This is a genomic window from Stenotrophomonas sp. AG209 (genome assembly GCF_003550055.1).
In the GTDB taxonomy this organism is placed as follows: Bacteria; Pseudomonadota; Gammaproteobacteria; order Xanthomonadales; family Xanthomonadaceae; genus Stenotrophomonas.
Genome location: NZ_QXDB01000001.1, coordinates 113,835 through 171,505, shown reverse-complemented (window position 1 = coordinate 171,505; position 57,671 = coordinate 113,835). Strand labels below are relative to the sequence as shown.

Genomic DNA, 57,671 nt, shown 5'->3' with positions numbered 1-57,671 from the left:
CCGCAGCGAGCACCCCGGCGGCCGCCGCAGCCAAGGTGGACGATACGCCGGAAGCCTGGCAGATCGGCTTCACCCCCGCGCCGTCACTGTTCATGAGCGGCAACGACCCGCTGCGCATCATCCGCGAACTTGAGCACCTGGGTTCGCTGCAGGTCGCCGCGCGCATGGACCGCCTGCCGGGCTTCGCCCAGCTCGATCCGCTCGAAGCTCACCTGGCGTGGGACCTTGGTCTGGTCGGCAAGGTGCCGCGCAGCAAGATCGAAGACACCTTCGCCTGGGTGCTGGACGACTGCGAACTGGACATCCGTCCGGCCGCGCCGCCGAGCCTGGCCACCCAGGCACCGGCCGCTCCCGCTCCGGCGGCAGCAGCGCCGTCGGCTCCCGCCGCGCCCGCCGCCAGCGGTGGTGCCAGCCAGGAAGCGGAAACCTCCATCCGCGTCAGCGTCGACAAGGTCGATGCGCTGATCAATCTGGTCGGCGAACTGGTCATCACCCAGGCCATGCTCAAGCAGGTCTCGCACGCGCTGGACCCGGTCCACGCCGAGAGCCTGTTCGCCGGCCTGGACCAGCTTGAACGCAACACCCGCGACCTGCAGGAAGCGGTGATCGGCGTGCGCATGCTGCCGGTCGATGCGGTGTTCCGCCGCTTCCCGCGCCTGGTCCGCGACCTGTCCAGCCGCCTCGGCAAGCAGGTGCGCCTGCGCACCGTCGGCGAAGGCACCGAACTGGACAAGGGCCTGATCGAGAAGATCGCCGATCCGCTGGTGCACCTGGTGCGCAACTCGATCGACCACGGCCTGGAAATGCCCGACGTGCGTCGCGGTGCAGGCAAGGACGAGACCGGCACGATCACGCTGGCGGCCTCGCATCAGGGCGGCCATATCGTCATCGAAGTCAGCGACGACGGTCGCGGCCTGGACCGTGCCAAGATCCTGGCCAAGGCCCACGAACGCGGCCTGGCGGTGCCGGACAACCCGACCGATTCGCAGGTCTGGGACCTGATTTTCCAGCCCGGCTTCTCCACCGCCGATGCAGTCACCGACCTGTCCGGGCGTGGCGTCGGCATGGACGTGGTCCGCCGCAACATCCAGGCGCTGGGGGGCGAGGTGCAGATCGAGAGCAGCCTCGGTGCTGGTACGCGCACGCTGATCCGCCTGCCGTTGACCTTGGCCATCCTCGATGGCATGACCGTGGCGGTGGCTGGTGAAACCCTGATCCTGCCGTTGGCCTATGTGCTTGAGGCGTTGCAGCCGCAGGCCGAGGACATCCGCAGCATGGCCGGCGAAGGCCGCGTACTGCGCGTGCGTGGCGAGTACCTGCCGATCCTGTCGCTGAGCGAGTACTACGGCTACGGCAACCGTGCGCCGGGCAGCGAATCGCTGGTGGTGGTGGTCGAAGGCGATGGCCAGAAGATCGCACTGGAAGTGGACGAACTGGTCGGCCAGCAGCAGGTGGTGGTGAAGAACATCGAGAACAACTACCGCCGCATCGGCGGGGTGTCCGGTGCCACCATCCTCGGCGACGGCCGCGTCGCGCTGATCGTCGACATCGGCGGACTGGTGCGTTCGCTGCGGATGCCGCAGGCCGCCTGATCCACGCTGCAGGCGTGCACTGGACCGCCGCCCTTCGGGGCGGCGGTTTTTGTTTGTGCGCGCTCTGCCAAGGGGGTCAGATCCCTTTCCTGCGGAAAGGGATCTGACCCCAATCCACAGCGCCCCACATTTTGTGAACTCCGTCATCGCGATGGTTTCGTGCGCAACCACGCCACGCAAGCGAAAGCCCCGCCACTGCAGCACTTTCGCGCCGTCATCCCTACGCAACCGAATGTGATCTGCGTCCATAAAGTCCGCCCGGAACGCGCCGTTATTCCGCAATGACGGCCGTCACCGAACCCCACCGGGCACCACCGTTCGCGATGCAACCACCCCAGCCGGCGCACCGCCGCCGACACTCTGCCCACCTGGAGCACCCCGCATGAAGTGGTTCCAAGATCTGCCCATCGCCCGCAAGCTGGCCGTGGGGTTCACACTTACCACGCTGATGACCCTGGTCCTCGGCGCCTTCGCCCTGCTGCGCCTGAGCGAAGCCAACAGCCAGCTCCGCGAAATGGCCGGCAACGATATTCCCTCGGTCCAGCATTTGGGCGAAGCGCGCTCGCAGCTGGGCGAGTTCCGTACCTACGAACTGGCCCTGCTGAGCATGCTCGACCAGCCGGAAAAGGTGGCCGACTACAACAAGCGCATGGACGACACCGCCAAGGCCGTGCACGACGAGCTGGCTGCGTACACGGCGCTGCCGGCGCTGGACAAGGAGCGTGAACTCTATCGCGCCGCGAACGTGCAGCTGGAACGCTACTTCGCCGCCAACAAGGCCATGCGCGAAGCCGTGGCCGCTGGTGATGGCACCCTGGCGCAGCAGATCTCCGACGAACAATCGCGCCCGGCGCGCCGGGATCTGTTCGCCGCGATGAAGACCCTCGGCACCCACATCGCCGGCCTGATGGACGGCAAGATCGCCGCCGCCAACGCCACCCACCGCACCAGCATGATCGCCATCATCGGCTGCATCGTGCTGCTGTCGCTGGTGGCCGCCGCGCTGGCCACGGTCATCTCACGCGCAGTGACGGGTCCGCTGGGCAAGGCCGTGCACGCCATCCAGGCGGTGGCCCGTGGCGACCTGAGCGTCAGCACCCAGGCCACCAGCAAGGACGAAGCCGGAAGGATGCTGGCCGCCACCGCCGAGATGACCGCGATGCTGCGCCGCTTCAGCGAGCAGACCCAGCTGATGGCACAGATGCACGCGGGCCCGGACATCAGCCATCGCATTCCGGAGGATTTCCCGGGTGTCTATGGCCAGCTGGCCGGCGGCATCAACACGGTGATCTTCGAGCACCTGGACGCCATCCGCGATGCCATCGACGTGCTCAACCAGTACGCCATCGGCAACCTCGCCCCGGACGCCCGCCGCCTGCCGGGCAGCCGCGCGATCCTGCACGAATCGATGGATGCAGCCAAGGCCAGCCTGCTGGCGATCAACTCGCAGATCCAGCAGCTGGCCGCAGCGGCCGCGGCCGGTGACTTCAGCCAGCGCGGCGACGCACAGCGTTTCCAGCACGACTTCAAGCTGATGATCGAGCACCTCAACACCATGATGCAGGTGGCCGACGGCAATCTCGGCCAGCTCTCGCAGCTGCTGCAGTCGATCGCCGCTGGCGACCTGACCGCGCGCATGGAAGGCCAGTTCAACGGCGTGTTCGCACGCATGCGTGACGACGCCAACACCACCGTCGCGCAGCTGACCCAGATCGTCGGCCAGATCCAGGCCAGCGCCTCCAGCATCACGCTGGCTGCCGGCGAGATCGCCTCCGGCAACAGCGACCTGTCGCGCCGTACCGAGCAGCAGGCTGCCAACCTGGAGGAAACCGCTGCCTCGATGGAGGAACTGACCTCCACCGTGCGCCAGAACGCCGAGCATGCCCGCCAGGCCAACCAGCTCGCCATCGGCGCGCATGGCGTCGCCTCGCAGGGCGGCGATGTGGTCGGCCAGGTGGTCACCACCATGTCGGCCATCGAAGCCTCGTCGAAGAAGATCGCCGAGATCATCAGCGTCATCGACGGCATTGCGTTCCAGACCAACATCCTGGCGCTGAATGCCGCCGTGGAAGCCGCCCGTGCCGGTGAACAGGGCCGTGGCTTCGCCGTGGTCGCCAGTGAAGTGCGTACCCTCGCCCAGCGTTCGGCCGCCGCCGCCAAGGAGATCAAGGGCCTGATCGACGACTCGGTCGGCAAGGTCGCCGAAGGCTCCAGCCTGGTCCACCAGGCCGGCAGCACCATGGGCGAGATCGTCGCCTCGGTGCAGCGCGTGACCGACATCATGGCCGAGATCTCCGCGGCCTCGCAGGAGCAGTCGGCGGGCATCGAGCAGGTCAACCAGACCGTGGTGCAGATGGACGAGACCACCCAGCAGAACGCCGCCCTGGTGGAAGAAGCCACGGCTGCGGCACGTGCGATGGAAGACCAGGCGGTACAGCTGGGTGAAGCCGTGGCCCGCTTCCGGCTCGCATCGCAGGGCACGACAGCCATTCCCGCACGCCCGCTGGCAGCACCGGTACCGCGCCAGGTCGCGGCCGCCGCACCTGCGGCAAAGCCGGCCCCCACGCGCCCGCTGCGCAGCTCGGCGGCGCAGCCGGCACTGGCCGCGGACGGCGACTGGCAGGAGTTCTGATGTAGCCGGGGTCGGCTCCCTCTTCTTCGGAAGAGGGATCCGACCCCACACGCATGGAAAGTGATGTAATTCTCACTTCATAATCCGGGGCAGAGGCCGATATCCCCATCGAGCCTCGCGCCAACGCGTGCTGGCGCCCGCCCCTGACCGTAGATTCCATGTCCGACGGCAACGACACTGCAGTGCATGATGTCCACGCGGCTGATGCCGCCGACGAACGATTCCTGGTCCGCAACCCGCGCCAGCTGCGCCAGCTGCTGCGCTCGCTGATCGACCAGCGTTCGCTGATCAACGCCCATATCGACGGCCGCGACCGCTCGTTCCCGACCGCCCTGCTCGACCTCGACGAAGACGAGGACTTCCTGCTGCTCGATGGCAGCCCGCAGGAGGCCTCCAACCGTGCCGCCGAACAGGCCGATCACCTGCTGTGCTTTGCCCAGCTCGAACGCGTGCTGGTGCGCTTCCGCCTGCACGAACTGCAGCGCGTGGACAACGACGGCCACGTCGCCTTCCGCGCCCCGCTGCCGGACGAACTGGTGCACCTGCAGCGCCGCGAGCTGTACCGGCTGGAAACCCCCGTCACCGACTCGCCGCAGCTGCTGCTGCCGCCCGGCGAAGCGCGGGCCGAAGCGCTGTCGATGCGGGTGGTGGACATCAGCGGCGGCGGCCTGGCCGTGGTGGTCCCAAGTGACTGTGCGGTGTTCGGCCTGCAGAAGCGCTATCCGGCGCAGCTGTCGCTGCCCGATGGCCCCGACCTGGATATCGAACTGGTGGTCTGCAACCTGCTGCCGCAGCGCCAGCCCAATGGCATCGAGGTCAAGCGCGTGGGCATGCGCTTTGAAAGCCTGCCGCGCGGCGCCGACAGCGCCATCCAGCGCTACATCTTCCGCATCGACCGCCAGCGCAAGGCCCGCCGCAACGGCGAGCTGTAAGGCCGTCCGACCGGCAGTGCCGGCCGCTGGCCGGCAACCCCGGAACGCATGCCGGGGTCAGATCCCTTTTCCCTGAAAAGGGATCTGACCCCATCCGCGCACCCTCCCTGGTAGATCCACACCAAGCGTGGATGCCTTCCCCCGGCACCTAAAGTCCCCTCCAACGGGGCCGATATCGAGCCTGACACCGGGACTTCCGGCAGAACCAGGACCCCTCGATGAACGACAAGACCAGCTCCGCCGCCAGCGCCGGTGGCGAATTCCTCAGCTTCACCCTTGGTGAAGAGCACTACGGCGTGGACATCCTCAAGGTGCAGGAAATCCGTGGCTACGACGCCGTCACCCGCGTACCGGATGCGCCGGACTACATCAAGGGCGTGATCAACCTGCGCGGCACCATCGTCCCGGTCATCGACCTGCGCCTGAAGCTGCGCCTGGACAACGCCCGCTACGACGCCTTCACCGTGATGATCGTGCTGAACGTGGAAGACCGCGTGGTCGGCATCGTCGTCGACAGCGTCTCCGACGTGATCCCGCTGTCGGCCGAGCAGATCCGCCCGACCCCGGAATTCGGTGCCGCCGTCGATACCCGCTTCATCTCCGGCATCGGTACCCACGACGATCGCATGCTGATCCTGCTGGACATCGAGACCCTGCTCGACAGCGCCGACATGGGCCAGGCCAGCCTCGCCGAAGACGTCGCCGCCTGAGCAAACGGAACTGCTTCACGTTCCAGTCACAAAACCCTTCAGTTCCCTCCGGCGATGCCGATAGGGGGACAGAAGCCGGTCGCGCAGGAGCGCGCAGGACCGGCCCGACCGTTACCATCCCCGGAGATACCCCTCGATGAAGTCCCTGCTTGCGTTCGTTTCGGCCGCTGTCCTGGCCACCACCGCCGCCTCCGCTTTTGCCCAGTCGGCCGACATGATCCCGCCGGAAATGGCACCGCGTTCGGTCGGCAAGGACGGCATGGTCTGTGGCAAGGTCGAAAAGGCCCGCTACGCAGAAGGTTCCGAAGGCCAGCCGACCTTCCTGTACATGGGCGGCGCCTTCCCGCGCCACACCTTCTCGGCCCGCATCGCCGGTGAGAACCGCGGCAAGTTCTCCTTCCCGCTGGAAACCCTGGAAGGCAAGACCGTCTGCGTGATCGGCAAGATCCAGCGCGACGCTTCGCGTGCGGAAATCGAAGTCAGCTCGCCGTCGGCACTGAAGCTGGCCAACATCAAGTAATCCGCTGTTCGTCGAGCCACGCCGGACCTGGTGCCGGCGTGGTTCCTGCTGCAACCGGGCCCGATGCCCGGGCGCGTCTGCCTTAGGAGCCTGCAACGCCCATGCCGTGGATCAACAACCTGAAACTGATGCCGAAGCTGATGCTGACCTTCGGCGTCATCCTGCTGGTGATGCTGCTGCAGGGCATCGTCGCCTATCGTGGCCTGCATTCGCTGAACAACGTCACCACCGAGCTGGCCGGTTCGCGCATGGAGAGCATCCGCATGGCCGGCGAGATGCGCGGCATGCTGGGCGAATACCGCAATGCCGCCTACCAGCAGTTGATCCGCGCCAGCGACGACGTCAAGTCCGATGCCCGCAAGCAGGCCGTCGAGCTGCGCGAGAGCATGGACAAGTCGATCAAGGGCTATCCGGCACTGGTCGACAACCCGCAGCAGAAGAAGCTGTTCGACACCTTCGCCAAGGAATGGAAGGACGCCCTGGCCTCCTATGACAGCGTCACCGAGATGCTGGAACTGGACCTGCCGGACGACGCCATCGATACCTTCGTCGGCGAAACCCGCACCAAGCACCGCAAGGCCGCCTCGGCGCTGGAAGCGCTGATCGCCGAAGACAACCGCCTCGCCCGCGCCTCGCGCGAAGAGGCCGAATCCACCTACTCCGCCTCGGCCGTGCTGACCGTGATCGCCCTGCTGGGCGGCGCCGCACTCGGCCTGGTGCTGGTCTGGCTGTTTGCCCGCGCCCTGGTCGGCAGCGTGCGCGGCGCCGTCTCGGTGGCCAACGAAGTGGCCGGCGGCAAGCTCGATGGCCACATCGACGTCAGCCGCCAGGACGAAGTGGGCGAACTGATGCAGGCGATGCAGCGCATGCAGCGCGACCTGCGCGAGCGCACCGAAACCGACCAGGCCATCGCCCGCGAGAACCTGCGCATCCGTACCGCACTGGATTACAGCTCGACCGGCGTGTACCTGACCGACACCAGCAACACCATCGTCTACAGCAACCGCGCCCTGCAGCAGACCCTGAGCCAGTACCAGGACGACGTGCGCCGCGACCTGCCGGACTTCGATGCGCAGGCGTCGCTGATCGGCAAGCCGGTCACCGTGCTTGAACACCGCGGCGAGATGGACCAGACCCTGCTGGGCAACCTGAAGGCACACGGCGTCGCCCGTCGCCCGATGCAGTACGGCGATGCGCAGTTCGCCCAGGTGGTCTCGACCATCCGCAATGAAGGCGGCGACACCGTCGGCTACGTGGTGGAGTGGCGTGACCGTACCCAGGAAGCGCAGGTCGAAGCCGAAGTGGCCCGCGTGATCGCCCAGGCTGCCGCCGGCGACCTGTCCGGCCGCATCGACGCCAGCGACAAGGAAGGCTTCTTCCTGCAGCTGGCCCAGCAGATCAACGGCCTGCTGGACGCCAACGCTGGCAGCATCGAACAGATCTCCGGCCTGCTCGCCGCGCTGTCGCAGGGTGACCTGACCGTGCGCATGCACGGCGACTACCAGGGCGTGTTCGCCCGCATGCGCGACGATGCCAACGCCACCGCCGCACAGCTGAGCGAGATCGTCACCCGCATCAAGCAGTCCAGCCGCGCGATCAGCTCGGCCGCCGGCGAGATCGCCTCCGGCAACAGCGACCTGTCGCGCCGCACCGAGCAGCAGGCTGCCAACCTCGAAGAAACCGCCGCCTCGATGGAGGAACTCACCTCCACCGTGCGCCAGAACGCCGAGCACGCCCGTCAGGCCAACCAGCTCGCCATCGGCGCGCATGGCGTCGCCTCGCAGGGCGGCGACGTCGTCGGCCAAGTGGTCACCACCATGTCGGCCATCGAAGCCTCGTCAAAGAAGATCGCCGAGATCATTTCGGTCATCGACGGCATCGCGTTCCAGACCAACATTCTGGCGCTGAACGCCGCGGTGGAAGCCGCGCGTGCCGGTGAACAGGGCCGCGGTTTCGCCGTGGTCGCCAGCGAGGTGCGTACTCTCGCCCAGCGCTCGGCCGCCGCCGCCAAGGAGATCAAGGGCCTGATCGACGACTCGGTCGGCAAGGTCAACGACGGCTCGGCGCTGGTGCACAAGGCCGGAGCCACCATGGGCGAGATCGTCGCCTCGGTGCAGCGCGTGACCGACATCATGGCCGAGATCTCCGCGGCCTCGCAGGAACAGTCGGCCGGCATCGAGCAGGTCAACCAGACCGTGGTGCAGATGGACGAAACCACCCAGCAGAACGCTGCGCTGGTGGAAGAAGCCACTGCCGCAGCACGTGCAATGGAAGAGCAGGCCGGTCACCTCAGCGAGGCCGTGTCGATCTTCGTAGTGGACGAAGCCGAGACCGTGGTTGCCCCGCGCATCGCCGCTGCCCCGGCCCCGCGTGCTGCTGCACCGGCCGCACCGGCCCCGGTCGCCCCGCCGGCCCGCCGCACCGCCGGTGGTCGTCCGATGGCCACCGAACTGGCCGACGGAGACTGGCAGGAGTTCTGATGCCTGCCTGACCTGACGTACGAGAACGCCCTGGCCCTGCGCCGGGGCGTTTTCGTTTACGGGGTATCTGGATATCCAGCCAACGGCGATGCCCCTCGGGGTGGTCGCGGAAGGCGGCGGATTTCCTTCGCTTGGGCCGGGAGGGTGGGTTGCGCAGGGGACGCTGCAAGTACGTCCATGTAAGCTCGGTCGCCGCATCCATGCGGCTCACGCCCCTGCGCAACCCACCCTCCCGGCCACGGACACTTTCCGTGCGCGTCCACCCCGGATCGAAGAAAGAAGAGCAAGAGCAACAGCAACAGCCGCACCGCGTCCGGGGTCAGATCCGTTTTCCGCAGGAAAACGGATCTGACCCCTCTTTCCACTTGGAAACCCAACGCTCTTGCCGTCCGCCGAAGTGAAGCCCTGGCGGGCCGGGTCGGGGTGGGCAGGCAGGACCGTTGGCGCCATGGATGGCGCCATCGAGCCCCCATGGGTGAGGGCGCTTTGCTTGCGAAGCACTGCTTCGCAAGCGCCCGAACGCACAGCCGCCAGCGGCTGGGCCGGACCCCGGAGGGGGGTTCACGGCGTGTCCTGCCTGCCCACCCCGATCCGGCCAACCCGTAGCAACCCATCGCCATGACCTGCCGTTGCCGTTGCCGTTGCCGTTGCCGTTGCCGTTGCTGTTGCTGTTGCTCCAAAAGCCTGCCGCAGGCAGCGCCGCAGCCGCCGCTGCAAGGAAACCTGAATACGTTCGGACACCGCACCTCAATCCCCCGCCCGCGCGGCCGATAACGGGGTTGTCACCGCTTGTCCCGCTGTGACCGGCACGGCGCCGCCCGCCCGCTTCGACCTGGTCCTGCTCGATGAATCTCCTGCATCGCTGGCAACACTACTTCAGCAATCTCTCCGTCCGGCGCAAGCTCAACCTGCTGACGCTGCTCATCGCGCTCGGCGTGATCGCGCTGTCGGTGATCGCCGCCCGCATGCAGTACCTGGACCTGACCGAGACCCGCAAGACCGCGCTGAAGACCCAGGTCGAACTGAGCTACGGCATCCTGCAGCACTACCACCGCCTGGCCGGTACCGGCGAGCTCAGCGAAGAGGCCGCCAAGAGCGCCGCGCTGCAGGCGCTGGAGGTCATGCGCGCCGAGAACGATACCTACTACTTCAACATCTACGACACCGGCTACCGCCTGCTGATGCACCCGTTCCGCAAGGACTTGGTCGGCAAGGACATGAAGGACTTCCGCACCGACGACGGCGTGCGGATCTACTACGACCAGGTCGAAGCGGCCCGCGCCGGCGGCGGCTTCGTCAACTACCGCTGGGCCAAGCCGGGCAGCAAGGGCGACGTCGAGAAGGTCGCCTATGCCGGCCTGTTCGCGCCCTGGAACTGGGTGGTCAGCAGCGGTGTCTACATGGACGACGTGCAGAAGCAGGCGCTGGTGTTCACCGCCATCATGGCGGTCTCCGGTGGCGTGCTGGTACTGATCGTGCTGGCCCTGAGCTGGGTCATCGGCAACCGCATCGCCGTACCGCTGAAGCAGGCCACCGCCGTGGCCGAAGGCATCGCCGGCGGCAAGCTGGACAGCCACATCGGCCCGCAGCCGCATGACGAGACCGGCCGCCTGCTGGAGGCCATGGCCGGCATGCAGCAGCAGCTGCATGCGGTCATCTCGGGCCAGCGCGAAATGGCGCGCCGCCACGACGGTGGCGAACTGAGCTATCGCATCGACGCCAGCGCCTTCCCCGGCGAGTACGGGCTGATGGTGCAGGAAACCAACGCCCTGGTCGGCGGCCACGTGCAGACCCTGCACGACGTGCTGGACGTGGTGCAGCAGTATGCTGTCGGCGATCTCAGCCGCGACATCGCGCGCTACCCGGGCGAGAAGGCCGCGATGACCACCACCGTCGACACGGTCAAGGCCAACCTCGGCCGCATCAACGCCGAGATCAAGCAGCTGGCCAGCGCCGCCGCTGCGGGTGACTTCAGCCGCCGTGGCGACGCCCAGCGTTTCGATCACGATTTCCGCCTGATGCTGGAAAACCTCAATGCGATGATGGCGGTCAGCGATGACAACCTCGGCAAGCTCTCGCAGCTGCTGTCGGCCATCGCCGAGGGTGACCTGACCGCGCGCATGCACGGCGACTACCAGGGCGTGTTCGCACGCATGCGTGACGACGCCAACACCACCGTCGCGCAGCTGACCCAGATCGTCGGCCAGATCCAGGCCAGCGCTTCCAGCATCACCCTGGCCGCCGGCGAGATCGCCTCCGGCAACAGCGACCTGTCGCGCCGCACCGAGCAGCAGGCTGCCAACCTGGAAGAAACCGCCGCCTCGATGGAGGAACTGACCTCCACCGTGCGCCAGAACGCCGAGCATGCCCGCCAGGCCAACCAGCTCGCCATCGGCGCGCATGGCGTCGCCTCGCAGGGCGGCGACGTCGTCGGCCAAGTGGTCACCACCATGTCGGCCATCGAAGCCTCGTCAAAGAAGATCGCCGAGATCATTTCGGTCATCGACGGCATCGCGTTCCAGACCAACATTCTGGCGCTGAACGCCGCGGTGGAAGCCGCGCGTGCCGGTGAACAGGGCCGCGGTTTCGCCGTGGTCGCCAGCGAGGTGCGTACTCTCGCCCAGCGCTCGGCCGCCGCCGCCAAGGAGATCAAGGGCCTGATCGACGACTCGGTCGGCAAGGTCGCCGAAGGTTCCAGCCTGGTCCACCAGGCCGGCAGCACCATGGGCGAGATCGTCGCCTCGGTGCAGCGCGTGACCGACATCATGGCCGAGATTTCCGCTGCCTCGCAGGAACAGTCGGCTGGCATCGAGCAGGTCAACCAGACCGTGGTGCAGATGGACGAAACCACCCAGCAGAATGCCGCGCTGGTGGAAGAAGCCACCGCCGCCGCACGCGCGATGGAAGACCAGGCCGGCCAGCTGGCCGACGCCGTGGCGATCTTCCGCCTCGACAACCAGGTCTCGGCCGCGATGCAGGCCGTGGCCGCGCATGTCGAGCCGGTGCGCGTCGCCGCCGTGGCACGCCCGCAGCCGAGCCGCACGCCCGCACCGGCACCGATACCGGCACGCCGTAGCAGCAACGCCAGCACCTTCGTCGCCAGCGACAGCGACTGGCAGGAATTCTGAGACCCACCCGCGGCGGCTGCGGCCGCCGCCTCTGCCGATGGACACGTCCCCCGTGCAAAGTCCTACTCCCATCGTTACCGGCCCGCGCGAATTCGAGTTCGCCGACCGTGATTTCCGCCGCGTCTGCGACCTGATCTACCAGCGCGTGGGCATCGCCCTCGCCCCGGCAAAGCGCGACATGGTCTATGGCCGCCTGTCGCGCCGCCTGCGCACGCTGGGCATGCGCAGCTTCCAGCAGTACCTGGACCATCTGGAGCAGGAAGACGGTGACGAGTGGCAGGCGTTCACCAACGCCCTGACCACCAACCTGACCTCGTTCTTCCGCGAACCGCACCACTTCGACAAGCTACGCGAGGAGCTGCAGCAGCGCTCCAGCCGCACGCCGTTGCTGCTGTGGTCGTGCGCGGCGTCCACCGGCGAAGAGCCCTACTCGATGGCGATCACCGCCTGCGAGGCCTTCGGCACGCTGAAGCCTCCGGTGCGCATCATCGCCACCGACGTCGATACCCAGGTGCTGGCCACCGCCGGCCGCGGTGTCTACAACATCGATCGCGTCACCAGCCTGGATCCGGACCTGCGCCGCCGCTACTTCCAGCGCGGCAGCGGCCCCAACGAGGGCCAGTGCCGCGTGTTGCCGGCGTTGCGCGAGTTGATCGAGTTCCGCCCGCTGAACCTGCTCGCCCCGCGCTACGACGTCGGCGGCCCGTTCGACGCGCTGTTCTGCCGCAACGTGATGATCTACTTCGACAAGCCGACCCAGCGCGCCATCCTCGGTCGCCTGGTGCAGCACCTGGCCGACGACGGCCTGCTCTACACCGGCCACTCGGAGAACTACCTGCACGCCGCCGACCTGATCCAGCCCTGCGGCCGCACCCTGTACCGCCGTGCGGCAAAGGCCGGCGCATGAATGCCTCGCTGCGTACCGACGATGTGATGCGCTACCAGGATGCGCGTTTCCAGACGATCGCCGCCAAGCTGCTGCCGACCCAGTACCTGGTGGTCGATGACACCACTGCGCTGACCACCACGCTGGGCTCCTGCGTGGCGGCCTGCCTGCGCGACCCGGTGCTGAAGATCGGCGGCATGAACCATTTCCTGCTGCCCGAGGGCAACGCCGGTGACGGCGCGCCTGCGCGCTATGGCAGCTATGCGATGGAACTGCTGATCAACGACATGCTCAAGCGCGGCGCACATCGCAAGCGCATCGAGGCCAAGGTGTTCGGTGGTGCCAACGTGCTGAAGGGCTTCACCAGCAATCCGGTCGGCACCCGCAACGCCGAATTCGTGCGCCAGTACCTGCAGGCCGAGCACATCCCGATCATTGCCGAGGACCTGTGCGGCATCCATCCGCGCAAGATCTGGTTCTTCGCCGATACCGGCCGCGTGGTGGTGCAGCGCCTGCCGCATGCCCATGAGGCCGAAGTGGCCGCGACCGAATCGGCGGTGCGTGCGCGCCTGTCCAAGGCCCCGGTCACCGGCGGCGTGGAGCTGTTCGAATGACCCTGACCGGCAACGCCCCCTGCCGGGTCCTGATCGTCGACGACTCCGCCGTCGTGCGCCAGATGCTCACCGAAATCCTGTCCAGCGATCCGTCCATCGACGTGGTCGGCACCGCCGCCGACCCGCTGCTGGCGCGCGAGAAGATCAAGCGTCTGGCCCCGGACGTGATCACCCTGGACGTGGAAATGCCGCGCATGGACGGGCTGGCGTTCCTGGAAAACCTGATGCGCCTGCACCCGCTGCCGGTGGTGATGATCTCCTCGCTGACCGAACGCGGCGCCGACACCACCCTGCAGGCGCTGGCGCTGGGCGCGGTGGACTTCGTGTCCAAGCCGAAGCTGGACGTGGCGCGCGGCCTGCAGGCCTACGCCGACGAGATCATCGCCAAGGTCAAGATGGCGGCGCGCTCGCGCGTCCGCCCGCTGGTGCGCGCCGCCGCACCGAAACTCCTGCTGGACGCCGCGCCTGCGATGCGCCCCGCTGCTCCGCAGTTCCGCACCACTGACCGCCTGATCGCGATCGGCTCGTCGGCCGGCGGCACCGAAGCGTTGCGCGTGGTGCTGGAAGGCATGCCGGCCGACGCGCCCGCCGTGGTGATGACCCAGCACCTGCCGGCCAGCTTCAGCAGTGCTTTCGCCGAGCGCCTGGACCGCCACTCGGCCATGGCCGTGCGCGAGGCCAGCGACGGCGAAGCTGTGCTGCCCGGCCACGCCTACCTGCCGCCAGGCGGCAAGCACCTGCGGATCATCCGCGACGGTGCGCGCTGGCGCTGCCGTGTCGATGATGGCCCGGCAGTGAACCGGCACAAGCCCGCGGTCGATGTGCTGTTCCGCTCGGTTGCGCAGAACGCCGGCGGTAATGCCATCGGCGCCATCCTCACCGGGATGGGCGATGACGGCGCACGCGGCCTGCTGGAAATGCGCCAGGCCGGCGCGCCGACACTGGTGCAGGACGAGGCCACCAGCGTGGTCTGGGGCATGCCGGGTGCAGCGTTCAAGCTCGGCGCCGCCGAAGAACAGGTGCCGCTGGAACGGATTGCCGAGCGGTTGCTGGCGCTGGCCCGCGCCTGATGGGGAGCTGTAGAGCCGAAGGCAACGGCAGGAGTCGTTGCCAACGTCGCTTGCGACGGCCCGAAGGGGGCCGGGCAAGGACGCCCGGCATAGCCCATGCTCGGCTCCGCATCGGCCAAACACACCGGCCAGACGTCGCATTCAGCTCGTTCGATCTGGCGGTACCGTCGGACACTGGCATTTCACTAGTGCTGCTTACGCACATGTGTGCCGCAATCACCTCGATTGCGCCGGCGGGCGGATCCTGGTCGATCCGCCACATTGGACGTGCTTTCCCTGCACCTGCAGCGTAAGGCTCCCTTCCACGGAGCCTCTCATTGCCTCTTCTCACCCATCACGATATCGGCACCGGCTTTCCCATCGTTCTTGGCGGCAGCTATCTCTGGGGCCGCGACATGTGGGCGCCACAGATCGAGGTGTTGTCGCGGCACTACCGCCTGATCCTTCCGGAGCTGCCCGGCCACGACAACGATCTGCCCCTGTCCGCCGCCTTCACCACACCGGCCTGCCTCGCACGCGAAGTCGGCCGTTTGCTGGATGCGCTGGACATCCGCCAGTACGCGGTGGCTGGCTTGTCGGTCGGCGGCATGTGGGCAGCGGAACTGGCGCTGCAGCGCCCCGAGCAGGTCCGCTCGCTGATCCTGATGGACACCTACCTCGGTGCGGAACCGGAGGCCTCACGGCAGCGCTACTTCGGCATGCTCGACAGGATCGAACAGCTGAGCTGCATCCCCGAAGCCATGGCCGAACAGATCGTGCCGCTGTTCTTCCGCCCAGGCATCGCCATCGACGATCCGATCCGGTTGCTGTTCCGGCAACGGCTGCTGTCCTGGCCTCGCGAGCGCCTGCTGAACGCGGTAGTTCCGCTGGGTCGCCTGATCTTCGGTCGCCCGGACCGGCTGGGCACCTTGATGGATCTGAACCGGGAAACAACGCTGATCCTGAGCGGCGAACAGGACCTGCCACGCCCCCTGAGCGAAGCGGAGCAGATGGCCAGGGTGATCGGTTGCCGCCTGCAATCGATACCCGGCGCGGGGCATATCTCGACCCTGGAGAATCCCACCTTCACCAGCGTGCAGCTGGATGCATGGTTGCGGCAGTCGCTGCACGTCGCCTGCTAGCAAGCGGCTGAACGCCGGGCGGCGTCCCACCGGACGCCACCGGCGCTGAACCTCGGCCTTGGAGCACAGCTGCACCGGGTCGTATAGTCAGACGTCGCAGAGCAATGGAACGCCGATGAACGATACGCCGCAACGCCCCGAGGCACCGGCATACAAGGATGAAGTGCCGGCGTGCCCCCAGCATGAAATGCGCAATCCGTCGCATTTGCCCCGAGGTGCCCTTCATGGTGTCGCCGCACCCCGCAAAACCTTGATCAGCGACGTGGACCGCTCATGCTGAAATCCGTCTCCTGCCTTGCTCATGTTGCGTTGATCGCATTGATCACACTGGCCATTCCAGGCTGCAACAAGGAACGCTCATATCCGGTCTACCGCGAGAATCCTGCGCCCAAGGATGCGCTGCCGATTGTGATTCGGGTCCACGATGCACCCGTGGATGTCCCCGTTCCTTCGGTCTTCGTCACGTATGAGATAGACCCACTCTGTCTCCCTCCGGTCAACAATTGGGAAGGGGTGCAGTACGAGCCGAATCAGCACAAGGTTGAGCTTCAGGCACAGCGCCTCAGTGCTACTGAATTCAGCAGTGTTGTATTCAACGACGGCATGGAAGTTGCCGACTATTACGGTCGGGGTCCGTGCACTTGGACACCTGCCCTCGTAGAAGCTTCGTTTTCCTTCATCACTGATGATCGCCCAATCCGCGCGTCCGTCGCAGCACTATTCACCGAGATTGAGGGCGGGAGAACCTTCACTGCCTACATAAAGCGGGCATTGCCGCCCTTGACCACAGGACAATCGCCGGAGCGGACTCCAACGGAGCCTTCAAGTTGGTACGAGAAGATGCCGCCAGAAAAGCGCAAGGAATACTTTCCAATCGAAGTCTCCACACGGATTGAAGGAGCATCGCAATGAATCCTAGAGAAAGCGCGACGCTCTCGGACAGTGTCTATAATGACCCGCTTCCGCCCGCCAATTCCGACATCACCATCGGCGGAACAAAGTACGAGGTCCTAGCCTGTCGTGACTCCGGGAGCGGATATCAGGGCATTGCCTACCTCAACATCAATACAAAGGAAGTCATCGTCGCCCACCGCGGCACCGAATTTGATCGTCAGCCCATGCTTGATGGCGGCATCGACGCCGCAATGGTCACCGCCAGAGTCAACGCGCAACTCGGCGACGCCCTCTCGCTCACAAAGCAAGCCATCAAATTAGCTGATGAAAGGGGATCCGGGTCTGTATATGTCACCGGCCACTCCCTCGGCGGCGCGCTCGCGCAGATCACCGCCCATCACTACAACCTCCCCGGCGACGCCTTCAATCCTTACGGTGCCGCGGGGCTGGCGTATCGCCTCCCTGAAGGCCAGCCGGCCAATGCGGCGCCCTTCACCAACCATGTGATGGCAGGCGACCTGGTCAGTGCGGGCGGCCCTCATTACGGCAAGGTCGAGATGTATGCGCTGCCCAGGGAACTGGAGGTTCTGCGCAACGCCGAGCAGGGCCAGCGCATCGCCTCGCTCGGAACGCTCGGGATGAAAAGCGGCCATGTCATGTCCGCCGCCGTCGCGGTCCAGTTGGGTGACTCTCATCGATTGGTTCATTTCCTTGATCGCATGACCGACAAGGGTCCCGTGCAGTCTGTACTGGACAATCCCCAGGCCCGGATCACGGATCCTGAAGACCTGCGCCGGATTGCCGATTACCGCAGTGATGTTCATCAGCTGCGCGCCGGAGCGACCGTGCTGGTCGGCGGCGGACCTGGCCTGCTGCGCGACGGGGTCAATTACCTGCGTGGTATTGAGGAGGCCGGTGCGTACGCCCGCCACGAAGCAGAAGCGGAGCAGCGGGCCCGCACTGCGCTCAAGCCTGGGAAGCACCTGATCCAGGATGCAACCGACCAGGGCTCGCCCTCTCTCGGCAATCCCGGCTTCTCTCCCAGGAACCCAGTGCAGGAGAGCATCGAATCCACCCTGGACAAGGCAGGCCTGGATCCCAGGAAGGAAGGCCACCCAGATCAACCTCTCTACCGGCAGATTCGCGACGGTGTATCCGCTGTGGATGCCAGGCACGGGCGCAGTTTCGATGAAACCAGCGAGCGGATGACGGCCAGCCTGCTTGCCGCGGCCAAGAGCAGCGGCCTGGAACGCGTCGATCATGTGGTCCTGGGCAACCCACCCAGCGATGGCACCGGCCCTCGCATGTTCGTTGTGCAGGGAGCGCTCGACAATCCGGCACACCTGCGGTCGTCGGTCGCGATCAGCGACGCCGTCAATACGCCCGTGGAGCAGTCGCTCGCGAAGGTTGAACAGATGTCGCAGGTACAGCAGGTTGCCCAGCAAGACCACGCCGTGGAGCAGACCCAGGAGCAGACCCGGACGGCGATGCGCATGGGCTAGGCCACCTGGCCCGGCGCACACAAAAAACCCCCGGCTTTCACCGGGGGTTCTTCGTTTCAACGGGCTACCGACCAGTGGCCGGCGTTACCGCATCAGGCAGCAACCGTCTTGGCCACGTCCTGGTATTCCTCGATCTGGTCGAAGTTCATGTAGCGGTAGATCTCCGCACCATTGGCGTTGATCACGCCGATGTCCGCCATGTACTCCTCCTTGGTCGGGATGCGGCCCAGGCGCGAGCAGATCGCGGCCAGTTCGGCCGAACCCAGGTACACGTTGGTGTTGCGGCCCAGGCGGTTCGGGAAGTTGCGGGTCGAGGTCGACATCGCGGTGGAGCCTTCGCGGATCTGCGCCTGGTTGCCCATGCACAGCGAGCAGCCCGGCATTTCCATGCGGGCGCCGGTGGCGCCGAAGGTGCCGTACACGCCTTCCTTGGTCAGCTCCGAGGCGTCCATCTTGGTCGGCGGGGCCACCCACAGACGGGTCGGCAGGTCACGCTTGCCTTCCAGCAGCTTGGCAGCCGCACGGAAGTGACCGATGTTGGTCATGCACGAACCGATGAACACTTCGTCGATCTTGGCGCCGGCGACTTCGGACAGGGTCTTCACGTCGTCCGGGTCGTTCGGGCAGGCCACGATCGGTTCGTGGATATCGGCCAGGTCGATCTCGATGACAGCCGCGTACTCGGCGTCGGCATCCGGCTCCAGCAGCTCCGGGTTGGCCAGCCACGCTTCCATCTTCTCGATACGGCGCTGCAGCGAGCGCGGATCCTGGTAACCCTCGGCAATCATCCACTTCAGCAGAGTGATGTTGCTGTTGAGGTACTCGATGATCGGCTCCTTGTTCAGGCGCACCGAGCAGCCGGCCGCCGAACGCTCGGCCGAGGCGTCGGACAGTTCGAACGCCTGTTCGACCTTCAGTTCCGGCAGGCCTTCGATTTCCAGGATGCGACCGGAGAAGATGTTCTTCTTGCCAGCCTTGGCCACGGTCAGCAGGCCCGACTTGATCGCGTACAGCGGGATCGCGTTGACCAGGTCACGCAGGGTCACGCCCGGCTGCATCTTGCCCTTGAAGCGCACCAGCACCGACTCAGGCATGTCCAGCGGCATGACGCCGGTGGCAGCAGCGAAGGCGACCAGGCCCGAACCGGCCGGGAACGAAATGCCCACCGGGAAACGGGTGTGCGAGTCACCACCGGTACCGACGGTGTCTGGCAGCAGCATGCGGTTGAGCCAGCTGTGGATCACGCCGTCGCCCGGGCGCAGCGAGACGCCGCCACGGGTGGAGATGAACTCCGGCAGGGTGTGGTGGGTCTTCACGTCCACCGGCTTCGGGTAGGCGGCGGTGTGGCAGAACGACTGCATCACCAGGTCGGCCGAGAAGCCCAGGCAGGCCAGGTCCTTCAGCTCGTCACGGGTCATCGGGCCGGTGGTGTCCTGCGAGCCGACCGAGGTCATCTTCGGTTCGCAGTAGGTGCCCGGGCGCATGCCCTGGCCTTCCGGCAGGCCACAGGCGCGGCCAACCATCTTCTGCGCCAGCGAGAAGCCCTTGCCGGTATCGACCGGCTGCACCGGCAGGCGGAACAGATCGGTCGGAGCCAGGCCCAGCGCTTCGCGCGCCTTGCCGGTCAGGCCACGGCCGATGATCAGCGGAATGCGGCCACCGGCGCGCACTTCGTCGAACAGCACTTCGGACTTGACCTGGAACTCGGCGATCACTTCACCGTTCTTCAGCGCCTTGCCTTCGTACGGACGCAGCTCGACCACATCGCCGTGCTCCATCTTCGACACGTCCAGCTCGATCGGCAGTGCGCCGGCATCTTCCATGGTGTTGTAGAAGATCGGGGCGATCTTCGAACCCAGGCAGACGCCACCGGCGCGCTTGTTCGGGATGAACGGAATGTCATCGCCGGTCCACCACAGCACGCTGTTGGTGGCCGACTTGCGCGAGGAACCGGTGCCGACCACATCGCCGACGTAGGCCACCAGGTGACCCTTGTCCTTCAGCGAGAGGATCTGCTGGATCGGGCCGCGCTTGCCGTCTTCTTCCGGGGTGAACGGCGCGTCGTCGCGCTTGTTCTTCAGCATCGCCAGGGCGTGCATCGGGATGTCCGGGCGGGTGGTCGCGTCCGGTGCCGGCGACAGGTCGTCGGTGTTGGTCTCGCCCGGCACCTTGAACACGGTGACGGTCAGGCTCTGCGGCACTTCCGGGTTGCTGGTGAACCACTCGGCGTCGGCCCAGCTCTGCAGCACGGCCTGGGCGTTGGCGTTGCCCGCCTTGGCCTTTTCCTGCACGTCATGGAACGCATCGAACACCAGCAGGGTCTTCTTCAGACCGTTGGCGGCGATGGTGCCGACGCTGGCGTCGTCCAGCAGCTGCACCAGCGGAGCGACGTTGTAGCCGCCGAGCATGGTGCCCAGCAGTTCGGTGGCGCGCTCACGGCTGATCAGCGGGTTCTGCTCGCTGCCCAGGGCGATCGCCGCCAGGTACGAGGCCTTGACCTTGGCTGCGTCATCGACGCCGGCCGGCACGCGGTGGGTCAGCAGGTCGAGCAGGAACTCGGCCTCGCCCTGCGGCGGGTTCTTCAGCAGCTCGATGACATCGGCCGTCTGCTGCGCGCTCAGCGGCAGCGGCGGGATGCCAAGCGCAGCGCGCTCGGCGACGTGGTGGCGGTAGGCTTCCAACATGACAACTCCCGGGTAATGCGTAGGTTGAAAAAAAGTGGGCTCAGGCTTGCGGCACGATCAGCTTCAGGCCCTTGAAGTAGTCGCGGTAAAACGTGTCGTTCCAGGTGATCAGGCCGTCGCACTGCAACAGTGCGTGGGCGCCGACCATGAATTCGTCCAGGCTGCGGCGACTGCCGCTGCGCTGGCGGTGGCGGCGGTGCATCTCGCCGGCGCGCAGCGCCGACTTGGCTTCCATCGGGTTGAAGTGCACGCCCATTTCTTCCAGCGCTTCGAGCACCTCGGCGCCGCCGCGCAGCGATGCGCAGACCTCGGCCAGGGTCGCGCCGCAGACCACTACGCGGCCACCGACCAGGCTCTGCCGGAGGATGGCTTCCACGGCATCGGCCTGCGGACCATTGCTGAGCAGCTCGACCAGCACCGGTGAATCGACGGCGATCATCACGGCTTATTCCTCGTCACGCACCGCGCGTACGGCCGCGTCGGACGATTCGAAGCCGTCCAGCGCGAACTTGCCGCGCGCCCGTGAAATGGCATCGTCAACACTCTTGCGCAGGATGATGCGGCTGCCGTCCAGCTCGACCTTCAGCAGCGTGCCCTTGGTCAGGCCGAGGGCATCACGCACCGCTTTGGGCAGGGTGATCTGTCCGCGTTCTGCAACAGTGGCTTCCATCAGTAGGCCCTCCAGAGTATGCACAAATTATACATACTTTCCCGGGCATACTTCCACCCTGAACAGGACCGGCAACCCGCCAGCCCTTGCCTCGCAAAGGATCGGCCACAAACGTGACATACGCCATACACCTTCCCCTGTAGTCTGGAACCGATGCCGCAGGCCGGAACCCGGCCCGGATGAATCCATTCAGTCTGGGGTTCATACTGGGACCACCGGGGCCGCCAGGCCCGCGGCGACCGCAAGCAGGCCCGCCCATGCGCGAGCCACTGCAAGCCATCCGCAAGAAGGAGTTACCCCGCATGAGCGATTCGTTCTCCACCCGCAGCCAGCTGAACGTCGGCGGCAAGACCTACGACTACTTCAGCCTGCCCACGCTGGGCCAGCGCTTCGATATCTCCCACCTGCCCTACTCGATGAAGATCCTGCTGGAGAACCTGCTCCGGCACGAGGATGGCGGCGTCACCGTCGGCAAGGACCACATCGAAGCCGTGGCCCGCTGGAACCCGGCGGCCGAGCCGGACACCGAGATCGCCTTCATGCCGGCGCGCGTGGTCCTGCAGGACTTCACCGGCGTGCCCTGCGTGGTCGACCTGGCCGCGATGCGCGACGCCGTGGTCAAGCTCGGCGGTTCGCCGGAGCAGATCAATCCGCAGATTCCCTCCGAACTGGTCATCGACCACTCGGTGCAGGTCGATGTGTTCGGCAAGCCGGACGCGCTGGACCTCAACGGCAAGATCGAATTCCAGCGCAACCAGGAACGCTACGGCTTCCTGCGCTGGGGCCAGAAGGCCTTCGACAACTTCAAGGTGGTGCCGCCGAACACCGGCATCGTCCACCAGGTGAACCTGGAGAACCTGGCCCGCGTGGTGATGACCGCGGACAAGGACGGCAAGGCCGTTGCTTACCCCGATACCGTGTTCGGTACCGACAGCCACACCACCATGATCAACGGCATCGGCGTGCTCGGCTGGGGCGTGGGTGGCATCGAAGCGGAGGCGGCCATGCTCGGCCAGCCGTCCTCGATGCTGATCCCGCAGGTGGTGGGCTTCAAGCTGACCGGCAAGCTGCCCGAGGGTGCCACCGCCACCGACCTGGTGCTGACCGTCACCCAGATGCTGCGCAAGCTGGGCGTGGTCGGCAAGTTCGTCGAGTTCTACGGTGACGGCCTGCAGCACCTGCCGCTGGCCGACCGTGCCACCATCGGCAACATGGCCCCGGAATACGGCGCCACCTGCGGCATCTTCCCGATCGACGCCGAGTCGCTGAACTACCTGCGCCTGTCCGGCCGCAGCGAAGAGCAGATCGACCTGGTCGAAGCCTATGCCAAGGCACAGGGCCTGTGGCACGAACCGGGCAGCCCGCATGCCCAGTACAGCACCACGCTGGAACTGGACATGGGCACAGTGAAGCCCTCGCTGGCCGGCCCGAAGCGCCCGCAGGACCGCGTGCTGCTGGAAGACGTGCAGAAGAACTACCGCGAAGCGCTGGTCGGCATGACCGCCAACCGTGACAAGCGCAGCGAGGATGTGTCCTCGTTCGTCAATGAAGGCGGTGGCGCCGCAGTCGGCAACGAGCAGCTGGCCAAGGGCTTCGCCGACATCGAGATCGAGAATCGCAAGGTGCGGCTGAAGGATGGCGCGGTGGTCATCGCCGCCATCACCTCGTGCACCAACACCTCCAACCCGGCGGTGATGATCGGCGCCGGCCTGCTGGCCCGCAACGCGGCCGCCAAGGGCCTGAACCGCCAGCCGTGGGTGAAGACCTCGCTCGGGCCGGGCTCGCGCGTGGTCACCGACTACCTGGAAAAGGCCGGCGTGCTGAAGGAGCTGGAGAAGATCGGCTTCTACGTGGTCGGCTACGGCTGCACCACCTGCATCGGCAACTCCGGCCCGCTGCCGACCGAAGTCAGTGCCGGCATCGCCACCGGCGACCTGGTGGTCACCTCGGTGCTGTCGGGCAACCGCAACTTCGAGGGCCGCGTGCACCCCGAAGTGAAGATGAACTACCTGGCCAGCCCGCCGCTGGTGGTGGCCTATGCCATCGCCGGCACCACCGACATCGACCTGACCACCCAGCCGCTGGGCACCGGCAGCGATGGCCAGCCGGTGTTCCTGCGCGACATCTGGCCGAGCAACAAGGAAATCGGCGATGTCATCGCCGCCACCATCGGCCCGGAGATGTTCAAGCAGAACTACGCCGACGTGTTCAAGGGTGACACCCGCTGGAACACCATCGCCTCGCCGGACGGCAACCTGTACGAATGGAGCGATGCCTCCACGTACATCAAGAACCCGCCGTACTTCGATGGCATGACCATGCAGACCGGCAGCATCGACGACGTGCACGGCGCGCGCGTGATGGGCCTGTTCGGCGATTCGATCACCACCGACCACATCTCCCCGGCCGGCAACATCAAGAAGGACTCGCCGGCAGGCCGCTTCCTGCAGGAACGCGGCGTGCAGCCGGCCGACTTCAACAGCTACGGCAGCCGCCGCGGCAACGATGACGTGATGGTCCGCGGCACCTTCGCCAACATCCGCATCAAGAACCTGATGTTCGGTGGCGAGGAAGGCGGCAACACCCTGTACTACCCCGCCGGTGGTGGCCAGCCGGAGAAACTGGCGATCTACGATGCGGCCATGAAGTACAAGGCCGACAAGGTGCCGCTGGTGGTGCTGGCCGGCAAGGAATACGGCACTGGCTCGTCGCGTGACTGGGCGGCCAAGGGCACCCTGCTGCTGGGGGTGAAGGCCGTCATCGCCGAAAGCTTCGAGCGCATCCACCGCTCCAACCTGGTTGGCATGGGCGTGCTGCCGCTGCAGTTCCGCAACGGCGAGAACGCGCAGAGCCTGGGCCTGGACGGCTCGGAAACGATCGACATCACCGGCCTGCAGGACGGTGCCAGCAAGCGTGCCACGGTCACCGCGACCAAGGCCGATGGCACGAAGAAGACCTTCGAGGTGTCGGTGATGCTGCTGACCCCGAAGGAAGTCGAGTACTTCCGCCACGGCGGCCTGCTGCAGTACGTGCTGCGCCAGCTGGCCAGCAAGTAACGCCGCACTCTCGGTAGAGTCGACTGCGGGTCGACTACCTAACAAAAGGGGCCGGATCCTCGCGGATCCGGCCCTTTTCGTCTGCACACTGTCCCGCTCGCATCAGGTCACACGTCGACCCTCCCGATCATGGCCGCACGCCAAACAGATGCCGCGACGTTTTCACTGCGGGGCCACTGGTATCCAACGACCATAGGCCTTCCTCCCACTCAAGATGCCCATCCGGCGCATCCTCGTTGAACACTGTCACCGACATCTCGCCGGCCGGATGCGGCGTGTCCTCGATGCGATAGCACACCGCACCGGCGTTTCCCTGGTAGACGTTTGAGAGGAAGCCCGGCGGGCAGCGCACATCCAGCACCCGGTAGCCGCTGCTCTCCTCGCTGGCATAGACGTTGGTGTGAATTGAATAGGTCACCAGCCCACCAGGATGCGGTGCCAGCTGCAGATTCAGTTCTGCAGTTTCACCCAGCGCGATCACTGGAAAGTTCGATTGCACCATCGCGTTCGGCACCGCATGGGCACTCATCGAAAGCGAGACCATCAACGCACAGCTCAGGATTCGGACCATGGCTCAACTCCGCAAAAGGAACGTTGAACGATGATTGCCGCGAACGACCCTGCATGTCTTTCAGAGCGCTACGAAATTGAGTAGGGCCGGATCCCTCGCGGATCCGGCCCTTTCGGTTTCTTCGCAGCCAGGCATGGCCTGGCTCTACTGCATCTCCGGCGACATCGGGATAATAGATGCCGGGTGCCCGATCACCGCCGCGGTGCGTCCGGGTCGGTGCGCAGCGCCTTCAGCAGGCCCCACATGTAGAACGCCAGGGTGAACGAGAACGGCAGGCCGCACAGCACCACCGCCGTCTGCATCGCACTGAAGTTGCCGGCCAGCAGCAGGCCGACGCTGGCCACGGTGATGCCAGCTGCCCAGAACACGCGCAGCCAGATCGGCGCGTCATGGCCGTCCTCCACGCCATCATCAACGCGACGGGTGCACAGGTTGGCGATCATCAGCGTGCCCGAGTCGACCGGGGTCAGGAACAGCACGAAGCCGATCACCACTGCAGCGCCGGCCACGTACGGCGCGGCGGGCAGGTACTCCAGCAGCTTGAACAGCGTCATCGCCGCATCGTGCTGGGCCACGTCACCCAGGATCGCCTGGCCGTGATTGAGCACCAGGTCGATGGCGGTGTTGCCGAAGATCGACAGCCACGCCAGGGTGAAGCCGAGCGGGATCAGCAGCACGCCCATGATCACTTCGCGGATGGTGCGGCCACGCGAGATGCGCGCCACGAAAAGACCGACGAACGGCGCCCAGGCGATCCACCAGGCCCAGTAGAACAGCGTCCACGAGCCCATCCATTCACGGCCCTTCGGGTCGTTGAGGTACATGTCGAAGCTCTTGCGCACGAACGCGCCGAGGTAATCGCCGGTGTTCTGGATCAGGCCGTCGAACAGGTGCAGCGTCGGGCCGGTGATCAGCACGAACAGCAGCAGGCCACACAGCAGACGCACATTGAGGTTGGACAGCCAGGCAATACCCTTTTCCACACCGGCGACCACGCCGATGGTGGCCACCACCATCATCACCAGCACGATCGCCACCAGCACCTGCGGCGTATCCGGGATGTGGAACAGGTAGACCAGGCCGGACTGCACCACCAGCGCACCGATGCCGAGGTTGGTCACCATCGAGATCAGCGTGGCCAGGATGCCGAAGCCATCCACCATGTCGCCGATGCGGCCGTGGATGCGCTCACCGAAGATCGGGTACAGCGCCGAGCGCAGCGCCAGCGGCAGGTCGCGGCGGTAGGCGAAATAGCCCAGTGCCACGCCGACCAGCGCATACAGCGCCCAGCCGTGCAGGCCCCAGTGCAGGAAGGTCAGCACCATGGCTTCGCGGCCGGCGGCCACGGTCCCGCCGGGTTGCCCGGGCGGATGCAGGAAGTGGTCCAGCGGCTCGTAGGCGCCGTAGTACAGCAGCGCGATGCCGATGCCGGCCGAGAACAGCATCGAGACCCAGGCGACGTAGCCGAAGGCCGGTGATTCCTCATTGTGGCCCAGGCGGATGCGGCCATAGGGCGAGAACGCCAGCCACAGCACGAAGCCCAGGCACAGCACGATCAGCAGCATGTACCACCAGCCGAACGCAGCCGACACCTCGGCCTGCGCCCATTGCAGCCAGTGCTCGCTGCCTTCGGGATAGAGAACGGTGAGCAGCCCGAGGATGCCGATCGACACCGAGGAGCTGAAGAAGACAAAACGGTTCAAGCGCAGGGGCGAACGCTTGGGATGAGCCAGGGAAGACATGGGGTCGTCTCATCAAGTCCGAGGGAGCACATGGGCGGGGCCGGACCGGTAAACCGGGCCCATGGCGTGGGGCGCGAGCGCATCCTAGGGTTTATTGATTGAACGTTCAATCAATAAAAAGCATAATGGCGGGCAGCCCGATCCTTCGGGTCGCAATCCGTGGAGAGACAATGCCGAAGAAAGGCGTGGAACCGGTACGGCGCGAACAGCTGATCCGGGCCACTTTCCAGACCATCGACGAGATCGGCATGGCCGATGCGACCGTCGCCACCATCGCGAAGAAGGCAGGGCTGTCCAGCGGGATCGTCGCCCACTACTTCGGCGACAAGGACGGCCTGCTCAATGCTGCAATGCGGCAGATCCTGCGCGAGTTGAAGGACGCCGTCGCCCGCTACCGCGCCGAGGTCGGCGACGACCCGCGCGACCAATTGCGCGCCATCGTCGATGGCAACTTCGACGACAGCCAGATCAACGGCACCGCGATGCGCGTCTGGCTCACCTTCTGGGCCGCGAGCATGCACCAGCCGGAACTGGCCCGCCTGCAGCGTGCCAACGACCAGCGCCTGTTCTCCAACCTGTGCCACCAGTTCAACCGCCTGCTGCCCCACCCGCAGGCCCGCCTGGCCGCCCGTGGCCTGGCCGCGATGATCGACGGCCTATGGCTGCGCGGCAGCCTGGTCGGCGGCCAGTTCAACGCCGAGAAGTCCCGGCGCATCGCTTACGGCTACATCGACTTCCAGTTGCAGGCTGTCGCGCTATAAGCGCTTCAGCACCCGCCCCCTTCCAAGGAGTACGCCCCATGACCACCCTGCCCGTCCAACAGCTCTACATCCACGGCCAGCGGGTCGATGCCACCAGCGGCAAGACCTTCAAATCCGTCAACCCGGCCACCGGTGAAGTGATCGCTGAAGTGCAGGTCGCCAGCCAGGCGGACGTCGAACGCGCCGTGCAGAGCGCGGCCGAAGGCCAGAAGGTGTGGGCGGCGATGACCGCCATGGAACGTTCGCGCATCCTGCGCCGCGCCGTCGAGATCCTGCGCGAGCGCAACGACGAACTGGCGCACCTGGAAACCCTGGACACCGGCAAGGCGCTGGCCGAAACCACCACCGTGGACATCGTCACCGGTGCCGACGTGGTCGAGTACTACGCCGGCCTGGCCACCGCCATCGAAGGCATCCAGCTGCCGCTGCGCGAATCGAGCTTCTTCTACACCCGCCGCGAGCCGCTGGGCGTGGTCGCCGGCATCGGCGCCTGGAACTACCCGATCCAGATCGCCATGTGGAAGTCGGCCCCGGCCCTGGCCGCCGGCAACGCGATGGTGTTCAAGCCGTCCGAAGTGACCCCGCTGACCGCGATCCGGCTGGCCGAGATCTACACCGAAGCCGGTGTGCCGGCCGGCGTGTTCAACGTCGTGCAGGGCCCGGGCCGCGAGATCGGCCAGTGGCTGACCGAGCACCCGGTGATCGAGAAGATCTCCTTCACCGGCGGCGTCGCCACCGGCAAGAAGGTGATGGCCAGCGCCGCGTCCTCGTCGCTGAAGGAAGTGACCATGGAGCTGGGCGGCAAGTCGCCGCTGGTGATCTGTGATGACGCCGACCTCGACCGCGCCGCCGACATCGCGGTGATGGCCAACTTCTTCAGCTCCGGCCAGGTCTGCACCAACGGCACCCGCGTGTTCGTGCCGCGCAGCATGCTGGCCGCGTTCGAAGCCGCCGTTGTCGAGCGCGTCAAGCGCATCCGCATCGGCGACCCGATGGCCGCCGAGACCAACTTCGGCCCGCTGACCAGCTTCCCGCACATGGAAAACGTGCTGCGCTACATCGAAAGCGGCAAGGCCGAAGGCGCCCGCCTGCTGACCGGCGGCGGCCGTGCCACCGAAGGCGCGATGGCCAACGGCGCCTACGTGCTGCCGACCGTGTTCTCCGACTGCCGCGATGACATGACCATCGTCAAGGAAGAGATCTTCGGGCCGGTGATGAGCATCCTCGCCTACGACGACGAAGACGAAGTGGTGCGTCGTGCCAACGACACCACCTTCGGCCTCGCCGCCGGTGTGGTCAGCAAGGACGTCAGCCGCGCCCACCGCATCATCCACCGCCTGGAAGCCGGCATCTGCTGGATCAACACCTGGGGCGAATCACCGGCCGAAATGCCGGTCGGCGGCTACAAGGAATCCGGCGTCGGCCGCGAGAACGGCATCTCCACCCTCGGCCACTACACCCGCATCAAGTCGGTGCAGGTCGAGCTGGGCGACTACGCCAGCGTGTTCTGACCGGCGCGCCGCGAGCACGCCCCATCGTCCGGCCACCGCGCCGATCCGACATCCCGCCGGGACGCCTGCATGCAGCGCGCCCCGGCCTGCAGGAGACACCCATGAGCACCCATAACGAGTACGACTACATCATCATCGGCGCCGGTTCGGCCGGCAACGTGCTGGCCACCCGCCTCACCGAAGATGCCGATGTCAGCGTGCTGCTGCTGGAAGCCGGTGGCCCGGACTACCGGCTCGACTTCCGTACCCAGATGCCGGCGGCACTGGCCTTCCCGCTGCAGGGCAAGCGCTACAACTGGGCGTACAAGACCGATCCCGAGCCCTTCATGAACAACCGCCGCATGGACTGCGGCCGCGGCAAGGGCCTGGGCGGCTCGTCGCTGATCAACGGCATGTGCTACATCCGCGGCAACGCGATGGACTATGACAACTGGGCCAGCATGCCGGGCCTGGAAGACTGGACCTACCTGGATTGCCTGCCGTACTTCCGTAAGGCCGAAACCCGCGACATCGGCCCCAATGACTACCACGGTGGCGACGGCCCGCTGCGCGTGACCACGCCGAAGGCCGGCAACAACGAGCTGTTCGCTGCAATGGTCGAAGCCGGCGTGCAGGCCGGCTACCCGCGCACCGACGACCTCAACGGCTACCAGCAGGAAGGTTTCGGCCCGATGGACCGCACGGTGACCCCGAAGGGCCGTCGTTCCAGCACCGCTCGCGGCTACCTGGACCTGGCCAAGCCGCGCCCGAACCTGACCATCGTCACCCACGCGCTGACCGACCGCATCCTGTTCTCGGGCAAGCGCGCGGTGGGCGTGCAATGGCTGCACAACGACCAGCCGCAGCGCGCCACCGCCCGCCGCGAAGTGCTGCTGTGCGGCGGCGCCATCGCCTCGCCGCAGATCCTGCAGCGCTCGGGCGTGGGCCCGGCCGACCTGCTGCGCAGCCTGGACATCGACCTGGTGCACCATCTGCCGGGCGTCGGCGCCAACCTGCAGGATCACCTCGAAATGTACCTGCAGTACGAGTGCAAGAAGCCGGTGTCGCTGGCGCCGGCACTGAAGCTGTACAACCAGCCGGCGATCGGTGCCGAGTGGCTGTTCCTGGGCACCGGCATCGGCGCCAGCAACCAGTTCGAGGCCGGTGGCTTCATCCGCAGCGACGCCGAGTTCGACTGGCCGAACCTGCAGTACCACTTCCTGCCGGTAGCGATCAATTACAACGGCTCCAACCCGATCAAGGCGCACAGCTTCCAGATGCACGTCGGTTCGATGCGCTCGCCCAGCCGCGGCCGCATCCATGTGCGTTCGAAGGACCCGCGCGAACATCCGAGCATCCTGTTCAACTACATGTCGCACGACCAGGACTGGCGCGAGTTCCGTGCGGCGATCCGCATCACCCGCGAGATCTTCGCGCAGCCGGCACTGGCCCCGTACAGCGGCCGCGAGATCTCGCCGGGCAGCGCGCTGCAGACCGATGCGCAGATCGATGCGTTCGTCCGTGAGCACGCTGAGACCGCCTACCACCCGTCGTGCTCGAACAAGATGGGCCACGCCGATGACCCGATGGCCGTGGTCGACGGCCAGGGCCGCGTGCACGGGCTGGAAGGCCTGCGCATCGTCGATGCCTCGATCATGCCGCAGGTGGTGACCGGCAACCTCAACGCGCCGACCATCATGATGGCCGAGAAGCTGGCCGACGTGATCCGCGGTCGCACCCCGCTGGCCCGCAGCACCGCGGCGTACTACAAGGCCAACGGCGCACCGGTGCGCAAGCAGGGCTGACGCAGGCGGCCTGCTTGGCGCCACGGTAGTGCCGGCCGCTGGCCGGCATCGCCCGACATCGCGGTTGCTGCAGATGCCGGCCAGCGGCCGGCACTACCAGGCAAAGAGGCCCTTCGGGGCCTCTTCGCGTTTTCCCTACGGCGGGGTATGCTGCAATGACCGGCCATTGTCGATACGCTCAGGGCCGGAACCTAATACATCACGATTCCTGGAGGGGGAATATGAGTCTGGATCGTCCCTGGCTGCAGAGCTATCCGAAAGGCGTTCCCGCCGAGATCGACGTCAACGAGTTCCATTCGGTAGCTTCGGTCTTCGACGCTTCCGTCGCGAAATTCCGCGACCGTCCCGCCTACTCCAGCTTCGGCAAGGTGCTCACCTATGGCGAGACCGACGCGCTGGTCGAACAGTTCGCGGCCTACCTGCTCGGTGAGCTCAAGCTCAAGAAGGGTGACCGCGTCGCCCTGATGATGCCCAACTGCCTGCAGTACCCGGTGGCCACCTTCGGCGTGCTGCGCGCCGGCCTGACCGTGGTCAACGTCAACCCGCTGTACACCGCCCGCGAGCTCAAGCACCAGCTGGTCGATGCCGGCGTGACCGCGCTGGTGGTGGTCGACAACTTCGGCGACACCGTCGAACAGGTCATCGCCGATACGCCGGTCAAGCATGTGATCACCACCGGCCTGGGCGACCTGCTCGGCGCCAAGGGCGTGATCGTCAACTTCGTGCTGAAGTACATCAAGAAGATGGTGCCCAACTACCATCTCAAGGGCGCGGTGCGCTTCCGCCAGGCGCTCAAGCTCGGCAGCCGCCACAGCCTGCCCAAGGTCGAGATCGACCACGACGACATTGCGTTCCTGCAGTACACCGGCGGCACCACCGGCGTGGCCAAGGGCGCGATGCTGACCAACCGCAACCTGATCGCCAACATGCAGCAGGCCTCGGCCTGGATCAGTGCGTCGGGCATCGAGATGGGCAAGGAGTGGATCATCACCGCCCTGCCGCTGTACCACATCTTCGCGCTGACGGCGAACGGGCTGGTCTTCATGAAGTTCGGTGGCTGCAACCACCTGATCACCAACCCGCGCGACATGAAGGGCTTCGTCAAGGAGCTCAAGTCGGTGCGCTTCACCGCCATCACCGGCGTCAACACGCTGTTCAACGGCCTGCTCAACACCCCCGGTTTCGACACGGTCGACTTCTCGTCGCTGAAGGTCACCCTGGGCGGCGGCATGGCCGTGCAGCGCGCCGTGGCCGAGCGCTGGAAGAAGGTCACCGGCGTGACCCTGGTCGAGGCCTACGGCCTGACCGAAACCTCGCCGGCAGCCTGCATCAACCCGCTCACCCTGACCGAGTACAACGGCTCGATCGGACTGCCGATCCCCTCCACCGATGCCTGCATCAAGGACGACAACAGCGCCATCCTGCCGCTGGGCGAGGTCGGCGAACTCTGCATCAAGGGCCCGCAGGTGATGAAGGGCTATTGGCAGCGCCCGGAGGAAACCGCCAAGACCATCGACACCGACGGCTGGCTGCACACCGGCGACATGGCGAAGATGGACGAACAGGGCTTCTTCTACATCGTCGACCGCAAGAAGGACATGATCCTGGTGTCCGGCTTCAACGTGTACCCGAATGAAGTCGAGGACGTGATCGCGATGATGCCGGGCGTGCTGGAAGTGGCCGCGGTCGGCGTGCCGGACGAGAAGTCCGGTGAGGTGGTCAAGGTGGTCATCGTGAAGAAGGACCCGAACCTGACCGCCGAAATGGTCAAGGAGCACGCCCGGGCCAACCTGACCGGCTACAAGCACCCCAAAATCGTTGAATTCCGAAAGGAACTGCCGAAGACCAATGTCGGCAAGATCCTCCGTCGCGAACTCCGCGATACGCCCGCCCAGTAAGGGTTTTCGGCAATCTGGACAGTGCAGGGCCCGGGGCGGAAACGTCCCGGGCCCTTTCGCATGCGACGCCCCTGAGGCGGTGTAGCATCGCCGCGTGTGTGGACCGTTCGGCCCGCCGGCCACCCACCTGACACTGCGGGCCGCATGCCGAGGACCCTTCCATGAGTACCATCGAAAAGCTGCCCTCAAGCGGCTCGCCTTTTGCCACCATCCGTACCGAAGACAGTGCCGACGGCGCTGCCCACTGGCTGTTCATGCATGCCGATGCCGCCACCGGCATCCGTCCCTGCTGCCGCAAGGACATGCTCGACGAGATGTGGAGCTACATGGCCGCCATCACCCGCAGCCCTGCCGAGCGCCACAGCGGCACCCTGCGGCATTTCGTGCTGGCCTCGGACGCCGTCGCCTACAACCTGGGCGGTGACCTGGACCTGTTCACCCGCCTGATCCGCGAGGGCAACCGCGACCTCCTGCTGAACTACGCCCAGCGCTGCGTGGAGGGCGTGCACCACCTGCATACCGGGTTCGGCGGCGATGTCCGTTCGATCGCCCTGATCCAGGGCGACGCCCTCGGCGGCGGCCTGGAAATGGCGCTGGCCTGCCACACCATCGTCGCCGAAGAAGGCAGCGGCCTCGGCCTACCGGAGGTGCTGTTTGGCCTGTTCCCGGGCATGGGCGCCTATTCCTTCCTGTGCCGCCGGGTATCGCCGCACCTGGCCGAGAAGATCATCCTCGATGGCCGGGTCTACAGCGCCGAGGAAATGCATGCGATGGGCGTGGTCGACGTGCTGGTGAAGAAGGGCGAAGGTCGGGCGGCGGTCGAGGAACTGATCCGCCAGCAGCAGCGCACCCCACAGTCCTACCTGGCAATGAACGCCGCACGCAGCATTGCCCAGCCTGTCAGCTATGACGAACTGCTGGAGATCACCAAGGTATGGGTCGATTCCGCCCTGGCCCTCGGCGACCGCTCGCTGCGAACCATGGATCGCCTGATCAAGGCCCAGACCCGTCGCGCCAGCCTCGACGCGGCCTGATTCATCCCTCCCCCAGGATGGGTTCAAGCCCGGTTGGCCACCGGGCTTTTTTTAGGGGTGCAACACCTTCAGCTGGACCGGCCGGCAGTAGAACGAACCTCGGACCTATCCAGCACCCAAGATGAACACCGATAATCCCGCTGATGGCAATGGAGCCGTCGAGGCTGCAAGAAGGGATCAATGTTCAGTTGCTTGTTCGGTTCTGGAATCCAGTGGATTCATCTCAGAAGTGATGCCCCTCGCCTCTTCGGCTTCCCGGAGTTTCTCTCTGGATTGGCGTTGCTCCTTCTGGTCTGGACCATATTCGACGTGAGGTATCGATTCCGCGTCGCAACCGCGAGAATTCACGTCGAGAAGTTCGCGATGATTGCGATGATCTCGGTGGGCTGCCTTACGCTCCTCACCGACTGGTGGCGCGCCACGTCCCGACCGGTCATCGCCGGATCATTGCTCACTCCGGAGACCTGGCAGGCCGCTCTTGCCGCCGTGTTCTTCGCCACATTGATCGCCTGGACAATCGCGGCGTTCTCATCATCGAATCGATTCAGTGCCGCCAACGCAAACCGCTTTTCTGAGGCCGCCCAGAAGATCATCGATCGCGGAAGGCCAGATGACATTTCAGTACTGGTCGAGGAACTAGGTCGCTCCATGGGAGAGATCGCTCGCCACCTGCATGCACCGGAAACAGCGCCCAGCAACGAACGATCCGCGCACGCATGCGCAGAGCGAATCACCAATCGATTCAAGGATCGGAACGTCTGTCGCACCATCGTAGTTGAGTGCCCAACCGCCATTCCCGCATTCTTCAGGGAAATCCCATCCACTTATCGGCCACATCCCGCCGCTATCCGTTTTGCAGAGAATCTGGTTGCTGAAGCAATCAGACTCGATGGGTCGTTCCTCTACAACGAGGACTACTTCCCCGCAGATGACATCGCTGATGAGGCGCTCCCTCACCCGGCAACTGCCGCACTCGTCTGCAACCGCGCGCTACTCGACAACTCCTTATATCTGCTGGCCCCACGCGAGGGATCTGCAGTCAGACTGAGCCTCCCCCAGTGGCACGCCTATCTCGGCCTGGTATCCCTGGCGCACGCAGCATGGATGGAAAATCCGTCGCCGGAACCTCCCGACGCACTGCATTGGGCACGCTTCTTCATTGAACGCCAGACTTCCGACCTTGCACAGATCAGGGAGCCCGTAACGTTCCGGAGCGAGTCCTACAAAAGTGTCGAAAAGGAACTGCAGTTCATTGGCAGATTGATCGCCCAGCTTCCGGAGACGCCGCCTCCATCGACAGGACGATGGGAGCCGGCAATCGGCTATATCGAAGCCATGGCGTTCTCACTGATCGAGTCAGCCGCAGAGATGAAGGCCCCGCAGGCTTCGACCACAAAAATTCAGTTCTCGCTCATCTGGGAACACCTGTTCTCGCACTCCATTCGTGCGTCGGCAGCAGGAAGGCAGTTCCAGGAGCGCATCGCCGCACGCATGCTCGCAAAGATCCGCGAATGCCCGAGCCTGGATGCTGTCCACCTGCTCAGCTTCTGCATCAACGCTCTGGGCCTTTCGGCAACCACCGCCGAATCACGCTATGGAGAGCCCTGGCGCGCCTTCCACATGGATCTCCTGGCGTGGATGAAGACCCACCTCGGGCCCTTGCTGGAACGCTATCCACGCATGTCCGAGGACTTCGTTGAAGGCATCGAGTACGACGCCCCAAACCACACCTTGATCCGCTGGTACGTAAAGAGGGGCCAGCGCCAGCCGCACCCGCAAACCCTCCTGCTGACGCACCGGGAATCGATACGTCAGCCGTCCGACTCCGATCAGAAGCCAAGGGGCGCATCAAACTCCCTCGCCTGGATACTGCGCGCAGCGGAATCAGCGGCACAGCGGATTCTCGAACTCGCGCGACGAACCAACAATCCCTAACGCGCCTCACCATCATCAGCAGCACCGCGCAGGCGGCGTTCGGCCCGTGCCTCCAGCGCACGCCGGCCTTCCTTGATCGCGTCCTGCAGGATGTCCAGGCGCGGACGCCATTCGGTCTTGAGCTGCCAGTCGGCCATCCGCATCAGCTCGCCGGCGCGGTTGGACGCGCGCATCAGGCCAAGGTTGCTGGCCACGCCCTTGATCGCGTGGGACTGTTCGCGGAACACATCCCACTGCGTGGCCTCGCCGGCCTGCTCGGCCTTGCCCATGCAGCTCGCCACATCCTCCAGGCACTGGCGGATGAACTCACGTTCGAAGCCCTCGCCCATCCCCAACGAAGCCAGCTCGTCCAGCACGCTGCTGTCGAGCACCCCATCCTGCAGCGCCATCGGTCGAACCACCGGCGCGGCCATGGTCTTCAACTGGGCGTTGTTGGCGATCTCGGCCAGGGTATCGAGCAGGCGTACCGCCACCACGGGCTTGGCCAGGAAGGCATGCGCACCGGCCTGGGTACAGCGCTGGATCGCCTCGGGCGTGACATCGGCGCTGAGCACCAGCACCGGTGTGCGCGGACCGCCACCGGCCTGCATGACCCGCAGCTCCTTGAGCATGTCCAGCCCGCTCATGCCTGGCATGTGCAGATCAACGATGACCGCGTCGAACTCGCTGTCGGCCAGCGCATCCAGCACCGCCTCACCGCCGTCCACGCACAGCACGCGGTGCCCGGCCTTCTGCAGCAGGCGCTGCAGGACCATGCGGTTGGCCTCATGGTCGTCGGCCACCAGGATCTGCATGCTGCGCACGCGGGCGCGATGGCGCAGGAACGGATCGGCAAAGGCGATCACGTTGCCGCCCGGCCCGACGTCTTCGTCGCCGGTCAAGCTCGGCACCGCACCCGGCACCAGCGGCTGCGGCGGCGCGAACGGCAGCTCGACCCAGAAGTGGCTGCCGCGCGGCGGGTTTTCCAGATAGCCGATGTCACCGTCCATGGCTTCGACCAGGCCCTTGGCGATGGTCGTGCCCAGGCCGGTGCCCTCGTGGCGGCGCGCCATGCTGACGTCAGCCTGCTCGAAGGCATCGAACAGCCGCGCGCGCATGGCCGGCGCCACGCCGATGCCGGTATCGAGGATGTCGAAGCGCAACCGCACCGCGCCATTGGTATCCGCCTGGACGACGCCGACACGGATCTCGACCCGGCCGTGGTCGGTGAATTTGACTGCATTGCCGGCCAGATTCAACAGGATCTGCCGCAGATGCCCGACATCGCCGCGCACCCGTGGCGGCACACCGTCGGCGACCTTCACCCGGTAGTCCAGTCGCTTGGCCTTGGCCTGCGGCAGCAGGATCAGCCCGATCGCCTGGATCACATCGGTCACGGCGAAGTCTTCGGCCACCACGCGCAGCTTGCCGGCTTCGATGGCCGAGATGTCCAGCACTTCCTCCACCAGCGCCAGCAGGCTGCGCGATGATGCCTGGATGGTGTTGAGGCACTCGCGCTGCTCGTCGTCCAGGCGCGTGGTCGCCAGCACTTCGGTCATGCCGTTGAGACCGTTCAACGGGGTGCGGAACTCATGGCTCATGTTGGCCAGGAAACGACTCTTGGCCTCGCTGGCGCGGCGCGCCTCGGCCATCGCCTCGGTCAACTGCCGCAGCAGCGTCGAGAAGTACAGCGGCACCGCGGCCAGGCCGAGCCATAGGCCGATGGCCAGGCGGAAATTCTGCTGCCAGTACGGAGTCAGCAGCACGGTGCAACCGAAGCTCACCATCGCCATGGCCACCGCCACGTACAGATAGTGGTTGCCAAAGCGCATGCCGTTGCCGACCGTCACCCACATCACCACGATGTAGACCCAAGACAGCGGCTCGCCCATCTGCACCATGCCGGCAGCGATCAGGCCGTAGTCGGCCAGCATGCCCAGCACGCGGCGTGGATCGGAACGCGCGGGCCGCCACAGCAGCCAACCGAACAGCAGCAGCGACAGGCTCAGGCCGGTCAGCACGATCGCCAGCACGCCCACGTACTGCGTGTGCGGCAGATCGTGGCGTGGCGCAGGCAACAGCACGTAGGCCAGGATCAGGCTGATCAGGACAATGCGGACGATCTGCTGGCCGTGCTCACTGTCCTGGCGCTGGGACAGGCGCAGCCGCAGCTGCGACAACAGCCGTTTCACGCGCCCAGCCCCGGGCGCGCGGACGCCATCGAATGCTCGGCGCAGATCTGGTCCAGCTGCTCGCGGCCGCGCAGCAGCGCGTCCACGCATCGGGGGTCGAACAGGCGGCCACGCTGGGCGTAGAGATAAGCCAGGGTGGCTTCCATGGTCCATGCTTCCTTGTACGGACGGGGTGATATCAAGGCGTCGAAGACATCGGCGACGGCCACGATGCGCGCTTCCAGCGGAATCGCGTCGCCGACCAGCCCATCGGGATAGCCACTGCCGTCGTAGCGCTCATGATGACGCAGTGCGATCAACGCGCCAACCTGGATGAAGCGATTCTGGCTACCACTCAGCAGTTCATGGCCAATGCGCGGGTGCCGGCGCATGATCGCCAGCTCCTCCTCGTTGAGCTTGCCCTGCTTGAGCAGCACCGCATCGGGGATGGCGATCTTGCCCATGTCGTGCAGCGGCGCGGCCATCTCAATCAGCCGCACTTCCTCTTCGGGCAGCCCGAGCTGGTCGGCGATCAGGCCGGCCACGCGTGCCATGCGTTCCAGGTAGGCGCTGGTACCGGCATCACGGAACTCGATCGCACGCGCCAGCCGCGACAGCGTCTCGCGCTCCCGCTCCTCGACTTCGTGCATGCTGGCCAGCAGGCGCTGTTCCAGCGACAACGCCCGCTGCTTCACGTTCTCGGTCTGCTGGCGCAACTGCAACAGGTTGTAGCAGCGCGCACGCAGTTCGCGCGGGCGGATAGGCTTGACCAGGAAGTCGATGACACCCGCTTCCAGCGCGGCCTGCCGGATCGGCTCGTCGCCGACCACGGTGATCAGGATCACCGGAATGTCGCGGTGCTTCGGCAGGCGACGGAAACGACGGGCGAATTCCAGCCCGTCCATCTCCGGCATGCGGTAATCGAGCAGCAGCAGGTCGACCGGATGCGCCTCGCACCACGCCAATGCGGTCAGCGGATCGCCGAAGTCATACACGCTCAGTTCCGGCGCGATGTCCTCGATGACGTGACGCAGCATCGTCCGGGCGGAAGTCTGGTCGTCAACAATGACGATGTTCAACGCGTACTCTGCCTGGTTTTTCGACCATGCTGGATCATCAGCAGGCGAGGATACTCTGCCGCTGCGAACGCTCGCACCCTGCATCGGCCTGACTCCCGTGTCATGCGTCCCGGTTCATGATCGTCATCACATTGTGAAGCGGGCTCTCCACACTGTGCACTCCCCTTGCCGCCGATCAAGCCACAACAGGCGTCAAGGTAGTGCAATAACGATACGCCGAGTGCGGGAGGCGTCAATCGCGCCGTCCCGTTTCGGGACGGCGCGCACAATCAGGAGTCAAAAAGACGACTTACTGCTCCGGACGCATGTACGGGAACAGCAGCACGTCGCGGATCGAACTGCTGCCGGTCAGCAGCATCACCAGGCGATCGACGCCGATGCCAAGGCCGCCGGTCGGGGCCATGCCGTACTCCAGCGCACGGATGTAGTCGGCGTCGTAGTGCATGGCCTCGTCGTCGCCACCCTCCTTCGCGGCCACCTGCGCCTGGAAGCGCTGGGCCTGGTCTTCCGGGTCATTCAGCTCGGAGAAGCCATTGGCCAGCTCCTTGCCGTTGACGAACAGCTCGAAGCGGTCGGTGTAGCCCGGATCGTTGTCGTTGGCACGGGCCAGCGGCGAGACCTCCACCGGGTGATCGGTGATGAAGGTCGGCTGGATCAGGGTGTGCTCGACGGTGGCCTCGAAGATCTCCAGCAGCAGCTTGCCCCAGCCGTAAGACGGCTTGACGCGGATCTTCAAGCGCTCGCAATGGCGCAGCAGCGCGTCACGGTCGGTGCAGTCGGCGGCGGAGATTTCCGGGTTGTGGTGGCGGACCGCCTCGTCCATGCGCCAGCGGCGGAACGCCGGGCCCAGGTCGATCTTCGCGCCATCCCACTCCACCTCGGTGCCACCGTTGACCGTCGTGGCCACGTCACGGATCACGCCTTCGGTCAGGTCCATGATCTCGTTGTACGTGGCATAGGCCTCGTACAGTTCCATCATGGTGAATTCCGGGTTGTGGCGGGTGCTGACGCCTTCATTGCGGAAGTTGCGGTTGATCTCGTACACGCGCTCCAGGCCACCCACGGTCAGGCGCTTGAGGTACAGCTCCGGCGCCACGCGCAGGTACAGGTCCAGGTCCAGCGCATTGTGGTGGGTGGTGAACGGCTTGGCCGCCGCGCCGCCGGGGATGTAATGCATCATCGGCGTCTCGACTTCCAGGAAGTCGCGGTTGTCCAGCCACGCGCGCATGGCGCGGATGATCTTCGAGCGCTTGATGAACACCGCGCGCGACTCCGGGGTCACGATCAGGTCGACGTAACGCTGGCGGTAACGCTGCTCGACGTCGGCCAGGCCGTGCCACTTGTCCGGCAGCGGGCGCAGCGACTTGGTCAGCAGGCGGATCGATTCGGCCTTGACCGACAGCTCGCCGGTCTTGGTACGGGTCAGGCCGCCTTCGACGGCGATGATGTCGCCCACGTCCCAGCCCTTGAAGGCGGTGTAGGCATCGCCCAGCACCGCGCCCTGCAGGAACAGCTGGATGCGGCCGGACTCGTCCTGGATCTGCGCGAAGCTGGCCTTGCCCATGATGCGCTTGGCCATCAGGCGGCCCGCCATCTTCACCTGGCGGCCGTTGCCTTCCAGAGCCTCGGCGGTCCACTGTCCGGCATCGGCGAATTCTTCCTGCAGGCGGCCGGCGAAGTCCTCGCGACGGAAGTCGTTCGGGTACGCGATGCCCTGCCCACGCAGCGCTTTGAGTTTCTCACGGCGCTCGGCGATCAACTTGTTTTCGTCGACGGGGGGGGTATCGGTAGCTTCGCTCATGGATCTGCGGGAATCGTGTAGTGAGGGGGGATGCTGCGCCCGGCACAGCCGGTTGCCCAGCATACCAAAACCGCCCTGCCCCGGCCCCGGCCCGCCGCCCGGTAGCCGCCAACCCTGGTTGGCGCTCTGCGTGTCGACCAAGGTCGACACCTACCGGGCGGATCGGCCGGCCCTGCTCCGGCCTTACCTGTTTCCTGGGAACGCCTGGCGCAACTCGTCCACCAGCACCCGCTGGTTCTCCGAGTAGTCGATCGGCACCGACACCAGATGCACCCCGCCCTCGTTGAAGGCCGCTTCCAGGGTCGGGATGAACTGCTCGATGGCCGTCACCTCGTGGCCCTTGCAGCCATAGGCCTCGGCATACTTCACGAAATCGGGGTTGCTGAAGGTCATGCCGTAGTCGGTGAATCCATCCACCGCCTGCTTCCAGCGGATCATGCCGTAGGCACCGTCGTTGAGGATCAGCACCACCAGGTTCAGGCCCAGCCGGCGCGCCGTCTCCAGCTCCTGGCTGTTCATCATGAAACCGCCGTCGCCACACACCGCAAGCACCCGCCGCTGCGGATACAGGATCGAGGCCATGATCGCCGACGGCAGCCCCGCGCCCATCGTCGCCAGCGCATTGTCCAGCAGCAGCGTATTGGCCACCTGGGTGCGGTAGTTGCGCGCGAACCAGATCTTGTACATGCCGTTGTCCAGCGCCACGATGCCATCCGGCGGCATCACCTGGCGCACGTCGTGCACCAGCCGCTGCGGGGTGAAGCCGGCCTCCTCGGCACGATCGGCCAGATGCTCCAGGATGGTCGGGCGCAGCGGCAGCAGCGCATCGGCGTTCGGCACCGCACCCTCGATGCGGTCGGCCAGCTGGGTCAACGAACGGCCGATATCGCCGATCACCTCCACCTGCGGGAAGTACACCTGCTCCACCGCCGCCTGCGAGTAGCCAATGTGGATCACGGTCGGCCCACCCGGGCGCATCACGAACGGCGGCTTCTCGGTGACCTCGTGGCCGATGGTCACGATCACGTCGGCCTGGTCGATCGCCATGTGCACGTAGTCGCGCTCGGTCAGCGCCGCGGTGCCCATGTACAGGCCCGAACCGCCGGCCACCGCGCCCTTGCCCATCTGCGTGGTGAAGAACGGGATGCCGGCGCGCAGCACAAAGGCCGACAGCGCTTCGCTGGACTGCGGTCGCGACGCCGCTGAAGCGATCATCAGCAACGGCCGCTTGGCATTGCGGATGATCTCCGCCGCCCGGTCCAGCGCCTCCGGGCTGGCAATGGGACGGTCCACCGCGTGCGGCGGAATCAGCGCCACGCCCTCGACCTCATCGGCCGCGATGTCTTCGGGCAGCTCCAGCAACACCGGGCCCGGGCGCTCTTCCTGGGCGACACGGAACGCCTCGCGGACGATGGTCGGGATGGTGCGCGCCGAGACGATCTGCCGCGCCTGCTTGGTCAGCGGCTTCATCGTGCCGACGATGTCGACAATCTGGAAGCGCGCCTGCTTGCTGGCGACGATGCCCTTCTGGCCGGTGATCATGATCACCGGCCACGCACCCAGCAGCGCGTAAGCAGCGCCGGTGGTGAAGTTGAGCGCACCCGGGCCGAGCGTGGCCAGGCACACGCCGGGCTTGCCGGTCAGGCGCCCATAGGTGGCCGCCATGAACACCGCTGCCTGCTCGTGGCGGGTGATGACCAGCTCGATGCTGGAATGGCGCAGTGACTCGACCACGTCGAGGTTTTCTTCGCCGGGAATACCGAAAATGCGCTCAACGCCTTCGTTCTCAAGCGCGGCGACAAGCAGATCTGAACCCTTGGACATTGGAATGCCGTCCTTTTCGCTGGACTGATGGTGGATCGTTGCAGGAAGGATGAGAGCCGCGCGTCAACGCTTGTCGAACCATACCGTCTGCGCGTTGACGAACTCGCGGATGCCGAAGTGCGAGAGCTCGCGGCCGAAGCCGCTCTTCTTCACGCCGCCGATCGGCACGCGTGGGTCCGAGGCGGAGAAGCCGTTGACGAACACGCCGCCGGTCTGCAACCGGCGCGCCAGCTGCATGGCCCGCGCGCGGTCGCCGGTCCACAGGTTGCCGCTGAGGCCGAATTCACTCTGGTTTGCCAGCTCCACCGCATGGTCGGCGTCGCGGGCCCGGCTGATCGAGGCCACCGGCCCGAAGGTCTCGGTATCGAAGGCCTGCATGCCCGGCTCCACGCCGGCCAGCACGGTGGGCGCATAGAACGCGCCCGGGCGATCCAGCTGGTGGCCACCGACCAGCAGCTGCGCGCCGGCCTCCACCGAAGCGCGTACCTGCGCGTCGAGCTGTTCCAGCAGGTCCTGGCGCGCCATCGGGCCGATGCGGTTGCCCGCTTCACGACCATCGCCGATGGTCAGCGCCTGCACCTTCTGGCAGAACTGCGCCACGAAGCGGTCGTACACCGCGTCTTCAACGATGATGCGCTTGCCGGCGATGCAGACCTGCCCGGTGTTCTGGAAGCGCGAGGCCACCGCCGCATCGACGGCCGCATCGAGGTCGGCGTCGGCCAGCACGATGAACGGATCCGAGCCGCCCAGTTCCAGCACCACCTTTTTCAGCGCCTGGCCGGCCTGGGCGGCAATGCTGCGGCCGGCGGCCACGCTGCCGGTCAGGGTGACGGCGGCGATGCGGTCATCGGCGATCGCACGGCTGGTGCCCTCGCGGCTGATGTTGGCGGCGATGAAAGTGCCATCCGGCAGTCCGGCATCACGCCAGGCGGCATCAAGCAGCTGCGCGGTACCGACGATGTTCTCGGCCGGCTTCAGCAGGAAGCCGTTGCCGCCCATCAGGATCGGCACCGCCGCGCGCATCACCTGCCAGTACGGGAAATTCCACGGCATGATGCCCAGCACGACGCCGAGCGGCAGGTAGGACACGTAAGCCTTGTCATCAGGCACCTGGGTCGGTTCGTCGCGCAGGAACTGCGCGCCGTGGTCGGCGTACCAGTCGCACAGCACGGCACACTTCTCGATCTCGGCCAGCGATTCGGCCTGCACCTTGCCCATCTCGGCGGTGGCCAGCGCAGCCAGCTTGTCGCGGTCACGGCGCAGTACGCCCGCCATCGCGCGCAACACCTGCGCTCGCTGTTCGAGGCTGCTGGCGCTCCAGGCAGCGAAGCCGGCCTGGCCGCGATCGAGGATCGCATCCAGTTCGGCATCGGTGGCGAAGGGATGGCTGGCGATCTGCAGGCCGGTGGCCGGATCGCGGGAAATGGCGGTGGTGGGGGCAGCGGACATGCAGGTCTCCTGGTGTCTCGACAACGGGCGGCGGCCCGTCTCCTGCACAGGAATGTGGACCCGATGGGCGGGCACAACAAGGCGTCTGCTTATCCTGTGACCTGCACTTACCTGCCTGAATGGGTGGGTTGTCCTGGCAGGGCTGCGCCCTGCACCCGCAGAGGCTTCAAACCAAGGCAACGGCAACAGCGTGCATTCCGCGAGATGGCGGGGTGGGTCCGGTTGCGGGGGACGGCGTGACTACATCCATGTAGCCTCGGTCGCGCCATCCATGGCGCTCACGCCCCCGCAACCGGACCCACCCCGCCTTCGACGGTTTCCTGCGATCTGTCGGAAATACTCTTGGGGTCAGATCCGTTTTCCGTAGGAAAACGGATCTGACCCCGGAATTTCTTTCGATATCTGACAGATGCGTCGACCAAGGTCGACACCTACCAACAACCGCGCGAAATCTGTCTGAGGTGGGGTGGTGTGGGTTGGCAGGACCGTTGGCGCCATGGATGGCGCCATCGAGCCCCCATGGACGGGTTTACGGCGTGTCCTGCCAACCCACACCACCCCGCCATCCCTCGGATAGTCCGCTGTTGCTGTTGCTGTTGCTGTCGCTTCGGCGTCTGCAGGTGCAGGGCTGCAAGCCCTGCCGAACAACCTCCTACCTACGCGGCAGGTAGGTCACCAGTGACAGGTCGTGCCGGCTCTCCGGCACCAACGCCACGTACTGCAGGTCCAGCAACCCGCGCGTGGGATGGTTCAGCTTCTTCGCGCCTTCATCGAACCGACGCACGTCGTGCTCCGGCCACCATTGGCGGAACTCCTCGCTGTGCGCCGCGATGTCCTCGACCAGTGCCAGGAACGGGGCCTTGTCCGGCGCCTGCGCCATCGCCGCACGGAAGCCCGCCAGCAGGCCGCGGGTCATTTCTTCCCAGTTGAGGATCAGCGTGCGGTACGGCGGGTACAGGAACATCAACCGCAGCGTGTTGCGCTCATGCGGCGCCAGCTGGCTGTAGTCCACGAACAGATCGGCGATGGCCGGGTTCCAGGCCAGGATGTCGAAGCGGGTGTTGCGCACATAGGCCGGGATCGGCTGCATCGCGTCCACCAACTGGCGCAGGCCGTCGGTCACGCTCTCGTCCGGTGATTCCAGTGGCACACCATAGCCGGACAGCGCGAACGCGTAGGCGCGTTCGTCGTCGCTCATGCGCAGCACCTGCGCCAGCCGCTCCAGCACCTCGGGCGAGGCGCGCACTTCGCGGCCCTGCTCGATCCACGTGTACCAGCTGACGCTGACGCCGATCGCCAGTGCGACCTCCTCGCGCTTCAGGCCCGGGGTACGCCGGCGCCCGGCCGGGAGGCCGAGCGTGGCGGGGTCGACACGGGCGCGGCAGGCCTTGAGGAAGCCGCCGAGTTCCTTGCGTTCACTTTCGCTGCGCATCATCGCCCTCCATCACGGAGGGCGATGCTATCCGCGCAGGCGCGTCGATCAGGCATCGACGCGCTTGGAGCCCACGGCCAGGCCAGCCTTCAGGCTGGCCTCGACGAACTCGTCCAGGTCGCCGTCGAGCACCTTCTGCGTGTCCGAGCGTTCGATGCCGGTGCGCAGGTCCTTGATACGGCTCTGGTCCAGCACGTAGTTGCGGATCTGGCTGCCCCAGCCGATGTCGGACTTGGTGGCTTCCACCGCATCCTTCTCGGCGTTGCGCTTCTGGATCTCCAGCTCGTACAGCTTGGCGGCCAGCATCTTCATCGCGTTGTCGCGGTTCTGGTGCTGGCTGCGGCCGGTCTGGCAGGCCACGACGATGTTGGTCGGGATGTGGGTGATACGCACCGCCGACTCGGTCTTGTTGACGTGCTGGCCACCGGCACCGGACGAGCGGTACACGTCGGTGCGCAGGTCAGCCGGGTTGATGGTGATGTCGATGTTGTCATCGATCTCCGGCGACACGAACACCGAAGTGAAGCTGGTGTGGCGGCGGTTGTCCGAGTCGAACGGCGACTTGCGCACCAGGCGGTGCACGCCGGTCTCGGTCTTCAGCCAACCATAGGCATAGTCGCCTTCCACGCGCAGCGTGGCCGACTTGATGCCGGCGACGTCGCCACCGGACACTTCCATCAGTTCGGTCTTCCAGCCGCGCGACTCGCACCAGCGCAGGTACATGCGCAGCAGGATCTCGGCCCAGTCCTGGGCTTCGGTGCCGCCGGCACCGGCCTGGATGTCGACGAACGCGGCCGCATTGTCCATCTCGCCGGAGAACATGCGCTGGAACTCCAGCTTCTCCACGTGGGCCTGGTGCTTGTCCAGGTCGGCGACCACGGCCAGTGCGGTGTCCTCATCCTGCTCGGACTCGGCCAGCTCCAGCAGTTCGGTGGCGTCGTTCAGGCCATCGAGCACCGAGGCGATGCCGCCCACGGTCTTTTCCAGGCTGGAACGCTCGCGGCCCAGGTTCTGGGCGTACTCGGCGTTGTTCCAGACGTCGGGGCTTTCCAGCTCCCGCGTTACTTCTTCAAGACGCTCTTTCTTGGCGTCGTAGTCAAAGATACCCCCGAAGCGACAGCACGCGATCGGTCAGATCGGTGATGCGCTGGCGGACAGGATTCAGTTCGATCATGTCGGCGGTTATGCATTCAAAAGATGACTGGTAATGATACCGCAGGCCGCGGGTGCCCGGAATGAGGGCCTCACCCTGCCCCCAGCGCCTGCCGCAGCAGCGGCAGCTGGCGCCGGCTGCAGGGCACTTTGGCCCCGTCGGCCATGTGCAGCAGGGCCTCGCCACCGTCCAGCGGCTCGATCGAGCGCAGCTGGCCCCGATGGATCAGCCAGCTGCGGTGCGGGCGCAGGAACACGCCCGGGTCCAGCCGCTGCTCCAGTACCGCCATGGTGATCCGCAGCGGGTAGTCGTGGCCGCGTACCCGCAGGTTCACGTAGTTCCCCGCGGCCTGGGCGTACTCCACGTCCGCAGTGGCGACCAGGAACTCCTTGCCCAGCTTGCGCACCAGGAAGTGCTGGGGGCGCTCGACCGGTTCCACCGGCGGGCCGACGTCGGGCTCGGCCAGCAGGCTCGCTTCGCCCTGCCGGCGCCGGCCGAACCAACTGGCAAAGTGCTCCAGTGCCACGAACATCGCAAACGTGCGTACATCCTTCAGGTATTCGTACGCAAAACGCTCCAGCCAGCCTGCATCGTCCTGGTACCGATAGCCAAGCGCTCCATAGGCCAGGTGCCGCAGCAGCATCATCCCCACCACGTGCAGCAGCGACCAGCCGACGCTGGCCAGCAGATACAGCGGCAACCGCTGCTTCCAGGTATCGGCATGCAGCGGCCAGCGCTCGCAGCCCCACCACAGCAACGGCAGGGTCATCAGGACCAGGCAAAGGCTGCTGAACTCCCAGATCATCGGCTCCCACAGGCCGAGATCGGCGCCGCGGCGTCCGGCATCCATCACTTCGACCAGCGCATTGGTCACCGCTGAAGCGGACAGGATGGCCGCCCATACCAGCAGGCGGGCTGACGTGCGCCAGCGCGGTGGTCGGCCCTGGGTCATTGCTGCATCCATGTCGTTGCGGTGCTCCAGCCTGCCTCAAGGGACTGAGGGTAGCGGCTCCATTGGTCCCACCACCCCCGCCATTGGTCACTGCGCGGGTTCCGGCGGCCCCTTGGCGGTCGCTGCACGGACCGGGCGGCGTCACCTTGGCTCGACTCTCCGGCACACCATCCCCATGACCCGACGCCACGACATCGACGCCCTGCGCGTGTTCGCCTTCGCCCTGCTGATCCTCTACCACACCGCCATGGCCTATGTGGACGACTGGGGCTTCCACCTCAAGAGCGTGCACACGGCCGAATGGCTGCAATGGCCGATGGTGTTCGTCAATCGCTGGCGGATGTCACTGCTGTTCCTGATCTCGGGCATCGCCATCGCACTGATGCGACCCGAAGGCAGGTTGCTGCGCTTCGCCGGCCTGCGCACCTGGAAGCTGCTGTTGCCCCTGCTGTTCGGCATGTTCGTGATCGTACCGATCCAGCCGTACTGCGAAGGCGTGGCCAACGGCCATGTAGCGCCGGGCTTCGGCCACTTCCTGCTGCGCTACTGGCAGGTGCGGCCCTGGCCGGAAGGCAGCTTCGCGGGCTGGCAGTACGGCATCACCTGGAACCACCTGTGGTACCTGGCCTATCTGTGGAACTACACCCTGGCGCTGGCCCTGCTGATGCCATTGCTGGGAACCACAGGGGTGCGCAGCGCGATGGCACGCGTTGCAGCCTCGCCCACGCTGCTGATCGGCATTCCGTTCGCCCTGCTGCTGGCCTGGGTGGTCTGGCTGGAGCCGATCTATCCGTCCACCAATGCCCTGCTCGGCGACTGGTACCAGCACGCGAAGTACGCCACGGTATTCCTGGCCGGCTACCTGCTGGGTCGCGAGCCACTGTTCCGGGAACGGGTGGTGGCCCTGCGCCGCACCACGCTGTGGTTGGCGCTGGCTGCGGTCGGCTGGTACCTGGGCCTGCGCATCCTTGGCCAGGTGCTGGCGGCCGATTCCCCCCTGCGGCAATGGCCCGAACCGTTCTGGGACCTGCAGGTCCGGACCAGCCAGTCGCTGTACGTATGGACCGCGCTGCTGGCCATCCTGGGCTGGGGAAAGGTCTTCCTTGATCGCCCGTTCCGCTGGCTGCCGTACTGCACCGAGGCCATCTATCCGTGGTACATGCTGCACCAGAGCCTGATCATCGCCCTGCTGTTCTGGCTCAAGCCACTGCAGCTGGGCCCGTGGATGGAACCAGCCCTGCTGCTGGCCGGTACCGTCGGTGGCTGCCTGCTGATCCACGAGCTGCTGATCCGACGCTCGCGCTGGCTGCGGCCTCTGTTCGGCCTGCGTGCCGATCCACCAGCGTCGACGATCGCACGCGCCGTGTCCTTATAGCGCCGAGCCGATGCTCGACTACCTCTGCCATGAGCCGAGCATGGGCTCGGCTCCACCTCGAGGCAGTCGAGCAAGCTCGACGCTACATAAGCCCGGGATCGGTCATTTCACCTCGAACTCGCCCACCAGCACGGTCTCGGCACGGTCCTTCAACCGCATCGTTACCATCTGGTCCTTCTGCTTCGGCGTGCCCCAGTGCGTGGTCAGGCGCAGCATCAGGGTCGTCGCACCGGTCACCAGCTGCTGGCGGCTGCCGAAATAGTTCGCCTCGACCTTGTACTTGCCCGGCTTGGCGTTACGCAGCGAGAACTGCTCGGGACCATAGCCGCCGGTAAAGTCCTGCGACATCCGCCCGCCCTGGTAGGTCTGGCGGTTGCCGTAGTACGCGCGCTCGCCATTCGGGTCGGTCACCCACAGGTCCATGTCGCTGTTGTCGGCGTCCCACGACAGCACCACGCGCAGGTCCAGCGGCATCGCCTGCAGCAGTCGCGGGTCGATGCCGCGGGTGTCCAGGCGCGGCGTACTGCGCGCCACCAGGTTGGTCAGCTCATCCAATGCGATCAGGGCGATGCCATCGAAACGACTGTCCCACGGCCGCACCACCACCTGGTACAGCGGCGCCAGTGCCTGCTGCGGCTTGCCCGCTGCTGCCAGTGCCAGGCCCAGGTCGCGGAAGCTCTGCGGCTCTTCCTGGCCCATCGCCAGAACCTGCTCGAACACCGGCACCGCCAGTGCCGGTGCATCGGCCTGCATCAGCCGGTAGCCGAGCACGCGCAGCAGGTGGCGGTTGTCCAAGTCCATCTCGGCAAGGTTCGACAGCACGCGCAGTGCCAGTTCGCGCTGGCCCTGCTCCAGCAGCAGGTCGGCCACGTCAAGGAAGAACGCGCTGCTGTCGGCGTGGGCATCGCGCTCGGCCAGATAGCGGTCATAGAGCTGCGACGGCGGACCCTGGCGCAGGCGACGGGCGATGGCCGAGTCCGGCTGCCAGGCCGCCAGCCGGATGCCGAGCTGGCCGTCGTTGGCGGCAGCAGATGCGTCGGCGAACCCACCGGTGACCGCGATCGCATCCAGCGTCTTGTTCGATGCAGGTGCTGAGCGGCGCGCGCGTGCGCTGCTGGCGTCCATGCGCTGCTCGGCAGCCGCTGCCATCGGTGAAGGCGCAGCCGGCGGGGCAGGCGCAGGGGCTGCCAGCATCGCCACGGGTGCGGATTCGGCTGCGTAGCCTGCGGATGCAACTTCCAGCGCCATTTCCTTGGCGTGCGGCGGCGCGCCCTTCGGCCAGCTGCGGTTCCACCACTGCTGGCGCTCCTTCCAGCGAGCAGCCACTTCATCCAGGCGCTGGCGATCGGCCGCGGCGCGATCACTCAGCTGCAGCGCGAAGCGCGCATCGTACTCCGCGCGCAGTTTTCCGGACGGACGGATCGCATAGCGCAGGTAGTCCTCCAGCGTCTCCAGCACGATCAGGGAGGTATCCGGCCCGACCAGGCCGAACTGCTGCGACAGCCGCTGCATGGCTTCGCGGTTGCCTCGACGGTCGGCGCCGAGTTGCTGCAGACGGGCCTGCGCCCACAAGCCGGCCACCAGTTCACCGTCGTCACTCTTCTGTATTGCCGGCAGCGCCTGCCATTCACCGCCGCCCACGCGCACCCGCATCGGCACGCCGTCGGCCGCCAGTCGTGCATGCAGCCACAACCAGCCCTGGGCTTCACTGCGACGATCGATCACCACGTCCTGTACGCCACGGCCCGCATCGACCTGCACGTCCAAGGGCGACGACAGTAGTTCGCGAGCGGCCGCATCAACATCATTACCCAGCGCGACGAAGCGTCCGCCATGCGCTTCGCTCCAGCCACGCAGTCGCGTGCTGTCAGTACGGGCGCCGGCGCTGCTGATCGCGAACAGGCGTTGATCCGGCGCGAGTGCTGGCAGTGCTTCCGGCCCATAGGTCAGCAGACCATCGCTGAGCAGCAGGTACTCCTTCACACTCGGCTGCGGCTGCCACTGCGCCAGCGCGCTGGCACCGTCCGGGCGCACGGCCTGCAGCGCAGCACGCAGCTCGTTCCAGTTGCCGGCGCGGACGCGGAAGCGCCGCACCGGTTCGGCGCGGTCGCGCAGCACGGTCAATGCCACCGTGCCGTCACCCATCGCGGCGAAGTAGCGATCCAGCAGCGCGAACTCACGCGTGCGATTGCGCTGCCCCGCCGAACCGGAACCATCCCACAGCAGGCCGATCTCGCTGGGCAGCGTGCGGGGCGTGCTGTTGGCCGCCACCGGCAGCTGCGCCAGCAGGTAGTGCCCATCCTGCCAGAGCGCCACCTGGACCTGCGCCTGACGTGCTGCGGGCAGGCGCCACTGCAGCTGCGTCGGCAGCTGCGCGCCCTTGCCCTGCCAGTGCAGCTGGCCCGCAGTGATGCGGAACGGCGCCATGCCCGCGGTGGACGCGCCCGGTGCCTGCAGCTGCAATTCAACCGAAGCCGCACCGGCGGCAAACTGCAACGGCAATGTCCATTGCCAGCCTTGTCCGGCGAAGGCCAACGGCTCACGAATCACCAGCTGCACGCGGCGGCTGCCACCGGCCGGCAGCGGATAGATGCGCAGGCGGAACTGGTTGCCGGCAGTCTGTTCCAGCAGGCCCGGGTCTACGCCACGCCGGGCGATCTCTTCGAACACCTGGCGGCCACGGTCCTTGGGCACCGGCACGGCGTCGCGCAGTTCACCGTTGATGTCCAGCGCGAAGCCCGTGATCTGCTGGCCATCGGCCAGCGGGAACTGCAGCTCGCCCTCCAGTACGCGCCGGTTCGGGTTGTGGAATTCCAGGGTGATCCGGGTCTGGGCGACGCCGGCCTGGACCTCGCCTTCGATGCGCGCACGCTGGAGCTGCACAGGCTGTTCGGCGGCGGGCGCAATCAAAAGCGGTGTGGCGGCTTGCGGCCGGGCAATGCGTGGCGACTGGGCGCCGGCGGGCCAGATTGCGAGGGCAAGCATCAACACGCTGCAGCAACGGGCGAAGACCATGACAGGGCTCCAGTGGGATCGTGGACCTTTGAACGCGCGAACAGCCGGAACGGGGTTGAACGCCGTGCAGCTTTTCATCGCCCCCACCAGCAGGCACCATGCCCCACTTTCCCCACGTGCAAGGATGCCGATGCGATCCCTCCTCCCCGCCGCCCTGCTGGCCCTGGCCTGCCCATTGAGCGCCAGTGCCGCTGCCCCGGCCAAGAGCCTGTATTTCCAGCACCACGACTGGATCGTGGCCTGCGACAACACCCTGACCTGCCGCGCCGCTGGCTATGCCACCGACGATGACAGCACCCTGAGTGTGCTGCTCACCCGCAAGGGCGGCCCGGGCCAGGCCATCCAGGGCCGCCTGTCGCTGCAGCCGGAAGAAGGCCAGCCCCAGCCCAAGGGCGCACTGCATCTGCGCATCCAGCAGCAGGATCTCGGCGTTCTGGCACCTGCAAAGGGCGAAGGCACGCACAGCCTGAATGCCTCGCAGGCCAGCGCACTGCTGTCCGCGCTGGTGCGCGACGGTGGAGTCAGCGTGACTGATGGCGCCGGCCATCGCTGGCCGTTGTCAGACAAGGGGGCGGCAGCGGTGCTGCTGAAGATCGATGAGTATCAGGGTCGCCTCGGCACACCCGGCGCCGTGATGCGCAAGGGCAGCAGCCCTGAATCCAGCGTCCCCGCCGCCCTGCCGGTGCCGGTGGTGCGCAAGGCCGCCACCGTTGACTCGACCCCGGATGATCCGGCGTTTGCGAAACTGGCCGCCTCACCCGCCCTGCGCACGGCCCTGCGTGCCACGCTGGAGGGCGACAGCTGCGAAGGCCTTCAGGAAGCCGATGCCGATACTCCGCTGAGCAACTCGCCGCTGGAGGTCCGCCGCCTGGACGCACAGCACGTGCTGGTCAACGTGCCCTGCTGGCGAGCGGCCTATAACAGCGGCGATGGCTACTGGGTGACCCGCCCACAGCCGCCGTTCCAGGCAAAGTGGGTGACCAGCGATGCCATCGACTACGACGATGGCCAGATCATTGCCGCGCAGAAGGGCCGCGGCCTGGGTGACTGCATCTCGCAGAACACCTGGACCTGGAATGGCACCGCCTTCATCGCCACCTCGGAAGTGGCAGCGGGCCTGTGCCGGGGTGTGCCCGGCGGCACCTGGGAGCTGCCGACACTGGTAACCGAAATCCGCTGACTTCCCGGAAAAGGGGACGGAGGGGATTAAGTCGCTTGTGCCTTGTTTGCCACTTGCGACTTAATCCCCTCCGTCCCCTTTTTCATGCGGGGAGGCTGTGCTCCACGATCAACTGGATGGCGCTGCCGCCGCGATAGTCATCGCAGGCCAGCCGGTAGGCGAGATGCACACGGCGGCCCGGCGCGTTGCCGTGCCAGCCACCGAAGTGGATCGCGTTGATCGTGCCGGGTACGCCGGGCAGGCGCAGCTCCAGCTTCAAGTGGCGCTCCTTCAACACGCGCCAGTTGGCCACTTCGAAGTGGCCATCGAACAGCGGTTCGGGGAAGCCCTGGCCCCACGGTCCAGCCAGGCGCAACGCATCGGCGTGGCGATGATCCAGCTCGTCTGCGGCCAGTTCGCCGTCGCTGAGAACCTGCTGCTGCAATGCTGCGGGGTCGAGCATTTCCAGCACGACAGCCACGAAGGCCGCCTTGAAATCATCAACGTGGTCAAGCCGCAGGCTGAGGCCGGCCGCCATGGCGTGGCCACCGAAGCGTTCGATCAGCCCCGGATGCCGCGCATCGACCAGTGCCAGTGCGTCACGGATGTGCAGGCCGGGAATCGAACGCGCCGAGCCGCGCAGGGTGTCGGCACCCGGTTCAGCCGGGGCGAAGGCAATCACCGGGCGATGCAGGCGATCCTTCATCTTCGACGCGACCAGGCCGACCACGCCCGGATGCCAATCGGCATCGAACAGGCAGGCCGCCACCGGGCGCTGGCCGGCCATGTCCAGCACTACGCGGGTCAACGCCTGCTCGGCGTCATCGGTCATCGATTGCTGCACCGCGCGCCGTTCCGAATTGATCTGCTCCAGCGTCTGCGCGATCTCGCGCGCCTGGCGCGGGTCTTCGGTCAGCAGCAGCGCGATGCCCAACGCCATGTCCTCCAGCCGGCCCGCCGCGTTCAGGCGCGGGCCGAGTGCGAAGCCGATGTCGGTGGCGGTCAGGCGCGCGGCATCACGGCCACTGGCTTCGATCAGCGCACGCAGGCCGACACAACCCTGCCCTGCGCGCAGACGGCGCAGGCCTGCGCTGACCAGCGCACGGTTGTTCGGGTCCAGCGCTACCAGGTCGGCAACGGTACCGACCGCCACCAGGTCCAGCAGCGTGGTCAGGTCCGGCCCCTTGCCATCGGCAAAAACGCCGGCCTCGCGCATCTGACGGCGCAGCGCCATCAGCACGTAGAAGATCACGCCGACACCGGCCAGCGACTTGCTGGGGAAGGCGTCGCCGTCCAGATTCGGATCAACGATCACGTCGGCCGGCGGCAACTGCGGGCCCGGCAGATGGTGGTCGGTGACCAGCACCTGCCAGCCACGCGCCTTGGCCGCGCTCACACCCGCGTGGCAGGCAATGCCGTGATCGACAGTAACCAGCAGGTCCGGTTTCAGCTCGGCCAGTTCCTCCACCAGTGAAGGTGACAGGCCATAGCCGTGCACCATGCGGTTCGGCACCGCGTGGAAGACGTGCTGCGCGCCGAGCATGCGCAGGCCTCGCACACCGACCGCACAGGCGGTAGCACCATCGCAGTCGAAATCGCCGACCACCAGGATGCGCTTATCGTTGGCGACGGCCTCGACCAGCAGTCCCACCGCATCGTCGATTCCGGTCAGCAGCTCGGGCGCATGCAGATTGCCCAGCTTCGGCTGCGCCAGTTCCGGTGTACCTGCGCCACGACTGGCGTAAAGCCGCGCCAGCAGCGGCAGCGTGCCCTCTGGCCAGCTGCCGGGCACGACCGCATCGCGGCGGCGGATCATCGGCGTATCAGAGGTGGGCTGCACGGCATCGGCGGCAAGGGACATCGGCATCGCCGGTTACGAAAGACAGAGGGATGATACCGCGCGTGGGAGAGGCTGGCGGGATTGCGCCCGGCAGCGGCGGTAGTGCCGGCCGCTGGCCGGCAACCCCGGCAAACATCTGGGGTCAGAGCCGTTTTCCGATGGAAAACGGATCCGACCCCGATCAATCGTGAAGCTGGCGCGGCTTCTTCCAGAACTGCCAGCGCTGGCCACGGTCCAGCTGGAACTGCAAGCCGTCCTCGAAATCCAGCACCAGCCGCTGCAGCTCGCCACGCTTCAACGCGGCCAGCAGCGGGCGGATCGCATCATTGCCGAGCTGCTGCAAAGAGCGCAGCTGGCGCAGGTCGACCAGTGCATCCACCGCCTGCTCACCATCCACGGCCACTCCGGCAGCCAGGGCCAGGCCCTGCAGCAGCGCATCGCGGCTGCGCACCTGTGCGTGCGGCGTACTGACCGACACCGGCATCACGCCGCCGCCCCAGAACCACAGCGAATTGATCGGCTGTTGTCCCTGCGCGGCGCGCTGCTGGTTCCAGGAATGGTTGTGCAGCAGCACCTGCGCCTCGGTCATCAGCGCCCGCCAGCGGCGGCCGCCCTCGCCTTCCGGCAGGTGCGAGAACAGGTCATCGCCCAGCACCTCGTCCGGACTGTCGAAATCCGGCAGGGCCAGGTCGATCGGAAGCCGCAGGTACCAGCGCGAAGGGTCCGGTGCGTCGAGCACGAACCCGGCATCGGCGAACAACGGCTGCAGCACCGGCAGCAGGGCCAGGCAGTCGGCCAGCGTCGGCCGCAGCGTTTCGCCGTAGGCCATCATCCGCGCGCCGTGCATGTCCGGCACCATGCAGGCCGGATCGGCACGCAGCCAACTGGCGCCCGCCGCATCGCCGACGTCGCGCTGGCGGGTCAACGCGGCCACCGGCCAGTGCGGCGCGGCGACCGTGAAATGGCGCGTCAGCTGCGCGCGTTCGCCCGGCGCGACCTGCACCGTCGTGGCGCGGCCGAGCGCACGCGCCACATCGTCCGGCAGCGCAGCCGCGGCAAAGCGGCTGCGCGCCGGCAACAGCAGGGTCGCCGTTGCCACTGGGTCAGTCCACGTAGCTGACGCTGACGATCTCGTACTCGCGCTGGCCGGCCGGGGCGTCGATCACGATCGAATCGCCTTCCAGCTTGCCGATCATCGCGCGTGCCACCGGCGAGGAAATCGCGATCAGGCCCAGCTTGATGTCCGCTTCCAGGTCACCGACGATCTGGTACTTCTTCTCTTCGTCGGTTTCCACGTCGGCCAGGGTCACGCTGGCACCGAACACCACCTTGGAGCCGGCGTTGAGCTTGCTCACGTCGATGATCTCGGCGTGCGACAGCTCGCCTTCCAGCTGCTTGATGCGGCCTTCGATGAAGCCCTGTTCCTCGCGCGCGGCGTGGTACTCGGCGTTCTCCTTCAGGTCGCCATGCTCACGCGCTTCGGCGATGGCGGCGATCACCTTCGGGCGCTTGACCGACTTCAGGTGATCCAGTTCGTCGCGCAGCTTCTGCGCGCCCTTCATCGTGATGGGGGCTCTCATGCATTCAACTCCTTGTGCAGCTCCTGCAGCGACCAGACGGGGCCGGTGCCACGGAATTCCAGTGAATCCACCAGCGCCTTGGCGCCGGCAATGGTGGTCGAGTAGGTGACGCGATGCTGCAGCGCCTCGCGACGGATCGAGAACGAGTCGTTGATCGCCGAACGACCTTCAGTCGTGTTGACGATGTAGACGATCTCACCGTTCTTGATCGAGTCGACGATGTGCGGACGGCCCTCGACCACCTTGTTGATGATCTCGCAGTCCATGCCGTGCTGCTGCAGCCATGCGGCGGTGCCACGGGTGGCGACCAGGCTGTAGCCACGCGCCAGCAGCGCCTTGGCCACCGGCAGCACGCGCTTCTTGTCCGGATCGCGGACCGAGACGAAGGCCTTGCCGACCGGCGGCGCCTTGATGCCACCGGCTTCCTGCGCACGCGCGAAGGCGGCGTTGAAAGTGCGACCGACGCCCATCACCTCACCGGTGGAGCGCATCTCCGGCCCGAGGATCGGGTCGACGCCCTGGAACTTGGCGAACGGGAAGATCGCTTCCTTCACCGAGTAGTAGTCCGGCACGATTTCCTTGGTCGCGCCCTGCTCGGCCAGCGTCTTGCCGGCCATGCAGCGGGCGGCGATCTTGGCCAGCGGCATGCCGGTGGCCTTGGACACGAACGGCACGGTGCGCGAGGCACGCGGGTTCACTTCCAGCAGGTAGATGGTGTCGGCACCTTCATCGCTGGTCTGGATCGCGAACTGGGTGTTCATCAGGCCGACCACGTTCAGGGCCTTGGCCAGTTCCACCACCTGGCGGCGCAGCTCGGCCTGGGTTTCAGCCGACAGCGAGTACGGCGGCAGCGAGCACGAGGAATCGCCCGAGTGCACGCCGGCTTCTTCGATGTGCTCCATCACGCCGCCGATCAGGACGTTGCCCTGCGCATCGGCAATGATGTCGACGTCGCACTCGACGGCGTTGTCGAGGAAGCGGTCCAGCAGCACCGGCGAATCGTTGGACACCTTCACCGCGTCGCGCACGTAGCGGGCCAGGTCGGCTTCGCCGTAGACGATCTCCATCGCACGGCCGCCCAGCACGTAGCTCGGGCGCACCACCAGCGGGTAGCCGATCTCGCGGGCCAGCAGCA

Annotated in this window: 40 protein-coding genes (2 of these 40 cut by a window edge); 22 read left to right on the top strand and 18 right to left on the bottom strand. The window is 66.3% G+C overall.

From position 1 onward, the window contains the following. From DFO63_RS00745 to DFO63_RS00680, 13 genes are all read left to right on the top strand, one after another. Window positions 1-1,592: the 3' portion of a chemotaxis protein CheA gene (locus DFO63_RS00745; protein WP_049443476.1), read on the top strand. The gene continues 391 nt to the left of window position 1, outside the view; only the last 1,592 of its 1,983 coding nucleotides appear in the window; its start codon lies beyond the left edge, outside the window; it ends in the stop codon at window positions 1,590-1,592. 382 nt (window positions 1,593-1,974) lie between these two features. Further along, a complete protein-coding gene (locus tag DFO63_RS00740) occupies window positions 1,975-4,224 on the top strand; it encodes a methyl-accepting chemotaxis protein (RefSeq protein WP_049443475.1) in 2,250 nt (749 codons plus the stop codon). Between the two features lie 158 nt (window positions 4,225-4,382). After that, window positions 4,383-5,156, top strand: coding sequence for a flagellar brake protein (locus tag DFO63_RS00735; protein ID WP_119006213.1), 774 nt, complete (start codon window positions 4,383-4,385; stop codon window positions 5,154-5,156). Between the two features lie 218 nt (window positions 5,157-5,374). Further along, window positions 5,375-5,866 (top strand): chemotaxis protein CheW, encoded by a 492-nt coding sequence (locus tag DFO63_RS00730; RefSeq protein ID WP_119006212.1) that lies wholly within the window; start codon window positions 5,375-5,377, stop codon window positions 5,864-5,866. A gap of 136 nt (window positions 5,867-6,002) precedes the next feature. Continuing rightward, a complete protein-coding gene (locus DFO63_RS00725) occupies window positions 6,003-6,386 on the top strand; it encodes a hypothetical protein (RefSeq protein WP_075674549.1) in 384 nt (127 codons plus the stop codon). A gap of 101 nt (window positions 6,387-6,487) precedes the next feature. Beyond that, the gene (locus DFO63_RS00720) at window positions 6,488-8,866 is read left to right on the top strand and encodes a methyl-accepting chemotaxis protein (RefSeq protein ID WP_101765399.1); all 2,379 of its coding nucleotides are present in this window, start codon (window positions 6,488-6,490) and stop codon (window positions 8,864-8,866) included. Between the two features lie 845 nt (window positions 8,867-9,711). Then, window positions 9,712-11,994, top strand: a complete 2,283-nt coding sequence (locus tag DFO63_RS00710; protein ID WP_119006211.1) for a methyl-accepting chemotaxis protein — start codon at window positions 9,712-9,714, stop codon at window positions 11,992-11,994. A gap of 37 nt (window positions 11,995-12,031) precedes the next feature. Beyond that, window positions 12,032-12,901 (top strand): CheR family methyltransferase, encoded by an 870-nt coding sequence (locus DFO63_RS00705; protein ID WP_014037084.1) that lies wholly within the window; start codon window positions 12,032-12,034, stop codon window positions 12,899-12,901. Further along, entirely contained in the window at window positions 12,898-13,494 is a 597-nt protein-coding gene (gene cheD / locus DFO63_RS00700; RefSeq protein WP_014037083.1) for a chemoreceptor glutamine deamidase CheD, read from the top strand. The genes DFO63_RS00705 and cheD overlap by 4 nt, the downstream gene beginning before the upstream one ends. Beyond that, window positions 13,491-14,564, top strand: a complete 1,074-nt coding sequence (locus tag DFO63_RS00695; RefSeq protein WP_119006210.1) for a chemotaxis response regulator protein-glutamate methylesterase — start codon at window positions 13,491-13,493, stop codon at window positions 14,562-14,564. The genes cheD and DFO63_RS00695 overlap by 4 nt, the downstream gene beginning before the upstream one ends. Window positions 14,565-14,881: 317 nt before the next feature. Further along, on the top strand, window positions 14,882-15,685 hold the full coding sequence (locus DFO63_RS00690; protein WP_119006209.1) for an alpha/beta fold hydrolase: 804 nt from the start codon (window positions 14,882-14,884) through the stop codon (window positions 15,683-15,685). Window positions 15,686-15,958: 273 nt separating this feature from the next. Next, window positions 15,959-16,597: a hypothetical protein gene (locus DFO63_RS00685; RefSeq protein ID WP_119006208.1), complete on the top strand. Its 639-nt coding sequence runs from the start codon at window positions 15,959-15,961 to the stop codon at window positions 16,595-16,597. After that, window positions 16,594-18,081, top strand: coding sequence for an XVIPCD domain-containing protein (locus tag DFO63_RS00680; RefSeq protein ID WP_119006207.1), 1,488 nt, complete (start codon window positions 16,594-16,596; stop codon window positions 18,079-18,081). The genes DFO63_RS00685 and DFO63_RS00680 overlap by 4 nt, the downstream gene beginning before the upstream one ends. A 92-nt stretch (window positions 18,082-18,173) precedes the next feature. Here DFO63_RS00680 and acnB read toward each other — a convergent pair whose 3' ends face one another. From acnB to DFO63_RS00665, 3 genes are read right to left on the bottom strand one after another with little or no spacing between them, the layout of a single operon-like run. Then, a complete protein-coding gene (gene acnB / locus DFO63_RS00675; protein WP_049424625.1) occupies window positions 18,174-20,765 on the bottom strand; it encodes a bifunctional aconitate hydratase 2/2-methylisocitrate dehydratase in 2,592 nt (863 codons plus the stop codon). A 40-nt stretch (window positions 20,766-20,805) separates the two neighbouring features. Beyond that, a complete protein-coding gene (locus DFO63_RS00670) occupies window positions 20,806-21,204 on the bottom strand; it encodes a type II toxin-antitoxin system VapC family toxin (RefSeq protein WP_008267153.1) in 399 nt (132 codons plus the stop codon). A gap of 6 nt (window positions 21,205-21,210) precedes the next feature. Next, window positions 21,211-21,435 carry an AbrB/MazE/SpoVT family DNA-binding domain-containing protein gene (locus DFO63_RS00665; protein WP_005409505.1) on the bottom strand — a complete coding sequence of 75 codons (225 nt, stop codon included), beginning with the start codon at window positions 21,433-21,435 and terminating at the stop codon, window positions 21,211-21,213. Window positions 21,436-21,737: 302 nt separating this feature from the next. On the opposite strand from DFO63_RS00665, the gene acnA reads away from it, so the two are divergent. Beyond that, a complete protein-coding gene (gene acnA, locus DFO63_RS00660; protein WP_049443469.1) occupies window positions 21,738-24,491 on the top strand; it encodes an aconitate hydratase AcnA in 2,754 nt (917 codons plus the stop codon). Between the two features lie 127 nt (window positions 24,492-24,618). On the opposite strand, the gene DFO63_RS00655 is transcribed toward acnA, so the two are convergent. Together DFO63_RS00655 and DFO63_RS00650 are read right to left on the bottom strand one after the other, a co-directional pair. Continuing rightward, window positions 24,619-25,062, bottom strand: coding sequence for a hypothetical protein (locus DFO63_RS00655; RefSeq protein WP_119006206.1), 444 nt, complete (start codon window positions 25,060-25,062; stop codon window positions 24,619-24,621). 191 nt (window positions 25,063-25,253) lie between these two features. Further along, on the bottom strand, window positions 25,254-26,804 hold the full coding sequence (locus DFO63_RS00650) for a BCCT family transporter (protein ID WP_088025862.1): 1,551 nt from the start codon (window positions 26,802-26,804) through the stop codon (window positions 25,254-25,256). Between the two features lie 170 nt (window positions 26,805-26,974). On the opposite strand from DFO63_RS00650, the gene betI reads away from it, so the two are divergent. The 6 genes from betI to DFO63_RS00620 all read left to right on the top strand — a co-directional run bounded on the left by betI (window position 26,975) and on the right by DFO63_RS00620 (window position 35,727). Beyond that, window positions 26,975-27,565: a transcriptional regulator BetI gene (betI, locus tag DFO63_RS00645; protein ID WP_014037076.1), complete on the top strand. Its 591-nt coding sequence runs from the start codon at window positions 26,975-26,977 to the stop codon at window positions 27,563-27,565. Window positions 27,566-27,603: 38 nt separating this feature from the next. After that, entirely contained in the window at window positions 27,604-29,076 is a 1,473-nt protein-coding gene (gene betB / locus DFO63_RS00640) for a betaine-aldehyde dehydrogenase (protein ID WP_119006205.1), read from the top strand. 101 nt (window positions 29,077-29,177) lie between these two features. Continuing rightward, a complete protein-coding gene (gene betA, locus DFO63_RS00635; protein WP_119006204.1) occupies window positions 29,178-30,860 on the top strand; it encodes a choline dehydrogenase in 1,683 nt (560 codons plus the stop codon). Between the two features lie 221 nt (window positions 30,861-31,081). Continuing rightward, on the top strand, window positions 31,082-32,758 hold the full coding sequence (locus DFO63_RS00630) for a long-chain fatty acid--CoA ligase (protein ID WP_119006203.1): 1,677 nt from the start codon (window positions 31,082-31,084) through the stop codon (window positions 32,756-32,758). A 161-nt stretch (window positions 32,759-32,919) separates the two neighbouring features. Continuing rightward, window positions 32,920-33,792 carry a crotonase/enoyl-CoA hydratase family protein gene (locus DFO63_RS00625; protein WP_014037072.1) on the top strand — a complete coding sequence of 291 codons (873 nt, stop codon included), beginning with the start codon at window positions 32,920-32,922 and terminating at the stop codon, window positions 33,790-33,792. Between the two features lie 180 nt (window positions 33,793-33,972). Next, window positions 33,973-35,727, top strand: coding sequence for a hypothetical protein (locus DFO63_RS00620; protein WP_119006202.1), 1,755 nt, complete (start codon window positions 33,973-33,975; stop codon window positions 35,725-35,727). On the opposite strand, the gene DFO63_RS00615 is transcribed toward DFO63_RS00620, so the two are convergent. From DFO63_RS00615 to DFO63_RS00580, 8 genes are all read right to left on the bottom strand, one after another. Further along, window positions 35,724-37,898, bottom strand: coding sequence for a response regulator (locus DFO63_RS00615; RefSeq protein ID WP_119006201.1), 2,175 nt, complete (start codon window positions 37,896-37,898; stop codon window positions 35,724-35,726). The genes DFO63_RS00620 and DFO63_RS00615 overlap by 4 nt on opposite strands. Beyond that, the gene (locus DFO63_RS00610) at window positions 37,895-39,040 is read right to left on the bottom strand and encodes a two-component system response regulator (RefSeq protein ID WP_014037069.1); all 1,146 of its coding nucleotides are present in this window, start codon (window positions 39,038-39,040) and stop codon (window positions 37,895-37,897) included. Before DFO63_RS00610 ends, DFO63_RS00615 begins: the two co-directional genes overlap by 4 nt. A 205-nt stretch (window positions 39,041-39,245) precedes the next feature. After that, window positions 39,246-40,757 (bottom strand): lysine--tRNA ligase, encoded by a 1,512-nt coding sequence (gene lysS / locus DFO63_RS00605; protein ID WP_049443463.1) that lies wholly within the window; start codon window positions 40,755-40,757, stop codon window positions 39,246-39,248. A gap of 183 nt (window positions 40,758-40,940) precedes the next feature. Then, window positions 40,941-42,581 (bottom strand): acetolactate synthase large subunit, encoded by a 1,641-nt coding sequence (locus tag DFO63_RS00600; RefSeq protein ID WP_119006200.1) that lies wholly within the window; start codon window positions 42,579-42,581, stop codon window positions 40,941-40,943. Window positions 42,582-42,644: 63 nt separating this feature from the next. Continuing rightward, window positions 42,645-44,030, bottom strand: a complete 1,386-nt coding sequence (locus DFO63_RS00595) for an NAD-dependent succinate-semialdehyde dehydrogenase (RefSeq protein ID WP_119006199.1) — start codon at window positions 44,028-44,030, stop codon at window positions 42,645-42,647. Between the two features lie 652 nt (window positions 44,031-44,682). Next, window positions 44,683-45,465 carry a helix-turn-helix transcriptional regulator gene (locus tag DFO63_RS00590; protein ID WP_042358681.1) on the bottom strand — a complete coding sequence of 261 codons (783 nt, stop codon included), beginning with the start codon at window positions 45,463-45,465 and terminating at the stop codon, window positions 44,683-44,685. 45 nt (window positions 45,466-45,510) lie between these two features. After that, window positions 45,511-46,636 (bottom strand): peptide chain release factor 2 gene (gene prfB / locus DFO63_RS00585; protein ID WP_014037064.1). Its coding sequence is split into 2 segments (ribosomal slippage): window positions 45,511-46,560 and window positions 46,562-46,636, totalling 1,125 coding nucleotides; the frame shifts between segments, so codons are not numbered across the junction. 70 nt (window positions 46,637-46,706) lie between these two features. Continuing rightward, on the bottom strand, window positions 46,707-47,567 hold the full coding sequence (locus DFO63_RS00580) for a LytTR family DNA-binding domain-containing protein (protein WP_119006198.1): 861 nt from the start codon (window positions 47,565-47,567) through the stop codon (window positions 46,707-46,709). A 175-nt stretch (window positions 47,568-47,742) separates the two neighbouring features. Here DFO63_RS00580 and DFO63_RS00575 point away from each other — a divergent pair, with 175 nt between their 5' ends. Continuing rightward, window positions 47,743-48,942 (top strand): acyltransferase family protein, encoded by a 1,200-nt coding sequence (locus DFO63_RS00575; protein WP_119006197.1) that lies wholly within the window; start codon window positions 47,743-47,745, stop codon window positions 48,940-48,942. A 102-nt stretch (window positions 48,943-49,044) separates the two neighbouring features. Here DFO63_RS00575 and DFO63_RS00570 read toward each other — a convergent pair whose 3' ends face one another. Beyond that, window positions 49,045-51,957 (bottom strand): VIT domain-containing protein, encoded by a 2,913-nt coding sequence (locus DFO63_RS00570; protein ID WP_119006196.1) that lies wholly within the window; start codon window positions 51,955-51,957, stop codon window positions 49,045-49,047. 130 nt (window positions 51,958-52,087) lie between these two features. Here DFO63_RS00570 and DFO63_RS00565 point away from each other — a divergent pair, with 130 nt between their 5' ends. Further along, window positions 52,088-53,137 carry a DUF1176 domain-containing protein gene (locus tag DFO63_RS00565; RefSeq protein WP_101765385.1) on the top strand — a complete coding sequence of 350 codons (1,050 nt, stop codon included), beginning with the start codon at window positions 52,088-52,090 and terminating at the stop codon, window positions 53,135-53,137. A gap of 82 nt (window positions 53,138-53,219) precedes the next feature. Here DFO63_RS00565 and recJ read toward each other — a convergent pair whose 3' ends face one another. The 4 genes from recJ to carB all read right to left on the bottom strand — a co-directional run. Further along, a complete protein-coding gene (gene recJ, locus DFO63_RS00560; protein ID WP_049443481.1) occupies window positions 53,220-54,977 on the bottom strand; it encodes a single-stranded-DNA-specific exonuclease RecJ in 1,758 nt (585 codons plus the stop codon). A 160-nt stretch (window positions 54,978-55,137) separates the two neighbouring features. Beyond that, on the bottom strand, window positions 55,138-56,055 hold the full coding sequence (locus DFO63_RS00555; protein ID WP_014037058.1) for a 2,3-bisphosphoglycerate-independent phosphoglycerate mutase: 918 nt from the start codon (window positions 56,053-56,055) through the stop codon (window positions 55,138-55,140). Window positions 56,056-56,059: 4 nt separating this feature from the next. Next, the gene (greA, locus tag DFO63_RS00550; RefSeq protein ID WP_026347191.1) at window positions 56,060-56,524 is read right to left on the bottom strand and encodes a transcription elongation factor GreA; all 465 of its coding nucleotides are present in this window, start codon (window positions 56,522-56,524) and stop codon (window positions 56,060-56,062) included. Window positions 56,525-56,532: 8 nt separating this feature from the next. Then, window positions 56,533-57,671 carry the end of a carbamoyl-phosphate synthase large subunit gene (gene carB, locus DFO63_RS00545; RefSeq protein ID WP_049444856.1) on the bottom strand. Its footprint extends 2,104 nt past the window's final position, so only the last 1,139 of its 3,243 coding nucleotides appear in the window; the start codon falls outside the window, past its right edge; it ends in the stop codon at window positions 56,533-56,535.

Excerpts from the sequence above, each read along its gene's own strand:
- DFO63_RS00740 (WP_049443475.1), top strand. The coding sequence starts at position 1,975 with ATGAAGTGGTTCCAAGATCTGCCCATCGCCCGCAAGCTGGCCGTGGGG.
- DFO63_RS00735 (WP_119006213.1), top strand. The coding sequence starts at position 4,383 with ATGTCCGACGGCAACGACACTGCAGTGCATGATGTCCACGCGGCTGAT.
- DFO63_RS00730 (WP_119006212.1), top strand. The coding sequence starts at position 5,375 with ATGAACGACAAGACCAGCTCCGCCGCCAGCGCCGGTGGCGAATTCCTC.
- DFO63_RS00725 (WP_075674549.1), top strand. The coding sequence starts at position 6,003 with ATGAAGTCCCTGCTTGCGTTCGTTTCGGCCGCTGTCCTGGCCACCACC.
- DFO63_RS00720 (WP_101765399.1), top strand. The coding sequence starts at position 6,488 with ATGCCGTGGATCAACAACCTGAAACTGATGCCGAAGCTGATGCTGACC.
- DFO63_RS00710 (WP_119006211.1), top strand. The coding sequence starts at position 9,712 with ATGAATCTCCTGCATCGCTGGCAACACTACTTCAGCAATCTCTCCGTC.
- DFO63_RS00705 (WP_014037084.1), top strand. The coding sequence starts at position 12,032 with ATGGACACGTCCCCCGTGCAAAGTCCTACTCCCATCGTTACCGGCCCG.
- cheD (WP_014037083.1), top strand. The coding sequence starts at position 12,898 with ATGAATGCCTCGCTGCGTACCGACGATGTGATGCGCTACCAGGATGCG.
- DFO63_RS00695 (WP_119006210.1), top strand. The coding sequence starts at position 13,491 with ATGACCCTGACCGGCAACGCCCCCTGCCGGGTCCTGATCGTCGACGAC.
- DFO63_RS00685 (WP_119006208.1), top strand. The coding sequence starts at position 15,959 with ATGCTGAAATCCGTCTCCTGCCTTGCTCATGTTGCGTTGATCGCATTG.
- DFO63_RS00680 (WP_119006207.1), top strand. The coding sequence starts at position 16,594 with ATGAATCCTAGAGAAAGCGCGACGCTCTCGGACAGTGTCTATAATGAC.
- acnB (WP_049424625.1), bottom strand. The coding sequence starts at position 20,765 with ATGTTGGAAGCCTACCGCCACCACGTCGCCGAGCGCGCTGCGCTTGGC.
- DFO63_RS00670 (WP_008267153.1), bottom strand. The coding sequence starts at position 21,204 with ATGATCGCCGTCGATTCACCGGTGCTGGTCGAGCTGCTCAGCAATGGT.
- DFO63_RS00665 (WP_005409505.1), bottom strand. The coding sequence starts at position 21,435 with ATGGAAGCCACTGTTGCAGAACGCGGACAGATCACCCTGCCCAAAGCG.
- acnA (WP_049443469.1), top strand. The coding sequence starts at position 21,738 with ATGAGCGATTCGTTCTCCACCCGCAGCCAGCTGAACGTCGGCGGCAAG.
- DFO63_RS00655 (WP_119006206.1), bottom strand. The coding sequence starts at position 25,062 with ATGGTCCGAATCCTGAGCTGTGCGTTGATGGTCTCGCTTTCGATGAGT.
- DFO63_RS00650 (WP_088025862.1), bottom strand. The coding sequence starts at position 26,804 with ATGTCTTCCCTGGCTCATCCCAAGCGTTCGCCCCTGCGCTTGAACCGT.
- betI (WP_014037076.1), top strand. The coding sequence starts at position 26,975 with ATGCCGAAGAAAGGCGTGGAACCGGTACGGCGCGAACAGCTGATCCGG.
- betB (WP_119006205.1), top strand. The coding sequence starts at position 27,604 with ATGACCACCCTGCCCGTCCAACAGCTCTACATCCACGGCCAGCGGGTC.
- betA (WP_119006204.1), top strand. The coding sequence starts at position 29,178 with ATGAGCACCCATAACGAGTACGACTACATCATCATCGGCGCCGGTTCG.
- DFO63_RS00630 (WP_119006203.1), top strand. The coding sequence starts at position 31,082 with ATGAGTCTGGATCGTCCCTGGCTGCAGAGCTATCCGAAAGGCGTTCCC.
- DFO63_RS00625 (WP_014037072.1), top strand. The coding sequence starts at position 32,920 with ATGAGTACCATCGAAAAGCTGCCCTCAAGCGGCTCGCCTTTTGCCACC.
- DFO63_RS00620 (WP_119006202.1), top strand. The coding sequence starts at position 33,973 with ATGTTCAGTTGCTTGTTCGGTTCTGGAATCCAGTGGATTCATCTCAGA.
- DFO63_RS00610 (WP_014037069.1), bottom strand. The coding sequence starts at position 39,040 with ATGCAGGGTGCGAGCGTTCGCAGCGGCAGAGTATCCTCGCCTGCTGAT.
- lysS (WP_049443463.1), bottom strand. The coding sequence starts at position 40,757 with ATGAGCGAAGCTACCGATACCCCCCCCGTCGACGAAAACAAGTTGATC.
- DFO63_RS00600 (WP_119006200.1), bottom strand. The coding sequence starts at position 42,581 with ATGTCCAAGGGTTCAGATCTGCTTGTCGCCGCGCTTGAGAACGAAGGC.
- DFO63_RS00595 (WP_119006199.1), bottom strand. The coding sequence starts at position 44,030 with ATGTCCGCTGCCCCCACCACCGCCATTTCCCGCGATCCGGCCACCGGC.
- DFO63_RS00590 (WP_042358681.1), bottom strand. The coding sequence starts at position 45,465 with ATGATGCGCAGCGAAAGTGAACGCAAGGAACTCGGCGGCTTCCTCAAG.
- DFO63_RS00580 (WP_119006198.1), bottom strand. The coding sequence starts at position 47,567 with ATGACCCAGGGCCGACCACCGCGCTGGCGCACGTCAGCCCGCCTGCTG.
- DFO63_RS00575 (WP_119006197.1), top strand. The coding sequence starts at position 47,743 with ATGACCCGACGCCACGACATCGACGCCCTGCGCGTGTTCGCCTTCGCC.
- DFO63_RS00570 (WP_119006196.1), bottom strand. The coding sequence starts at position 51,957 with ATGGTCTTCGCCCGTTGCTGCAGCGTGTTGATGCTTGCCCTCGCAATC.
- DFO63_RS00565 (WP_101765385.1), top strand. The coding sequence starts at position 52,088 with ATGCGATCCCTCCTCCCCGCCGCCCTGCTGGCCCTGGCCTGCCCATTG.
- recJ (WP_049443481.1), bottom strand. The coding sequence starts at position 54,977 with ATGTCCCTTGCCGCCGATGCCGTGCAGCCCACCTCTGATACGCCGATG.